Here is a 57,671-nt window from a genome sequence, read left to right on the forward strand (position 1 = left end):
TTGCATAATCTACACGAAGGATTAGTAATCCGATTAGAATAATGACTGTTGTAATCGAAATTAAGGTAGCCTGAGCCTTAACAAATCCGAATAGTGCCTTTTTTAAATCGGTAAAAACTGTTTTGCCGCTTACTCTAGCCCTGCTAGGAATAAGCTTGCTGCCAAGTGTCGAAAGACGATACCAATCTTTACTAATGAAAAATGTCCCTAGTAAAGAGAAAATCAGCACTGTTGCAGCATTAGGAAACCAGGAAATAATATTAGGGATTTTCCCGAAAAAGTTTTGGATGAAAGCACCTACAGTTGTGCCAATATGACTGCCAACATTTTTAATATTTTCTACGATTGTATCCTGCTGTCCCATATCTAAATTTTTGAATAAGCTAGTCAGCTGATTATAAAGAGGAATGATTTGTGCTGCAAAGAATTCCTCAATATAGTTAATTAACGTATCTAAATGCTTTGGAACCACATTTGAAAGATAGTCTGCACCAGAAACAATTTCTGCAATAAGTAAAGTAATCAGGCCAGCAAAGATCCCGATGATGATTACTATGCTAACAAGTACAGCTAAGGTGCGCGGCATGCGTCCCTTTTTTTCTAAGAAGTTAACAAGTGGGTTAATTAGAAAGGCGATGGCGAATCCGATAATAAAAGGATACGTTACTTTAGATAAATAAAAACAGCTTAAGAGAAGGAGCACAACAAAGCCGAGCACTAAAAGAAATCTAAATGTCCTATGTAAATATACAGGATTCAAAAAAATACCTCCTATTTTTAGGAATGTTAACTATCTTTCATCATACACCATTCCACTACGAGTTATAAATGCAAAAGGATTCAAATTCAGCTATAAAATAAGAAAATACTGTAAATCTATCATCTGAAAGAGGATGGTAGAAAAAGCAAATATATTTCTAATATTTATAAAGTTATGTTAGAATAGCTTCATGGAAGAAAAGTTGTAAAAAATTGTTTTAACATGATCCAATGCTTTATTCTAATTCTTATCTAGCAAGGGAATGATAAATAACTTTTCTTGAAAAATAATAATTTTTTCACATTTTCGCCACTTTTCATTCACAAAAGTCAGATAATTGTTTATAATAGGACTTAAATGTACAACCATTTTCACAGGGCTCTATGAAAATTATCTTTCATCCTATTATTCTAGTATTTTTGTTATGATTTGTGGAAAAATGTAAGCATTTTCTTTTTTATTGTATTGAGCAATCGCTCATTAAATGATGATTTTATGTCTCTTAAGAATTGGTCTGTATGTTGGCGTATAAGCCGCATGTAAAAAGGCTAAAATTGCGCCTTTAAATATCAGAATATTTTTTCAAAGGTTAAATGATGGGATTTAACTTCAAAAGGTAGTACAGACAAAGGGTATGGGGAAATTTATTATGTAAAGGAGAGATTCAGTATGACAGCAACACGCGGACTCGAAGGGGTAGTGGCTACTACATCATCTATCAGCTCTATCATTGATGATACTTTAACTTATGTTGGTTATAATATTGATGATTTAGCTGTAAATGCAAGTTTTGAAGAAGTAATTTACCTTTTATGGCATAGAAAACTACCTACTCAATCAGAGTTGGAGGAATTGAAAAATCAGTTAGCTGAAAATGCAGAGTTGCCTAAGGAAGTGTTAGAACATTTCAAAATGTATCCAATCGATAAAGTACACCCGATGGCTGCCCTTCGTTCAGCTGTTTCTCTTTTAGGTTTGTATGATGCAGAAGCGGATCTAATGGATACAGAAGCTAATTATAAAAAAGCGATTCGCTTGCAAGCAAAAATGCCTTCTATTGTAGCAGCATTTGCTCGGGTTAGAAAAGGTTTAGAACCAATTGCGCCAAGAAAAGACCTTGGTTTTGCAGCGAATTTCTTATACATGTTATCTGGCAAGGAACCGGAGCCTATTGCAATTGAAGCAATTGATAAAGCTTTAGTTCTGCATGCTGATCATGAATTAAATGCTTCTACTTTCACAGCACGTGTATGTGTCGCGACTTTATCAGATATATATTCTGGAATCACAGCTGCTATTGGTGCACTTAAGGGGCCGTTACACGGGGGAGCCAATGAAGCAGTTATGAAAATGCTGACCGATATCGGCACACTTGAAAATGTAGATTCATATATTCGTGAAAAACTAGAAAAGAAAGAAAAAATTATGGGCTTTGGTCATCGTGTATACCGTCAAGGAGATCCACGTGCAAAGCACTTAAGAGAAATGTCAAAGAAACTTACTGAGCTTACTGGTGAACCACATTGGTATCAAATGTCTACTCAAATCGAAGAAATTGTTACAGGTGAAAAAAATCTGCCACCAAATGTTGACTTCTATTCTGCATCTGTTTACCACAGCTTAGGTATCGATCATGACTTATTCACGCCAATTTTTGCTGTAAGCCGTGTATCTGGCTGGCTGGCTCATATACTTGAGCAATATGAAAACAACCGACTAATCCGCCCGCGTGCCGATTACACAGGTCCGGGAATGCAAGAATATGTACCTGTAGGTTTAAGAGGATAAGTAGAAAAGCTCACGCGATTAAAAGTTGTTAAAATGGCGTTTACTTTTATATTAAAAGTTGCTGTAATAAAGAAAGAAGAAGGTGGGTTAGGGGCATTTGCCTTCTAACCTTTGATTCTGATATATGCAAGGCAGTTTTATATACATATAAAAGCCAAAGGCTTAGAAACTGCCGCTGCTTTTTAAAAATGGAGGGAATAAACAATGCAAGGTGAAAAAATCACAGTTAGCAATGGAGTATTAAACGTACCAAACAATCCAATCGTTCCATTTATTGAAGGAGACGGAACAGGTCCTGATATTTGGGCTTCAGCTTCAAGAGTATTAGATGCAGCAGTGGAAAAGGCATATAACGGTGAACGTAAAATTGTCTGGAAAGAAGTGTTAGCAGGAGAAAAAGCATTCAACCAAACAGGCGAATGGCTGCCTTCAGAAACTTTAGACGTAATTAATGAATATTTAATCGCGATTAAAGGTCCTTTAACAACTCCAATCGGTGGTGGGATTCGTTCATTAAACGTTGCTCTTCGCCAAGAATTAGATCTTTTTGTTTGCTTGCGCCCTGTTCGCTGGTTTGAAGGTGTTCCTTCACCAGTTAAGCGTCCTCAGGATACAGACATGGTTATTTTCCGTGAAAATACTGAGGATATTTATGCGGGAATTGAGTATGCAAAAGGTTCAGATGATGTAAAGAAATTAATTGCTTTCCTTCAAGATGAAATGGGTGTTAATAAAATCCGTTTCCCTGAAACATCTGGTATTGGAATTAAGCCAGTTTCTGAAGAAGGCACAAGCCGTTTAGTTCGTGCAGCAATCGAATATGCAATCAAAGAAGGCCGTAAATCGCTAACTTTAGTGCATAAAGGAAATATCATGAAGTTCACTGAAGGTGCCTTTAAAAACTGGGGCTATGAGCTTGCTGAAAGAGAATATGGCGATAAAGTATTCACTTGGGCGCAGTATGACCGTATTAAAGACGAGCAAGGAGCAGAAGCAGCAAACAAAGCTCAAGCTGATGCTGAAGCAGCAGGTAAAATCATCGTTAAGGATGCAATTGCAGACATTTTCTTACAACAGATTCTAACTCGTCCAAAAGAATTTGATGTTGTCGCAACTATGAACCTGAACGGGGACTATATTTCTGATGCACTTGCTGCACAGGTTGGCGGAATTGGTATTGCTCCAGGAGCAAATATCAACTATGAAACTGGCCATGCAATTTTTGAAGCAACACATGGAACGGCTCCAAAATATGCAGGATTAGATAAAGTAAATCCTTCTTCAGTCATCCTTTCTGGTGTATTAATGCTTGAACATTTAGGCTGGAACGAGGCTGCAGACATGATTGTGAAATCAATGGAAAAATCAATTGCTTCTAAAGTTGTAACATATGACTTTGCCCGTCTAATGGATGGTGCAACAGAAGTGAAATGCTCTGAATTCGGTGATGAATTAATCAAAAATATGGAGTAATATATGTTAGTAGGAGGCTGTTCTTGGATCAAGAACAGCCCTCCTTGCATACGATCATAATTCTAAGGAGGAACGAGTCATGTCATTGAAACGTAAAAAGATTTCCGTTATTGGTGGAGGTTTTACTGGTGCAACTACTGCATTCCTGCTTGCACAAAAGGAATTAGGAAATGTTGTTTTAGTTGATATTCCTCAAATGGAAAACCCAACAAAGGGAAAAGCTTTAGATATGCTTGAAGCAAGCCCTGTTCAAGGATTTGATGCGAACATTACTGGTACTTCCAGCTATGAAGATACAGCTGATTCCGATATCGTTGTTGTAACAGCTGGTATTGCGCGTAAGCCTGGCATGAGCCGTGATGACTTAGTACAAACAAACCAAAAAATTATGAAGAGTGTTGCACAAGAAATTGCAAAGCATTCTCCTAATTGTTTCATTGTTGTTTTAACAAATCCTGTTGATGCAATGACATATACAATTTTTAAAGAGTCTGGATTTCCTAAAAATCGTGTAATTGGTCAATCGGGTATTCTTGATACAGCTCGCTTCCGCACATTTATTGCTCAAGAATTAAATCTGTCTGTAAAAGATATTACAGGCTTTGTGCTAGGTGGTCATGGAGACGATATGGTTCCGTTAGTACGCTACTCCTATGCAGGCGGGATCCCTCTTGAGACGCTAATTTCAAAAGAGCGTCTTGAATCGATTGTTGAACGTACGCGTAAAGGCGGCGGAGAAATTGTTAACTTATTAGGCAACGGCAGTGCTTATTATGCACCAGCTGCTTCATTAGTTGAAATGTGCGAAGCCATCCTTAAAGATCAACGCCGTGTGCTTCCATCTATCGCATATCTAGAAGGGGAATATGGATATGATGGCATTTATTTAGGTGTTCCGACTATTCTTGGCGCAAATGGCATTGAAAAAGTAATCGAACTTGAATTAACAGCAGATGAAAAAGCTGCATTAGATAAATCAGCTGAAGCAGTACGAAATGTAATGGCTGTCCTAGTATAATTTTTGCACGATAGTAAGATAAATAAAAAAATTCGGGAAATTCCCGAATTTTTTTATTTAATTCCTTTTTTGGATAATATAATAGTGATATAATAGAGTAAATAGACTGATAATTTTAATAATTATTAGCTATTTTTTTAAGTATCATTGAAATCGTTTACATAACTTTGGAGGTGCAGAAAAATGTTACTTGGGAAAAAAAGAAAATTAGGTAGAAAGATTGAAGAAATCTCTGTTGGAGAGAAATTAACTTTAACTGAAAAAATAGAAGATAAGGACTTATTATTATATTTAGGTTTAACGAATGATGCCAATCCACTTTATATTCAACATGACTATGCCTCTCAGACGCCTTATAAAAAACCAATTGTTCCGAGTATTATGTTGAATGGGATTGTTAATTCGGCTATTTCGAAATATCTTCCTGGACCAGGAAGCCATATTTTAAAGCAAGAAATCGAATTTTTAAAACCTGTTTACCACTATGGTACGGTACAGTTTCTATTTGAAGTAACTGAGGTTAGCAATAGCAGTCACACGATCCAAATAGAAGTAATCGGTACAAACGAGGAGGAGGAAACTGTGATCAAAGGGAAATTGCTTGTATGCCCTCCTCATCGCCTTAATAAAATGGAAGGCGAAGCGCTTGATAATTTTTAATTGACTGTTTTAAGAAGGGGCATGCTGCTGCATGTCTCTTTTTTTATATATTGTTTAGTGTTACCCTTGTTACAAATAGATACACAGTTTATATTAGAGGTAAGATACATGATTTGGGGAATTTTTCAATCTTGGATGAGTAATAGGGGAATATATCAACTTGGAGGCAAATATGGAGAAGATAATTCTTGTTGTTGATGATGAACAATCAATCCTAACATTATTGGAGTATAATCTGCAGCAGGCAGGCTTCAAAGTGATTACAGCGATGGATGGAGAGGCGGGAATTAATCAAGCTTTATCCCATTCACCAGATTTAATTGTACTTGACCTTATGCTTCCAAAACTTGATGGGATTGAGGTATGCAAGCAACTCCGTCAACAGAAGGTGCTCATACCTATATTAATGTTAACTGCAAAAGATGATGAGTTTGATAAAGTGCTTGGCCTAGAATTGGGTGCAGATGACTATATGACGAAGCCGTTTAGCCCCAGAGAAGTAGTGGCAAGGGTAAAAGCTATTTTGCGGAGAACACAAATACAGATGGATACACCGATCATGCCAGAGGAAGAATCGGGATATGTTCGTATTGCGGGTCTAAAAATCATTCCGGATCATTATGAAGCGTATATTGAAAATGAACTATTAGAATTAACACCAAAGGAATTCGAGCTCCTATTATATTTAGCAAAAAATAAGGGGCGTGTTCTGACGAGAGATCAGCTTCTTAGTGCCGTATGGAACTATGACTTTGCAGGGGATACTCGTATTGTAGACGTACATATAAGCCATTTACGAGAGAAGATTGAGCAAAATACGAAAAAGCCTGTTTATATAAAAACCATTCGCGGATTAGGCTATAAGCTGGAGGAGCCGAAAGGAGAATGACAAAATTTCGATCTAGGCTTCTTTTCGCATTAATCACATTAATATTTGCAGTTCTCATTGGATTAGGGCTTTTACTTGGACAGCTTTATAAAAGTTATTATTTGAATGCTTTCGATGAGCGACTAAAAAAAGAGACTAAAATGATTTCAAGTTATGTTGAAGATGAGGGTGGCATTCTAGCTTTAAAAAGTGAGTCAATTGATACATTCAGCAAGGTGTTAAATGCCCGTGTAACGATTGTCGATATTTCAGGAGTCATTGTTTATGATAGTAAACCGTTAAATGATGCTAGCAGCAATAACGAACATCATGCTGTTATAAAGAGTATGATCAAAAAGGACGCTGCAGGGCATCATTTAGTCGAGGTGGATGACGGGTATGACCTTCATTATTACTGGAGACCAATTGTTCAATCAGGAGCAGATGAGGGATTTGTTCTGCTTAGTACAAAAATGACAGAAATCAATAAAGCCTATCAACAGATTTGGTGGATCTTAATAATTTGTTTAGGATTTGCCTTCATTGTTATCCTTCTATTAGGAACTAGAATTACAAATCGTTACACAAAGCCTATTGAAGCCGCAACTAAAACAGCTATTGAACTAGCAAAAGGAAACTATCGTGCTCGTACGTATGAAGATCAGATTGATGAGACTGGGATGCTTAGTGCTTCTATAAATATCCTTGCAAGGAATCTTCAAGAAATGCGAAAATTACAGGAAATGCATCAGGATCGGCTTGCAGCCCTTATTGAAAATATGGGAAGCGGCTTAATATTAATTGATAAAAAAGGATATATCAGCTTAATCAATCGTCCTTATAAAGAACTGTTTCGTGTTAATGATTCCGAATATACGAATAAACTTTATTATGAAGTGATTCAGCAACAGGAAGTTACCTCCATAATCGAAGAGCTTTTTATGACAGAACAAAAAGTAAGGAAACAAATTTTTATTCCACTTAGTCATGGAAGGCAGCATTTTGAAATATACGGAGTACCCATCATTGGAACAAATGATGTTTGGAGGGGGATATTACTCGTATTTCATGATATATCAGACATAAAAAAACTTGAACAAGTAAGAAAAGACTTTGTGGCGAATGTCTCTCATGAATTGAAAACACCCATTACTTCAATAAAAGGGTTTTCTGAAACACTTTTAGATGGGGCGATGGAGGATAAGCAAGCACTAGAAGCTTTTTTGAAAATTATTTTGCAAGAAAGTGATCGTTTGCAATCGCTTGTACAAGATTTATTAGATCTATCAAAAATGGAACAGCTTGGTTTTCACCTTTCTATCCAACAATTTAATATAAGAACAACACTTGAAGAAGTAATCGCGATTTTGAATAAGAAGGCTGATGAAAAAGAGATTAAACTTCAGTTTGAAGCGGATAAAAAATCCATTTTAATCGATGGAGATGCAGATCGTTTGAAACAAGTCTTTCTAAATCTAGTTTCGAATGCCATATCCTATACACCAAATTGCGGGCATGTTTTCCTAGGTTTAAAAGAATCAGCATCCAACATATTTGTTGAAGTGAAGGATACAGGAATTGGAATGGAAGAGAGTGAAGTTCCAAGGATATTTGAAAGGTTTTATCGTATCGACAAGGCACGCAGCCGCAATTCCGGGGGAACAGGTCTTGGGCTTGCTATTGTTAAACATATTGTCGAGGCTCATAAAGGAAATATTATTGTCACTAGTCAAGTTGGAAAAGGAACGACATTTTTAGTCGAGCTTAATAAACAGTTCCTTGATGAGTGATACATAGCAGGCTCTATATAAATTTACATGTTTTTTACAACCTCTTTATAATCTCTTAATATCTGCCAGTTACAATAATAATTGAAAAACCCCTTCATCCAAGGAGTTAGAAAAAGGAGAAAGCAACCCCTGCTTTCTCCTTTTTCATATTTGTTTTGTCATATAATTGAAACCTTTTTATGATCAAATCGTATAAAAAGTTAACGAAATGTATTGGAGGGGGAGAGACAATGGTCAGTCTAAAGAGAATTTACACACTAACCGGACTAGTATTTTTAATCATTATATTAGGCATTACTGCCTTTACGACATGGTATACAGTAGATGAGTCTGATCAAGCGGTAATTTTAACCTTTGGAAAAGTTGAAGAAGGAATAACAGAGCCGGGTCTTCATTTTAAACTGCCATGGCCGATTCAAAGTGTAGAAAAGCTTTCAAAGGAAACATTTAGTCTTCAATTTGGTTATGAAGATAAGAGCGGGAAGTCTAAAGATTTTCCTGAAGAAACAAAGATGATTACTGGGGACGAGAATATTGTCATGGCCGATCTCGTTGTTCAATGGAAGATTACCAATCCGGAAAAATATTTATATAATTCATCAAATCCAAAAGAGATTCTTCATGATGCTACGTCCGCATCATTAAGGAGTATTATCGGAAATTCAAAAATTGATGATGCCTTGACATCTGGAAAAGCTGATATTGAGTCAGATGTCAGGGAGCTGCTAACATCGCTAATACAAAAATATGATATCGGAATATCTGTCTTGGCGGTTAAGCTTCAGGATGTAGAGCTGCCTAATGATGAAGTGCGAAAGGCATTTACAGATGTAACAGATGCGAGAGAAACAGCGAATACAAAGTTGAATGAAGCCCAAAAATACAAAAATCAAAAAATGAATGAAGCAGAGGGTGAGAAAGACGCACTTATTTCGAGGGCACAAGGAGAGAAGTCTGCTCGTATAGAAAGAGCGCGTGGGGATGTAGCAGTATTCAATAAGCTATATACAGAATACAAGAATAATCCAGATATTACTAGAGAGCGTCTTGTGATTGAAACACTTGAGCAGGTGCTTCCAAATGCAGAAATTTATATTATGAACGATGACGGAAATACAATGAAATACTTTCCGATTCGTCCTCTAGAAAAAGAGGAGCCTAAGCCTGCAGCAGAAGGAAGTGAAAATAATGAGTGATCAAAATGTTGTTAATATGAATGAGCGCGGAGGCGGAAATAATCTTCAATGGAGAAAGTATATTAAGCTCGGTATTTTCTTCGTCATCCTTTTTGTCTTAATTGGCATCCTTATTAGCAATCTTTTCATTGTAAAAGAAGGGGAATATAAAGTAATCAGGCAGTTTGGTGAAGTAGTTAGAATAGAGAGTGAACCAGGTCTGTCTTATAAAATTCCTTTTATCCAAAGTGTGTCTACTTTGCCTCAATATCAAATGACCTATGATGTTTCAGAAGCAGAAATAAATACAAAGGATAAAAAGCGGATTATCATTGACAACTATGCAGTTTGGCGAATAGAGGATCCTAAGAAAATGATTGCTAACGCGAGAACATTAGAAAGTGCAGAATCGAGAATGGAAGAATTCATTTACTCCGTCACACGTACAGAGCTAGGTCAGCTTAATTATGAAGAGATCATTAATGATGGGAAGTCTTCCAGAGGTTCATTAAATGACCGAATTACGGAAAAAGTGAATGAACTGCTTGACAAGGATAATTACGGAATTATTGTTACTGATGTAAGAATGAAGCGTACGGATTTGCCTTCAGAGAATGAGCAGTCGGTTTATACGAGAATGATTTCTGAACGTCAATCGAAAGCTCAGGAATATTTATCAAAAGGGGATGCGGATAAGAATGTTATTATCGCAAAAACCGATAAAGAGGTAAAAGAAATAATATCAAAGGCTCAAGCAGATGCAGAAGAAATTCGAGCAGATGGAGAAGGCGGAGCTGCGAAAATATATAATGAAGCTTTTTCAAAAGACCCTAGCTTCTATTCCCTGTACCGTACATTAGAATCATATAAAAAGACAATCAATGGGGAAACGGTTATTGTCTTGCCATCTGATTCGCCATATGCCCGCTTATTAATGGGAAATACAAACTAAACACTTTATAAACCGTTATTTTTCATTCTTTATCTACTCATGATAAAATGGAGGAAAATAACGGTTTTTTGCTTTAGGCAAAGGAAGGAGAATTTTTTTGAAAAAGAAGCTTGTTTTAATTGACGGCAACAGCATTGCTTACCGTGCTTTTTTTGCCTTACCTCTTCTAAACAATGACAAAGGGATTCATACGAACGCAGTTTATGGGTTTACAATGATGCTCAATCGAATTCTTGAGGATGAAAAGCCTACCCATCTATTAGTTGCATTTGATGCAGGGAAGACAACATTTCGTCATAAGACATTTAGTGAATATAAAGGAGGGAGACAAAAGACGCCACCAGAACTATCCGAGCAGTTTCCCTTTATTCGTGAGCTGTTGGATGCTTATGGGATTTCACGTTATGAATTAGAAAATTATGAAGCAGATGACATTATCGGTACGCTCTCCCTCCATGCCGAAAATGATGACTTTGAAGTGAAGATAATTTCTGGTGATAAAGATCTCACACAATTAAGCTCTGAAAAAACAACGGTTTCGATCACTCGTAAAGGGATTACAGAGATTGAAGATTATACTCCAGCCTACATTCAAGAAAAATATGGAATTACACCGGATCGAATTATTGATATGAAGGGTCTTATGGGGGATGCTTCGGATAATATCCCTGGTGTGCCAGGTGTTGGTGAAAAGACGGCACTAAAATTGCTTAAGGAATTTGGAGCACTTGAGACGGTTTTATCTTCTGTTGACAAAGTTGGCGGAAATAAATTGAAGGAAAAGCTGGAGGAATTTAAAGATCAGGCCTTAATGAGTAAGGAATTAGCGACGATTACGAGGGAAGCACCTATAGAAATCGAGCTAAGTGAAGTGGAATACGAAGGATATGAAAGAGACAAGGTAGTCAGCATTTATAAAGAACTAGGCTTTAATTCATTATTGGACAAACTTAGCGGTGAAACAGGATCAGAAGAAGTTGAACTTGAAGAAATTGAGTTTGAAGTGATTAATGAGATAACAGAAGATATTTTTTCAGGTGAGAATGCTTTTTATATTGAATTGCTTGAAGATAATTATCATTATGCAGATATTATCGGCTTTTCAATTGCTAATGATAAAGGAACCTTTTTTATTTCCACAGAGAAAGCATTAGCTTCACAAGTTTTTAAACAATGGGCAGAGGATGCAAGTAAAGAAAAAATTGTCTATGATGCGAAAAGGTCGGAGGTATCGCTTCGCCATCATGGCATTCATTTAGCGGGAGTGAGCTTTGATCTGCTAATTGCTTCCTATCTAATTAACCCATCAGCAACAATAGAGGATGTTGCCTCCGTTGCAAAAAGCCATGGCTATGAATCCATTCAATCGGATGAAGCGTTCTATGGAAAAGGAGCTAAAAGACAGGTTCCCGAAGAAGGCATGTTAGCTATGCACCTTGCAAGAAAAGCGGCTGCAATAGAAGCGCTGAAAGATAAGCTTGATAAGGAACTGAAGGATAATCAGCAGGCAGAGTTATTTTATGAATTAGAAATGCCTTTATCATTAATTCTTGCAGATATGGAATCCTGTGGGGTAAAAATGGATATTAAACGTTTAAAAGCCATGGGAGAAGAGATTTACTCAAAATTAGTAGGAATTGAGAGCCGTATACATGAATTAGCTGGAGAAAAGTTTAATATCAACTCACCGAAACAGCTAGGGGTTATTCTTTTCGAAAAGCTGGGGCTTCCTGTTTATAAAAAGACAAAGACGGGTTATTCAACCTCAGCAGATGTACTAGAGAAGCTTGAGACGAAGCATGAAATCGTTAGAGAAATCCTCGATTATCGTCAGCTTGGAAAGCTTCAGTCCACATATATCGAGGGCTTGCTTAAAATTGTCAACAAGGACAATGAAAAAGTGCACACAAGATTTAATCAGGCTTTAACACAAACAGGAAGACTTAGCTCAACAGATCCAAATCTTCAGAATATCCCTATCCGTCTAGAAGAAGGAAGAAAAATAAGACAGGCATTTATCCCTTCTGAAAAAGACTGGGTCATCTTTGCTGCTGATTATTCTCAAATTGAGCTTCGGGTGCTTGCACATATTGCGAAGGATGATAAGCTAATTGAGGCATTTAATCACGATATGGACATCCATACAAAAACTGCGATGGAAGTGTTTCATGTTAGTGAAGAGAACGTTACTTCCAATATGCGCCGTCATGCAAAAGCAGTTAACTTTGGCATTGTGTACGGTATTAGTGATTATGGATTATCCCAAAGTCTTGGAATTACCCGAAAAGAAGCAGGTCAATTTATTGAACGGTATTTAGAAAGCTATCCAGGGGTCAAAGCGTATATGGAAGATATTGTTGCCGATGCCAAGCAAAAAGGATATGTTTCAACCCTACTTCATCGCAGAAGATATCTTCCTGAAATCACAAGCCGTAATTTTAATCTGCGCAGCTTTGCAGAACGCACAGCGATGAATACGCCAATCCAAGGAAGTGCAGCAGATATTATAAAAAAAGCAATGATAGATATGGCAGAACGTTTGAAAAGTGAAAACTTAAAAACACGTTTGCTTTTACAGGTACATGATGAATTGATCTTTGAAGCACCAAAGGATGAATTAGATATTTTGAAAAAAATTGTCCCTGAGGTGATGGAAAATGCAGTTGTGCTTGAGGTTCCGCTCAAAGTTGATTACGCTTATGGACCAACATGGTTTGATGCAAAATAACGATAGATAAAGATAAAGTAAATGATTGTACTGGAAGTGATTAAATATGCCTGAATTACCAGAGGTAGAAACCGTCCGCAGGACCCTGCAGGAATTAGTGAATAATAAAGAAATTGAACAGATTTCCGTTTTTTGGCCCAAAATAATTAAGCATCCGGAAGAAATTGCTCAATTTCAGGATGCATTAGTCGGACAGACTGTGAAGGATGTTGGAAGAAGAGGGAAATTTCTTATCCTTTATACGGATGATTTTGCTCTTGTTTCACATTTGAGAATGGAAGGAAGATACGGCGTATTTAAAAAAGATGAGCCCGTAGATAAACATACCCATGTTATTTTTCATTTTACAGATGGCACCGAATTGCGATATAAGGATGTAAGAAAGTTTGGAACGATGCATCTATATGTGAGAGGAGAGGAGTTTAACACACTTCCTCTGTCACAATTAGGACCAGAGCCATTTTCTCCTGACTTTACGATTGGAGCATTGGCTTCCAAGCTATCGAAAACAAAAAGGAATATAAAGGCTGTTTTACTTGATCAAAAAGTTGTAGTTGGTCTTGGAAATATTTATGTGGATGAAGCATTATTTCGCTCGGGAATTCATCCAGAAAGAGCGGCTGATGATTTATCCAAAGAAGAAATAGAAAGACTTCATAAGGAAATTTCAGATACCTTATTAGAAGCAGTTCAAAAAGGGGGGAGTACGATTCGATCGTACGTAAACTCTCAAGGGCAAATTGGCATGTTTCAGCTTGAGCTTTTTGTCTATGGCAGAAAAGGAGAAGAGTGCAGGGTTTGCGGAAGTACACTTGAAAGAATGGTTTCAGGTGGACGTGGAACGGTCTTTTGTCCAAAATGCCAAGTAAAATAAGTTTTTAAAAAGGGGCTGACCAGTCGCCTCCGCATTTCATGTTAACAAAGGATAGGCTTCTTCCATATACTATCTTAGCGATTGTCAGGGAGGAGTCCTGTTCATATGGTGTACTCGATCACACTTTTGTTATTAGCGTTTGCTGTAAGTCTGGATAGCTTTAGTGTTGGATTAACTTATGGCATAAGAAAAATGCATATTCCATTTAAATCAATTGGCATAATCGCCTGTTGTTCTGCCATTGCATTAATGACTGCAATGATGATTGGCCGTGTTTCAGCTCAATTTTTATCTCCTGCATTTGCGGAAAGCTTAGGAGGAATCATTCTTATTGGTCTCGGTGCTTGGGTTTTGTATCAATTTTTCCGGACTGAAAAAGCTAAGGATGTTCTTCCGCATGAGAAAACGATTGTCAATTTTGAAATAAAATCACTAGGGATAGTGATTAATATTTTGCAAAAGCCGATGTCTGCAGATTTTGATAAATCAGGGACGATTACAGGAATAGAAGCATTAATGCTCGGGGTTGCTTTATCACTTGATGCTTTTGGTGCGGGAATTGGAGCAGCAATGCTTGGCTATTCTCCATATTATTTAGCATTAACTGTGGCGATCATGAGTTCGCTATTTGTTTTTATGGGGATGAAAATCGGTACATTTTTTTCTAAAAGCAGTTGGGTACAAAAATGTTCATTCATTCCTGGCGTTCTATTAATTCTGCTGGGAATTTGGAAAATTTAATAGTTTAGGGAGAATTAACGAATGTCTATTGTTGTTGGCTTAACAGGTGGAATTGCAAGTGGTAAAAGCACCGTTTCTTCCATCTTAATTGAGAAAGGAATAACAGTCATTGATGCAGATATTGAAGCTCGGTTAGCCGTTGAAAATGGCGAGGAAGCCTATTATGAAATTGTCCGCCACTTTGGTGACGAAGTTCTGCTTACGGATGGTTCAATTGATCGGGGAAAATTAGGTTCGATTATATTTCATAATCAAGAAAAACGTCTTATGCTCAATAATATTGTACATCCAGCTGTGCGGAAAAGAATGATCGTGAAAAAAGAAATGGCCATTGGTAATGGGGAAAGGTTAATTATTATGGACATTCCATTGCTCTTCGAGAGTAAACTTACATTTCTAGTGGATAAGACATTATTAGTGTATGTAGATGAAACGGTTCAATTAGATCGACTAATGGAGCGTAATCAGCTTTCGAAAGAGGACGCAATTGCGAGAATCCGCTCGCAAATGTCATTAAGGGAAAAAATTCACTTGGCAGATGCGGTGATTAATAATAATGGAACAATTGAAGAAACAAAGAAGCAGTTAGTAGACATCCTGAAAAAATGGAATGCGATTTAAAAGAGCCGGAGGGCTCTTTTTTTATCCTTTTTTTTCATGAATTAACAGAATAATAAAACATTTAATTTCCACATTTTAATTATCGCAAATGTCCACCAATATGTTATACTAATTACAACAACAAACATTAAAAGTATAACATTAATGTGGAAGGGGCCGTAATATGAAGGCGAATATTGCAATTAATGGTTTTGGAAGAATTGGACGAATGGTATTTAGAAAGGCCATTCTTGACGACAAACTTAATGTGGTTGCCATCAATGCAAGCTATCCTGCAGAGACTTTGGCACACTTAATAAAATATGATACAAACCATGGGCAATTTGAAGGGGAAGTTATTGCTGAAGAGGGAGCTATTATTGTAAACGGAAAGAGAGTTCAATTATTGAGCAACCGTAATCCAGAAGAACTTCCTTGGCAGCAATTAAATATTGATATCGTCATTGAAGCAACAGGGAAATTTAATTCACGAGATAAAGCTGCTCTTCATTTAGAAGCTGGTGCAAAGAAAGTTATCTTAACGGCACCAGGAAAGAATGAAGATGTGACAATTGTTATGGGGGTAAATGAAAGCGCATTAAACATTGATGAGCATGATATTATTTCTAATGCCTCTTGTACAACAAACTGCTTAGCACCTGTTGCGAAGGTGCTTGATGAACAATTCGGAATTGAAAATGGCTTAATGACAACTGTTCATGCGTATACAAATGATCAGAAAAATATTGATAATCCACATAAGGATTTACGTCGTGCACGTGCATGTGGCCAGTCAATCATTCCGACATCAACAGGTGCAGCAAAGGCATTGTCATTAGTACTTCCGCATTTAAAAGGAAAGCTGCATGGAATGGCTTTACGAGTACCGACACCGAACGTATCGTTAGTTGATTTAGTTGTTGATCTTAAATCGGATGTAACAATTGATCAGATCAACGATGCTTTTGAAGCCGCGTCTAAAGGTTCATTAAATGGTGTTTTAGATATTACAGATGAGCCATTAGTATCCATCGATTTTAATACAAATGAACATTCAGCAATTATCGACGGATTATCAACAATGGTAATTGGTTCGAATAAAGTGAAAGTTCTAGCATGGTATGATAATGAATGGGGTTATTCTTGCCGTGTTGTTGACTTAACAAAATATGTGGCTCAGGAATTATTCAATTCCTCAATTGTAAAAGTTGCCAACTAAATAATTGCAAATGATTAAGGCTTGCCGTTCCAGCGGCAGGCCTATTTTAAATTGGAAGTATTTGTTATATCTGCATGCTCTCAGTCCTTTTGGAAAAGGGATAAAGGTGGAAATCGAAGACCCCTTAACAATTTTTTTAAAAGCATATATTGCAAAAAGAAATCAAACAAAGTATACTAGTCCTCGTGAACTTCTTAAATTTTGGTTATAATGGCTACTTAAAGGGTTAGGACCTCTCTGGACTAACTTTCCCCCGTGGTAGTTGTGAACCATTGGAAACTTAGAAATTCATTATTATTGTTAAAGGGGGAAATTTGAATATGGAAACAATGGGTCGTCATGTTATCTCAGAATTATGGGGATGCGATTTTGAAAAGTTAAATGATATGGATTTTATTGAAAGAACTTTTGTAGGTGCCGCATTAAAGTCTGGTGCTGAAATTCGCGAGGTTGCCTTTCATAAATTTGCACCACAAGGTGTAAGCGGTGTGGTTATTATTTCCGAATCACATTTAACAATTCATAGCTTCCCAGAACATGGATATGCAAGTATTGATGTGTATACATGCGGTGATCTTGATCCTAGCATTGCTGCTAATTTCATTGCAGAGGCTTTAGGAGCCGAGACATGTGAGAATATTGAGATTCCTCGCGGAATGGGTCCTGTTCAAGTTAAGCAATCTAACATTCTATAATGATTATTGAGATGTGAAACTCAAGAGGTGTATTTTATACACCTCTTTTTATTTTGTCTAGATTATACTGTTGGGGTTTTTCATAAAAAATAGTACAATAAGATTATCATATATGAACGATTAGGATTCGGAGCTGATAATATGAAATGTCCTTCATGTCAAAGTAACAATACCCGTGTTCTCGATTCCCGTCCAGTCGATGATTACCGATCGATCCGTCGCAGAAGGGAATGCGAGGCATGCGGATACCGTTTCACAACCTTTGAGAAGGTGGAGGAAATTCCGCTTATTGTTGTCAAAAAAGAGGGAACAAGAGAAGAGTTTAGCCGTGACAAGATTTTACGAGGATTAATTAAAGCGTGTGAAAAAAGACCAGTTGCTCTAAAGGAATTAGAGGAAATTACTTCTGGCGTTGAAAAAGAATTACGCAGCAATGGTGTTTCGGAAATTAAGAGTGAAGCTGTTGGCGAAATGGTTATGGACAGGTTAGCAAAGGTTGATGACGTAGCATATGTAAGATTTGCCTCTGTCTATAGACAATTTAAGGATATTAATGTATTTATTGAAGAGCTGAAGGAATTGATAAAGAAAGAAAAGTAATTTTACTTGAGCTAAAAGATTCTCTTTAGCTCTTTTTTTACTTTGATTTGGATGAATAAAATGAAAGGTTGATGATGATGGCTCAGCATTGGCAAGAAATGCTCCCTGTAGATAGATATGCGGTTGCTGCTAATGGGTTATTGCATGAATATGACCGGAAAGTACTAACCTTTTTATATCAGCCTTTAATTGGGTCAACCTGCTTTAGTTTATATATGACATTGTGGGCAGAGCTTGCAGAAAATCGATTATGGTCCAGTTCAAATACCCATCATAGTTTAATGAACTTTATGGATATGAATCTGGAGAGGATTTATCAGGCACGTGTAAAGCTAGAAGGAATCGGTCTTCTAAAAGTATATGAGCGAAAAGATGAGGAATCCCGTTCATTTATTTATGAGCTTATTCCCCCATTAACGCCTGAAGAATTTTTTTTAGATGGAATGCTCAATATTTATTTGTATAGAAAAGTGGGAAAGAATCAATATTCAAGATTGAAACGGTTTTTTGCTGAGGATAATATCCATTCAACGGAAGAGTATCAAGAAGTAACAAAATCTTTTCAGGATGTGTACATGTCAGGACACCAGGAGACAATCTCCATTACTAAAGATACAGAACAAGCGATGCTTCCGCCTGATGGACAGCGTTTTATTGGAAGAAATGAACCAGAGAGCATTCAGGTTAGCCAAGTACTATTTAATTTCGACCTTCTAGCTGCTGGTTTAAATGAATCTCTTGTTCCGAAGAAGGCTTTAACGAATAGAGTAAGAAATGCAATAAGTAATCTTGCCTTTTTATATGGGATCGACCCAATCCAAATGAAAAATATTGTGATTAGTGCCCTGACAGAAAATAATGAAATTAATATTGAAGAGCTAAGAAAATCAGCAAGAGACTGGTATCAGCTGCAAAATTATGATCAGTTGCCATCACTTGTTGATCGAACACAGCCTAGTCTGCATCAAACGCAAAAAAAAGAGCCTGAAACGAAGGAAGAGGAATTACTACGTTACTTAGAGATGACTTCTCCACGGCAATTATTAAAAGATATATCAGGCGGTGCAGAGCCTTCAAAGACGGACTTGCAAATTATTGAAGATGTGATGTTTCAGCAAAAGCTGCTGCCAGGAGTCGTTAATGTTCTAATTCAATATGTTATGCTAAAGTCAGATATGAAATTAACCAAAGCGTACGTAGAAAAAATTGCGAGTCATTGGGCAAGAAAGAAAATTACAACAGCAAAAGAAGCCATGCTTTTAGCAAAAAATGAACATAAACAATACACCGAATGGGCAGAAGGGAAGAAAACACCAAAGACAACAAAATCTTCTGGTAAAAAGAAGCCGATTCGGACCGAAATGCTGCCGGAATGGTTTGATGATCAAGAGAAGACAAAGCCAGCTGACAAGAAGAAAGATGATGAAGAACTGAAATTGAAAAAAAGGGAACTGGAAGAAACTTTGAAGAAATTGCGTTCAGGGGAGGGAACTGAGTGATGGAGAAAATTAATGATACATTAAAACGTCTTGCTGGAAAGGGAGACTTTAAAAAAAGGTATGAAATGCAGCGCAGAGAGACATTGAACAACCCTGATGTGCAAGATTTCTTAAAAATCCATGAGGATGAAATAACAGCTGATATGATAAATAAAAGCTTAATAAAACTATATGAATATACCCAGCAATGCAAGGAATGCAATCAATGTTCGAGCCTTGATAACTGTATAAATATGATGAAGGGCTATCACCCAAAGCTTGTTATTCAAAGGGGAAGCATTGATCTTCATTATGATAAATGTCCGCGGAAAGTGATGGATGATGAAAAGCGTAAAAATGAAAAACTAATACAAAGTTTATATGTCCCTAGCGATATTCTTCATGCGTCCTTTGACTCTATTTACGAGGATGATGACCGGATTGATGCTGTCCAGAAAGCGGCATCTTTTCTTATGAGCTACAAACCTGACTCGAAACAAAAAGGGATCTACTTCTATGGGAAGTTTGGGGTTGGAAAATCGTATTTATTGGGTGCCATTGCCAATGAACTCGCGAAAAAGAAAGTATCTTCAATGATCGTCTATGTACCTGAATTTTTACGGGAAATGAAAAGCTCGATTGCGGATTCCACTTTAAATGACAAAATTGCTGCTATTAAAAAGGTTCCTGTTTTGATGTTTGATGATATTGGAGCAGAGACGATGTCGAGCTGGACAAGAGATGAAGTGCTCGGTCCGATTCTTCAGTTTAGAATGCTTGAAAGTTTGCCGACATTCTTTACGTCAAACTTCGATTTTCACGAGCTGGAGCATCATTTATCATACAGTCAGCGTGGCGAAGAGGAGAAGATGAAAGCAAGACGAATCATGGAACGTATTAAATACTTAGCCGAACCCGTTTTAGTTGAAGGACCTAATCGGAGGGTATAATCAATATTTAATTTAGCTGTCAGATAATCTGGCAGCTTTTTTTAGGTTCTTTTTTAAATGAGTGTTGTTTTTGGATAGAATGTGAGAATGAAAATAGTTGATAAAATGTTTGGTTGACTGGAGCGTAAGGTGCGAGACTCCTGCGGGAGGAGTGGGACAGGTGAGACCCCACAGGAGCTTGTGTTCCGAGGAGGCTCACCGCCCACCCCGCGGGTCGCTGCGCATCCTGGAGTGGAAGTCAACCTCTACTCACTAAATATTAATTAGTAACAGTGTTTGCAGAAAAAGGTCCTTATTTAAAAACCCTTAAGACTTTTATGTGGATACTTCTATTTTGTCCAAGTCCCCCATATACATTTAAAACAGAGATTTTAACAAAGGGGGGATTTGGTTGATCGAAATCATTTTCCAAAAGAATGAAGATGCAAAGGATTTTTACAAGTATCTACAGCTTTATCTAGCATCTTCTGCATTATCTAATCATCTTCTTCATTTTGAAGATCAACATATAGTAAAAATGAATATTGGGTCAAACGGTGAGAAGTATGTAGAAATTGTCAAGGAAGCTTTTTACCAATTTATAATAAAAAGCAAACAGGATCATTGGTTTCGCAGAATTTTGGCAGAGCATTATTACTATGAAGACGAAGAGGAACAGCAGCAAATCCTTGAAATCATCCACTCCATCCTTGAAGGAAGCAGGGAAGACATGACAGCGTTTGTTAGTGAGCTAGATGTTGAAAAGAATTTGAAGGAAGCCATCAGACAAATTTTTCAAGAAAATATTGCCTTTTCCTTTGATTCTTTTGTGAAATTTAGGATGCGTCCGTTAATGGACCAAATGGCGAAGTATGTAGAAATATCAATTGATGAATATAAGATGGAGCAGGAATACCAGATGTTTATTCAAACATTGAGGGATTTTCTGTCAGGCAGGGAAGCAAAGCTAAACCAAATTCATTTACTTATTGATGACGGGATTCACTTTTTTGATGATCAATTTTATGAAATCAAGCGTTCAGACCTTTCAAGAATGATTGACCGCAAGCTATTGTTTAACCATCCAGTATATATAGATTCTGTAACAATCGCTCCTTTGCTCTCTATTGCGCCAAGCTCTATTTATTTATATGCGGAGGATATTGAACAGCCGCTTGTCAGAACGATTCATAATATTTTTGAAGAAAGGCTAATTTTTGTTCCCATTGCAAAGTTCTATGATAGTAAGAGGCAGTTTTCCTTTATTGCCGATGAAAAAATATAGTGTGAGCCCTTGCATTTCCGATAATAACAAACTATAATACAGTACATATTAAGTTAATTAGTAATTGTAATGATGAGGACAAGGGCATTCAAAAAACGGTTCATAGAGAGGGAAGGCAAGGCTGAAACCTTCCTAACACGATTGAAATGCTTACCGCCTTTGAACTTCAACTTTGAATTTTTGATTGATTATAATGCGGATTGTTTCAGCTAAACCTGTTTTTTTGACGAAGGAGAAGCAAGAAGGTCGAGAAAGCAAGGGAGTGAGGACCGGAGCGTACAGTTTATACGTGAGGATCCGAATGAGTGCAGCTGACGAAGAGATTCGCCGCTTATCATCGTCAAAATAGTATGGGTTGACGGAACAAGCCGTTATCTTGCTACAAGTCATTTTTTGTATTTTTCGTTAAATGAGAAGTAGGGTGGAACCACGTGTGTATACAAACTCGTCCCTTTTTTAGGGACGGGTTTTTTTATTTTTTTGGAAAATGGAGGAATAAAAAATGTCAGAAGTTGTAAAAGTTACGTTTCCAGATGGAGCAGTGAAGGAGTTTCCAAAAGGAACGACAACAGAAGAGATTGCTGCATCTATCAGTCCAGGGCTGAAGAAAAAATCACTTGCCGGAAAATTTAATGGGCAAATGTATGATCTTCGCCGTCCAATCGAGGAAGATGGAGCAATTGAGATTATTACTCAAGATAGTGAAGAAGCATTAGAAATTCTTCGTCACAGCTCAGCTCACTTAATGGCTCAGGCGATTAAGCGTTTATATAAAAACGTCAAGCTAGGGGTCGGTCCTGTAATTGAAGGCGGATTTTACTATGATATCGATCTTGAAGAATCGATCACACCAGAAGATCTGCCGCTGATTGAAAAAGAAATGAAGAAAATTATTAATGAAAATATTGAGATTGTCCGCAAAGAAGTGAGCCGCGATGAAGCAGTTCAGCTTTTCAAGGAAATCGATGATGAATACAAGCTTGAGCTAATCGAAGCTATTCCAGCTGATGAAACGGTTACACTTTATGAGCAAGGTGAGTTCGTTGACCTTTGCCGCGGCGTTCATGTTCCTTCTACCGGGAAGCTGAAGGAATTTAAACTGTTGAGCATTGCGGGTGCATACTGGCGTGGAAACAGCGATAATAAAATGCTTCAGCGTATTTATGGTACAGCTTTCTTCAAGAAGGAAGATTTAGCTGAGCATTTACGTTTGCTTGAAGAAGCGAAAGAGCGCGACCACCGTAAAATCGGAAAAGAATTAAGCTTATTTACGAGCTCACAACTAGTTGGACAAGGCTTGCCGCTATGGCTTCCAAAAGGAGCAACGATTCGCCGAGTAGTTGAGCGTTACATCGTTGATAAAGAAGAACGACTTGGCTATAGCCATGTGTATACACCAATAATGGGAAGCGTGGATTTATACAAAACTTCAGGTCACTGGGATCATTACCAAGAGGATATGTTCCCAATCATGGATATGGATAATGAACAGCTTGTCCTGCGCCCAATGAACTGTCCACACCATATGATGGTGTATAAGAATAGCATTCATAGCTACCGAGAGCTTCCAATCCGAATTGCAGAACTTGGTACTATGCACCGCTATGAAATGTCTGGTGCATTATCCGGACTTCAGCGGGTACGTGGAATGACTTTAAATGATGCACATCTCTTTGTTCGTCCTGACCAAATTAAAGATGAATTCAAACGAGTAGTTAACTTAATCCTAGCGGTATATAAGGATTTTAATTTAAATGATTATTCATTCCGCTTGTCTTACCGTGATCCTGCAGATACAGAGAAGTACTTTGATGATGATGCAATGTGGGAAAAAGCTCAATCCATGTTAAAAGAAGCAATGGATGACTTAGGCCTCGATTATTATGAAGCTGAAGGTGAAGCAGCTTTCTATGGTCCGAAACTAGATGTTCAGGTGAAAACAGCACTTGGTAAGGATGAAACTTTATCTACAGTACAGTTGGATTTCTTACTTCCTGAGCGCTTTGATTTATCTTATGTTGGTGAAGATGGAAAACCGCATCGTCCGGTTGTTATCCACCGTGGTGTCGTTTCAACAATGGAACGCTTTGTTGCCTTCTTAATTGAAGAATACAAAGGCGCATTCCCAACCTGGCTTGCTCCAGTACAAGTACAAGTCATTCCTGTTTCTCCAGACATTCATTTTGACTATGCGAAACAGGTTCAGGAGCAATTGCAGGCGGAAGGCTTCCGTGTCGAACTAGATAACCGTAATGAGAAAATCGGATATAAAATCCGTGAAGCACAAATGCAGAAAATCCCTTATATGCTCGTAGTTGGCGACAATGAAGTGGCAGAAAAAGCGGTAAATGTCCGCAAATATGGGGAACAGAATTCTGAAACGGTTTCATTCGAGAACTTTGTTTCAGGTCTAAAAGCTGAAGTAAAACATTAATTAAAAGAGAGGCTTATGCCTCTCTTTTGTTCGTGAAAAATAGTATTCCGCAAATTAGTACATTTTTAAATCATAAAAACCACTTGCATGATTTCCTTTCTGTTGTTATAATTCAATTCGTTGTTATAAAAATGATACGTTTGACATGATATACACTTTGTGATATAGTATCTAAGGTAATTGAATACAGTTTGAGGAAAAGAAGAAGCACCCGCTTCTCACCTGATTGACGCTTATGTCAGCTGTTAGCAGGTTTTACGTGAACATTTTTTAAGTTTAAATTTGTCCGTAAAGTGTGGGTGTTTTCATCCACACTTTTTTTATTTGCTTAAAACTAATCTGCTCAACCTGAGCCAGAATGGAATGTATTACTTGCGACTTTAGTTTTGGTCTAGTGCAGCTGGCAGCTTCTTATAAAAGCAAGGCGCACCGCGCTTTTCGTGTCATTCTTGACCCAAACATTGTGTTCGCATTAAACCTTGGAGGTGTCTAACTATTAGCAAAGATATGTTGTTAAACGAGGGCATTCGCGCCCGCGAAATTCGTCTCATTGATCAGAATGGCGAGCAATTAGGTATTAAAACAAAAACCGAAGCACTTGAAATTGCAGCTCGTGTAAATCTGGATCTTGTTCTAGTTGCACCGAATGCAAAGCCTCCTGTAGGCCGTATCATGGACTACGGAAAGTTCAAATTCGAGCAGCAGAAGAAAGAGAAAGAAGCTCGTAAAAATCAAAAGATCATCAGTATTAAAGAAGTTCGTCTAAGTCCAACAATTGAGGAACATGATTTTAATACAAAGCTTCGCAATGCGATTAAATTCCTTGAAAAAGGCGATAAAGTAAAAGCATCTATCCGTTTTAAAGGACGTGCGATTACTCATAAGGAAATTGGCCAGCGCGTTTTAATCCGATTTGCACAAGCGTGTAATGAAGTTGGGGTTGTGGAATCACATCCAAAAATGGACGGCCGAAGCATGTTTATGGTCTTAGCACCTAAAAACAACGACAAGTAAGAGGAGGAATTCCAAATGCCAAAAATGAAAACTCACCGCGGCGCTGCTAAGCGTTTCAAAAGAACAGGATCTGGTAAACTTAAGCGTTCACATGCTTACAGAAGCCATATGTTCGCTAACAAATCTCAAAAACAAAAGCGTAAGCTTCGCAAAGGAACTCTTGTTTCTTCAGGCGATTACAAACGCATCCGTAATTTACTAGTAAATCTTAAGTAATATCTCGAAATTAGGAGGGAAATCATATGCCACGTGTAAAAGGCGGTACTGTTACTCGCAAACGTCGTAAAAAAGTTCTTAAATTAGCTAAAGGTTATTATGGTTCAAAACATACATTATATAAAGTTGCTAACCAACAAGTAATGAAATCATTAATGTATGCATACCGCGATCGTCGTCAGAAAAAGCGCGACTTCCGCAAACTATGGGTTACTCGTATCAACGCAGCAGCTCGTATGAACGGTCTTTCTTACAGCCGTTTAATGCATGGTTTAAAGCTTGCTGGCATCGAAGTAAACCGCAAAATGCTTGCTGAATTAGCAATCGCTGACGAAAAAGCATTTGCTGAATTAGCATCAGTAGCTAAGCAAAACCTAAATAAATAATTTTGCTAAAATATAAAAAGCCATTCTCAAATAAAGAGGATGGCTTTTTGTCTATTGAAGACGTGACAAAAAGGAGAGTAGAAATGCTTAATTTATTGATGATTTATTTTATTATAATAAATGTTATCGGCTTTTACATCATGAGGGCAGATAAGGCAAAAGCAAGGAAGAATGAGTATCGCATTAGTGAAAAAACACTGTGGCTAGTTGCGCTATTCCTTGGGGCTACGGGGATGACTCTTGGAATGAAAACCTTTAGACACAAAACAAAGCATCTTCAGTTTAGTATTGGATTGCCTGTCCTCGCTTTGCTCGAAATGGCTCTTTGCATTTACCTTCTTTATTCTTTTGTCATAAGCGGCTTGGCTCTTCAATAAGCTGTAAGAGACCAGTAGAATACAGCTTAAAGAGGTGAGTGAAGGTGGATGATCAACTAACAATGCTGTTTGTGATGGTTGAAACGGCTGGTATATTAGCACCAATTGCCTTTATTTTATTTCATATTCTACGACAGTTTTTATTTATTCCTGTTCCTCTTGTATGCTTAACGGGCGGAATTTTGTTCGGGAGCTTCTTTGGCAGTATTTTTTCAATGATCGGTTTAATGCTTAGCAGTATTCTCTTTTACGTGCTTATTAACAAAATGCCGAAAACGCATAAAAAGCTAACCAAACTAAAAAAACGCTGGTTCGGAGAATACCGGAATTTAACGGTAGGCCAAGTAGCTGTATTACGATTAATCCCATTTATTCATTATCATCTATTAAACTTTTGCCTCATTGAGAGAAACAAAAGCTTTCAAGATTACTTGAAGCATTCGTGGATTACCAATTTACCATTAGCCGTTTTTTATACTGTATTTGGAGAGTTTATTAGCAGATTTACTCCTTCCATGATTCTGTTAATCTTGTTCTCATTGGCCATCCTTGTATTTATCTTGAGGGAAAAAGTAACGATCATTAAGTGGAGAGAATTTTTTAAAACGGTATGAAAAAAAACGTTCGGAAAATAACCGAACGTTTTTTAGATGAGGTCACCAAATGGGGTAGCAGAAGAATGGTTCTTTTCCATAAATTCTTTGATAGGACTTTTCCAATCGACTCTCGCATTTGGGTATTGCTCCGTAATTTTTCTCTCAATGAAATGAAAATCCTCCCGCACCATTCCTTTAAGAGCTGATGTACTGCGTGGCCAAACAAAGATGGATATGACCTCGAAGGCATTATCAGTCGTGCCTAAATATTTTTCTCCTTCAAACAACACACCTTTATAAGTAATTAAGAAGTTTTTTCGGACATTGTTTTGGTCATCCAAAAAATAATAGCGCTTTTGCTCATGGGCAAGTTCCAGCTTGCGCTTTGGATTTAGTAAATATCTTACTGTCGTATATATTAGAAAGATAATAAGAGCAAATAAAAGAAAGCGTAACAGCCACATCATAACAAGCCCTCCAATACATTTTCCTTTACATACGGATGGACACTAAAAAGGTTTCATCTTTTTTTTTATTTGTTATAATTTTTATATCCTCATAAAGCAATAGGTAAACGGATAGGTTGAAAATTTAGGATGGTGACACATGAATTATCAAAAAATATTTACTATGCAAAAAGGCCTTGATCAGCATATCGAAAGCCAGCATCAATTGGAGAAAGAAGATTTGTTTGATCGTAAAATACTAGCTTTATTAGTAGAGTTAGGTGAGTTGGCAAATGAAACAAGATGTTTCAAGTTTTGGAGTCTAAAACAGGCCTCAGAAAGGAAAATTATCTTGGAGGAATATGTGGATGGCATCCATTTTATATTGTCACTTGGTCTCGAATGCGAATTTGAACGGGAAGAAGATTACCGTGCAAATATACAAAAAGCAGAATCAGTAAATGATCAATTCTTATTGATTTACGAACTGACTAGTAAATTTAGGGTAAGTAAGTCTTTGCAGGATTACAAAATTTTATTCCAAGCCTACTTGCATTTAGGTGAGCAATTAGGATTTCATTCGGAAGAGACTGAACAGGCCTATTTTGATAAAAATGAAGTGAATTATCAGAGGCAACAGGAAGGATATTGAAGAAGTATGGCTACCACAGTTACTGTGGTAGTTTTTATTTTTTTTGTGGAAATATATTGTAAACAACTCAACTTTTGTGTATATTGTATATAAAGTGTATATACAATATTTCTAAAAGAGGGTTTTGCATGCAAATCATCATTTCAAATCATTCAAAAGAACCTATTTATGAGCAGATTTATGCACAAATTAAGAAGCATATTTTGACCAATGAATTGCAAGCTGGGCAGTTTTTACCTTCTATGCGCCAATTAGCCAAGGATTTAGATGTAAGTGTCATAACAACAAAACGAGCATATGAAGAGCTTGAAAAAAACGGCTTTATCTTTTCGGTAGTTGGAAAAGGCTCGTTCGTATCTGAACAAAATAATGAATTGATTCGGGAGCGGAAAATGAAAGTAATAGAAGAACAGTTAGTGGCTGCGATTCAAAATAGTAAAGAAATAGGTATAGAATTAACAGAATTAAAAGAACTGCTTACGATGTTATATAAGGAGGAAATATGATGGAGAATGTAATTGAACTACAGCATGTGAATAAGGCTTTTAACGGATTCCAGATGAAAGATTTATCCATCTCAGTTAAGAAAGGCTTTGTTACCGGTTTTATTGGTGGGAATGGAGTCGGGAAGTCAACAACAATAAAGATGATTATGAATTTATTGCAGCCGGATAGCGGTACGATTTCATTATTTGGCATGGATTACAAAAAGCATGAAAAAGAAATAAAACAACGAATTGGCTTTGTGTTCGATGACAATATTTTTTATGAAAATATTACATTGGCTGAAATGAAACAAATGATTAAACCAGCTTATAAAAACTGGGACGATGCAATCTTTAAACAGTATGTAGATATGTTTGAATTGCCATTAAAGAAAAATATAAAAACCTTTTCAAAAGGCATGATGATGAAGGCTTCTTTAACAATGGCATTATCACACCATGCTGAATTGATTATTATGGATGAGCCGACATCTGGATTAGATCCAATATTTCGGAGAGAACTGTTAGATATTCTTCATGATCTCATGCAGAATGGGGAAAGAACCATCTTCTTTTCAACGCATATTACGACAGATTTAGATAGAATAGCAGATTACATCACATTTATTCATAATGGGCAGCATATTTTTACAAAGGAGTATTATAAAATCGAAGAAGAATATGCGATTGTGAAAGGTGAAACGAATCTATTAGATCGTGATACAGAGAAAGAATTCATCGCTATTCGAAAATCCAATCATGGATTTGAGGCATTAACGACTAACAAAAAAAGAACAGAAGATATTTTTGGAGAGACGGTCATTATAGAGAAACCGACACTTGAAGATATTATGCTGTATACAAAGAAAGGAAGAGAAAACGATGTTCAATCTCGTTCTTAAGGATATTTTATTACAGAAAAAAACGTTAATGATTCTGTTGCCCATTTTATTTTTCTATTTGTTTACAGGTGCTTCTACTAGCTATGTAGCTATTATATTTTGCATTGCCATCATTATGAATGCTTTTGCACTTGATGAAAAATCTTCAATCAATCTCTTATTAAATTCTTTGCCGTATACGCGAAAAGAAATTGTCAGTTCCAAATACATTGGCGCTATCGTTTTTATTATTCTAGTTCTTTTGACTATTTTTATTGGAAATTGGATTATTCATGGAGAAATAATACAGTGGAAACAATTGTTATTCACTATTAGTATTGTTGCTATATTTGTGTCTCTATCTTTCCCATTTTCTTACTTATTAAAGAGCCAGTATTTAATGATCGCAATGGGTGTTTCATTTGTTATTTATATGATTATTGCTAATAAATTTATACCTGATATAAATGATAGAATAAGAGAAGCAGTTCAAACAGTCCTATCCTTTAGCAATTCACAGCAGTATTTATTACTGTTTTTACCAGTAGTGATTCTCTACAGTTTTTCATGGATGCTTTCGATCCGAATTTATAGTAAAAAGGTATTTTAGAGGAGCTTGTGGAACTGCTCCTCTTTTTATTTTGGGTACCTCTTTATTAAAAATGCTTGCTTATTTAATGAATAGTCTTAAAATTAAATGGAGGTTCTTTTTTTCTCGTTGTTATCATTTAAAAATCGAGGGTGTTTAAGGTGTTGAACCAGCAGAGTTAAAGCTTCTTAGATATTTAAATAGAAGAAAGACATTATCAGAAAAAGATAAGAATTACTATTTGAATTTGGAAAAAGGTTTTTTGGGTGAAAAAATGTTTGATGAATGGATACAGACGAACTTATCGAAGGATTGGCTAGTATTACATGATTTGTTACTGGAATACAATTATACTGTATTTCAAATCGATTTGTTGATCATATCCCCAGAGGTGATTTACCTTTTCGAAGTGAAAAATTATGAAGGTGATTTTTATTTTAATGGGGAAAGATGGTATCCCATTTCAAAGGCAGAAATCAAGAATCCCATACACCAGTTGAGTCGAAATGAATCCTTATTCCGCCGTTTGCTTCAAGATCTTGGATACAAACCTTCGACTGAAGCGAAGATTATTTTTATTAACCCAGAATTTGACTTATATCAAGCTCCTCTTAATACTCCCATTTTTCCCCTCTCAGCTAAATCGATTTGCAAACACATTAAATATGAATACTTTTGAAATTAAAGAAAGACAGCTAACGCTAACTGAAAAATTAGTCACTCTCCATTTAAAAGAATCGCCATACAACAGACTGCCTGATTATAGTTATGACCTGTTAGTAAAGGGAATTCCTTGTGCAGCCTGCCATTCCTTTTTGGCTACAGACCTTGGTGCTTATGAAAAATCGGTAGCCATGGAGCTTTCATGCTACCCGAAATTAGTAGCCCCCGAAAAATCGGTAGCCATGAAGTATTCATATCGCCCGAAATTAATAACCCCCGAAAAATCAGTAGTCATAAATCATTCACATCTCCCGAAGACCCATCAAGTGAATATTCCTTTGCTGTTTACTGGAATCGTTTCTATCCACGTTGTATCTTTTATCGAAAAAACAAATGTAAAAATAAGAAGAATGAGCGTAAGGATAAAAAAATTTTCAAAAAAAATATAAGTTAAGGTTACTTGTCCACTCCAATTTTATTTATTGACATAAGTTATAGAGAAACAAAAAGCAAAAACAATATCTAATAAGGAGTGGAATGAATGAGAAAAATTAATAATGGGTGTTGTGGGCAAGGTGTTAAGCTAAATGGTAAACATGAAGTGTGTCCACCACTGCCGGCATGTCAAGAGGCTAAATCAAAGACCTTATTTTGTGAAGCTGATCAGTTTGCAGTGGCAGACACAATAGAAGAAACGGTTGTTCTTGCAGATGTATTAATTCAAACATTATCTGAAGCAGATGTACACCTTCCTGTGCCCGCAAGAGACATCAAACAAATCAGAAAAAATGTCAAATTAACACAATGCAAGGCTCTTCCAGTTGTTGGAAACCCGCTTTTAGTTAAGCTATTTGTGGAAGGTTTTGTTCACAAAAATATTCAATTTGTCGATAGCTGCAGCGGATTCGTAAGGGACTTTAATGTAAATGTTCCATTTAAGTGCTTTCAACAAGTAGAATTGGCTAACCCTGTTGCCTTTCCTTTCGGTGAATTTAGCGTGAAAAGTAATGTTCTTGAAAGAAGACAGCTTGCTAAGGATGGAATGGGAGCAGATCGCTGCAATTTTGGTTCATTAACTTTTGAAGTGAATACTGAGCCAATTAATTGCAAATTGCTTGCATCAGCTGTGAATCAATGGGATATTCTACACAATTTCGATCAATGGGGCCGATTCAATAAAATTACAGAAAAGATGGAAGTTATTCTAATTTTAAAATTGACTCAAAAACAGCAAATTGTAGCCGATGGAGCAGGAGCTCATGGAGCTGCTGGAGATCTTTGTGAACCGGCAGTGACTGATTTAAAGACTATGGATACAATTCAAAATGAAGCAACACCATTAAATGTTTGGGAAAAGTTTAAAAACATTACAGGTCAATAATGATCAATGAATGAAGGGGAAGGGGTGCTATAATCGAAGCACCCCTTTCTCTAATTTTAATGATTACAGGAAAGTTCATAATGAATGAACGTCTATATACTGTTTCTGTAAGAGATCAATTGATAATTGGATGCTGCCTTTAATATGAAGAAAGGATGTTTTTTTCTCTGAGCTAAGCTCCTTATGCCAAGTAATACTTGTGTTGCGCAGTTCAAACTCTATGTCATCAGCAAAAACTTGTTCACATGTTTCATGGGTGCTGATTTCATTTTCAAGAGGACATGAAAACAAAAATTCCCTTTGATTCTTAATAGGCAAAATTGGCGGGGAAATCCAATGAATGTTTGCGGTTTTTTTCCATAAGAAAGGAATCTTAAGGACACAAATATCGCGAGAAGGATCATCCTTTACATATTCAATATTAGCCATTAATGTTCCGTTCAATAGTAAAGTATCTGAAGGAAAAAGGATGTGACAATCTAAAGATGGACTGGACCATTCAATTTTTGTTACATTGGCTGTTGGCTTTAATAAATCGAAGGAATCCCAAATATCAGTATTTATGTCTACTTTAGCAAGCAAAACTGGGAACTTTACTATTTTTTTTGGTGTATTCACGGTCGAAGTATTCTTGTACTGTGTAAAATGGCTAGATTCATTTGTGTCATCACTAATGATGGAAGACTCCTCTAATGAAAGATATGGTCTATCCTGTAAAGAAGAACGTTCTTCTTCCTCTTCCTCTACTTTTTCTTCTTCTTCTAAGAAAGGAAATTGTTCCTTTGCTGTATGTACTTCACTCAGCATGGAGGAAATCCTTTCGAGAATAGTCGGAAGTTCTTTTTGCTCTGGTAGAGGTTCTAGCAGCTGATCTAAATGAAAAGATGATTCATCCGGGATGAATTCCACATCTGGACTAGCTTCTTCCAGTAATGATGAATAAAAAGGGGACTCTTCTTTAATATTAGAAGAGTCATTATTTTGTATTGAAGAAGATTCATCCTGTTTTCCAAAAATCAATTCGTTTATAGGTTCCTCATAGCTGTTATCCGTATATTCCTGGATCAAAGCATCATCCGTTATGCGATCATTATTCTCCTGTTGTATTGCATCGTCATTCCTTCTGGCAGTCTCTCTAAATGTCGAACGTGTATCTCTGATCATTGGTGAAGTTGGAGTCAGCAAAGACGTTTTTTTCTCCTTCCTTTGTACAGGGGGATCAATGAATTCCTCCCTGATTTCCTCCACTTCGTTCAATAAATGCTCATGTTCGTATTCAAAATCGGCTTTTGCATGCTCCAATTGATTTCTATTGATAACCGGAGGAGGATATATTAAGGGAGTAGAGCTGGTTTGCTGGTTAGTTTTACTATAGATTGAACCATATGAATGAATATTAGATTTACGATGAGTATCGATATTTTTTATTTTTTTCATCACTTCTGGAAGGTGCTGCCTATATAAGCATCCTCTCCAATGCCTCCTCACTTTTTTTTTGCCTTGCATTCCTTTAATAATCACAATCATGATCATCTTCATGTGCTTTAGAATGATAAATTTGTACTTGTTGTTTTTGCAGTACTTTAATAATGAGATCAAGAACCATTTTTTCTTCTATTTTTGTAAAAGTTCCTTCTCCTAGGTGATATGGGAGAGGGCATCGATCGATCGCTTCATCCCATTCAATAATATTGCTAGAGACTAGTTCACAGTAAGGAAGCTCATTATAAAATTGAGTACTTTCTTGATGAAACTGGGAAAGATCATTTGTTTGTAATTCTTTATTTTCTGGACATCCATTAGGCAGGTGCCTAGATACGAGAAAGTCAAATTCATTGCGCATATTCACTTCTGGCATGTCGAGCTTTGACAAAAAGTCTTTTATTTCTGTTACACATTGAAAAGGAATATCAACAGTGAGTGAAAGTATATCTGATGCAATGTTCTTTTTTCTGTAATCTATGTTATTTTTGCATGGGCTTGCATACTGTATATTTTTACGGACAAATCCCTTTACAAATAATTTGTTTGTTGGTAGTAGAAGTCTGCATTGAGTTAATTTTACATTCTTTTTAATATCTTTAATTTCTAATACGGGTGCTGGAAACTTGATTAAGGCATCTAAATGTATTTGTACGTCAACCTCAGCTAATACGACCGGAACTTTAGTAAGTATTAAAGGTTGATCATGACAGTGGCAATCATCATCATTATTATTATTAAAGGTTAAATGATAGTCATTCATGTTATTTTCTTCAGACATTTGGGGTCCTCCTCCATTCATACTAATGCATCCTATGCAGGAAATTAGTCTATGTTTCGGTTAACTCCCATTGGTTTTGGAAATTAATAAAAGTAAGAAAGCCCAATATAAATATTGGGCTTGGCTTAAATCAACAAATCTATAAATATACTGCTGGCAAGCAAGTGATCGCACACAAACATGAGAGGTCAATATTAATAAATATTCCGGTTTTAACTAAGTCATCTACCTTTTTGCCGTCGATTTGATTACATGGCGTTTTTGGTTCATTATTTTCACATTTTTGATCAGATTTAATGATTAATAATTCAAGAGTTACACACTTTTCATCAAGATCTTTAATTTTGAAAATGAACGAAGAAATACAAGCAAACTTTTTCTGTTTTGAATAGGATGAAAAGGATGTTACTCCAGTGGCTTTAAAAGGTTTGCAATTGCCACAATAAAGAATAAAAGGGATCGTGTTTTTCTTTCGTTTTCTTCCTTCCTCATATACTTCATATGAATGTTTACAATGATCGTCATCCCCGGCTTTTCTCTGTGCTAAGAGTATCGCATGTAATATTTCTTCCACACAGGTTTCATTGTCTTTATGATGATTTTTACATGGCTTTTTGTTATTCTCTTTGTGGTCGACTTCGTCATGATCCCAAAGATATTCATAGCTTTCTCTTTCATATGAATTTTTGCACCTTTTACATATATCCATACCTTTCACCCCTTAATAAAATATTCATGATTAGCATACGGCTAACATGCCAAAATGATTGAGTTCTTGTCCATAATGAGTAGATAATTAAGATAGTTATTTTTAAAGACAAGCACGCAGTATTTATTGAATCTTTGTACAATAAGTCTTCGGTTTTGTATAATGGTAAAGAATATATATTAAGGGAGGCGAAGGAATGACGAAATTAGATGCAACGTTAACAATGCTAAAGGAATTAACGGATGCAAAAGGGATTCCAGGCAATGAGCGCGAGCCGCGCGAGGTCATGAAGAAATACATAAGCCAATATGCAGATGAGGTAACAACAGATGGGCTTGGCAGCTTAATTGCGAAAAAGATTGGAAAAGAAGACGGACCGAAAATTATGGTAGCAGGTCACTTGGATGAAGTGGGCTTCATGATCACGAATATTGATGATAAAGGATTCCTCCGCTTTCAAACAGTAGGCGGCTGGTGGTCTCAAGTGATGCTAGCTCAGCGTGTAACTATCGTAACGAGCAAGGGAGAGGTGACAGGCGTTATCGGTTCAAAGCCTCCGCATATTCTCTCTCCAGAAGCCCGTAAAAAACCGGTAGATATTAAAGATATGTTTATTGATATCGGTGCATCTAGCCGTGAAGAAGCAACAGGATGGGGAGTAAAGCCAGGAGATATGGTTGTTCCTTATTTCGAATTTACCGTTATGAATAATGAGAAAATGCTTTTAGCAAAAGCATGGGACAACCGCATCGGCTGTGCGATCGCCATTGATGTGTTAAAAGAACTGAAAGATGTAGATCATCCAAATGTTGTTTATGGAGTGGGAACCGTTCAGGAAGAAGTAGGTCTCCGCGGTGCACGTACATCTGCACAAAAAATCGAGCCGGACATTGCTTTCGGTGTTGATGTAGGGATTGCAGGGGATACACCTGGAATTACTGAAAAAGAAGCCCTCAGCAAAATGGGAAAAGGCCCGCAAATTATTCTTTATGATGCATCTATGGTTTCTCATAAAGGATTGCGTGACCTTGTAACTGATACGGCAGATGAATTGAATATTCCATACCAATTTGATTCGGTTCCTGGAGGCGGTACAGATTCGGGTGCGATCCATTTGACCCATAACGGAGTACCAGCTCTTTCCATTACCATTGCAACACGCTATATCCATTCACACGCAGCAATGCTTCACCGTGATGATTATGAGAATGCAGTTAAGCTCATTGCTGAAGTAATTAAACGACTTGATAGAGAAACAGTGGATAAGATTACGTTTAACTAAATAACTAAAATGATACCCCGATCAACTCGGGGTATTATTTTTTCGTGTGTCGGATTTCTTAAGTTCGGACAGATTAATGCTTGATTGCCCGAAAGAAGTCTGAAGTAGCCCCAGGTTCGGACAAGTTAGCTCTTGATTGCACAAAAGAAGTCTGAAGTAGCCCCAAGTTCGGACCGGTTAGCCCTTGATTGCGCAAAAGAAGTCTGAAGTAACCTCAGGTTCAGACAGGTTAGCTCTTGATAGAGGATAAGAAGTCTGAAGTAGCCTCAAAATCGGACAAGTTATCCCTTGATTACGTAAAAGAAGTCTGAAGTAGCCCCAGGTTCGGACAGGTTATCCCTTGATTGGACAAAAGAAGTCTGAAGTAACCTCAAAATCGGACAAGCTAGCCCTTGATTACGTAAAAGAAGTCTGAAGTAACCTCAAAATCGGACAAGCTAGCCCTTGATTACGCAAAGAAGTCTGAAGTAACCTCAAGTTCGGACAGGATAGCCTTTAATTGCGCAAAAGAAGTCTGAAGTAGCCTTAGGTTCGGACAGGTTAGTACTTGATAAAGGATAAGAAGTCTGAAGTAACCTCAGGTTCAGACAGGTTAGCTCTTGATAAAGGATAAGTAGTCTGAAGTAACCTCAAGTTCGGACAGGTTAGCTATTGATTGCACAAAAGAAGTCTGAATTAGCCTCAAGTTGGGGACAAGTTAGCCCTTAAAATGGCCGAACTAGTCCGAAGCCGCCTTAAGTCCGAATACAATAACCCTTGACTTTACCTGAAAATAAAGAAAGGCACGAAAACCATTGTGATTTCGTACCCCCTCACTTTATGACCTACTGTTTGGCATACTTAAAGAGAACCTAGATCATTCTCTTATTTCAACCCGCTTTCCAACGTTTCCAGCATCTCTTGTTTGTCCTGATCAGAGGAATTCTTCCAAATGACTTCAAATAAAACACCTAATCCAGGAAGCATTTTTTCTTCTCCATTTTGAATAGCATCGACGATTGTCTCTTTTAACTCATCCTGAGAATTGCCAGTAACATTGTGTATGATCGCATTGCGGAGGTTCAAGTTCATCTATTCATACTCCTTTCAAATAGTCATTTCAATAATATGGTTTTCTATTTTGGGATTTATTATGTAAGATAGAAGAAGAAAAGTGGAGGCGGCTGTTTAGCTCCGACAAACATAAGGCGAGCTGATGGAAGGTTGTTCTTTACTTTATAGCCAGAGTGGCTAGGAGCCGTAGCTAGACAAAGAAAATTTGTAAAGGAGGAAGAGTGTTGAAGCATATTCACTCAGCAAAAAATCCTCAAATAAAACAATGGAAAAAGCTATTAACGAAGAAGGAACGGGATAAAACCGGCACTTTTTTAGTGGAAGGCTTTCACCTTGTAGAAGAAGCGCTTTTAGGGGATCAAATTATTGAAATCATTATTAGTGAAAATAAAGATCTGCCCCCAAGCTGGGATTATGGTTCGATTTCTGTAACAGTTGTAACCGATGAAATTATTCTGCAGCTTTCTGATACGGAAGCTCCGCAAGGGATTGTAGCGGTATGTCGTCCGCAGGAAATGAATGCTGAAACAGCTAATGGAAAAAAACTATTATTAATTGACGCCGTTCAGGATCCGGGCAACTTAGGGACAATGATCAGAACTGCTGATGCTGCGGGAATCGATGCTGTTATTGTTGGGGAGGGGAGTGTAGATATTTACAATCCGAAAGTTCTACGTTCCGCACAAGGCAGTCATTTTCATTTGCCAGTAATCAGAGGCAATCTTTTTGAATGGGTAAAGAAGTTGAATGAGGCAGCAATCCCTATATATGGTACAGCTTTGGAAAATGCGAAAGAGTACACAGATATACATCAAAGCGAAATGTTTGCATTAATCGTCGGCAATGAAGGAAGCGGTGTAAATAAAGAGCTATTGGCTGTAACTACTGCTAATCTTTACATTCCGATTTTGGGAAAAAGCGAATCATTAAATGTCGCTGTTGCAACTGGAATTCTGCTTTATCATTTACGAAATAAAAAATAGGCATTATTTTGCCGGAAACTGTTTGAAAGTATGCGTAGAATATACTATAATAAACAGCAAATTATATTTATAAAACAATGACGGAGAAAAGTAGCTTGCGAAAGAACTTTTCAGGGAGAGAATGCCTAGACTGAAAGCATTCTTAAGGGATTGCAAAGGAACATTCACCTCCAGAGTTGACATCGGGACCATTGGAAACGGATGTGAGCTAGATTTCTAGCTCATCAAGGCTGAAAGAGCCACTGCCGAATTCCATTGTAAAGATGTACCGGCTTGTCGCCGTTATCGAGAATGAAGCGAATACATAAGCTTGCTTTTTGCTTTTGTGTTAAAAAGGGTGGTACCGCGAATCCAAAACCTCGTCCCTTTATTGGGAGAGGTTTTTTATTTTGCCAAAAAACAGAAATTGAAGGAGGAAGTAAGATGCAAGAACGTTTAAAGGAATTGCAAACGGAAGCGTTGGAAAAAATTAGCCAGACATCAGATTTAAAAGAATTGAATGACATTCGTGTCTCCTATTTAGGAAAAAAGGGCCCAATTACGGAAGTACTTAAAGGCATGGGGAAATTATCTGCTGAAGAACGTCCAAAAATGGGTGCTCTTGCAAATGAAGTAAGGGATGCCATTGCAGCCGGCATTGAAGAAAAGCAGAAGCATTTAGAAGAAGCAGCTGTACAGGAGAAGCTGGCGCTTGAGAAAATTGACGTCACACTGCCAGGCCGTCCAATTAAAACAGGGAACCATCACCCGTTAACACGCATTATTGAAGAAATTGAAGATTTATTCATCGGAATGGGCTATACCGTAGCTGAAGGACCTGAAGTGGAAAAAGATTATTATAACTTTGAAGCATTAAACCTTCCAAAAGGTCACCCTGCACGTGATATGCAAGATTCATTCTATATTACAGAAGAAATTCTACTTCGTACTCATACATCTCCTGTTCAAGCAAGAACAATGGAGAAGCATGAAGGAAAAGGTCCTGTGAAAATCATTTGTCCTGGGAAAGTGTACCGCCGCGATAATGATGATGCGACACACTCCCATCAATTTATGCAGATTGAAGGACTTGTTGTTGATGAAAATATCCGCATGACTGACTTAAAGGGGACACTTGAAGTGTTTGCAAAGAAAATGTTCGGAGAGGATCGAGAAATTCGTCTTCGCCCAAGCTTCTTCCCATTCACTGAGCCTTCAGTTGAAATGGATATTTCTTGTAAAATTTGCTCAGGAAAAGGCTGCAGCGTATGTAAAGGAACAGGCTGGATTGAAATTCTTGGTGCAGGAATGGTTCATCCGAATGTTCTGGAGATGGCTGGATTCGACTCGAAAAAATACACAGGCTTTGCATTCGGAATGGGACCAGAACGAATTGCCATGCTGAAATACGGTGTAGATGATATTCGTCATTTCTATACAAATGATGTTCGGTTCTTAAAGCAATTTTCAATTCATGAATAAGACAAGGTAGAGGAGGATTTATTATGTACGTATCATATAAATGGCTGCAGGAATACGTTGACTTATCCGGCGTTTCCCCTGAAGAACTAGCGGAAAAAATTACGAAGAGCGGAATTGAAGTGGAAGGCGTAGAAGCCCTTAATAAAGGAATCAGCGGCGTTGTCGTTGGTCATGTTCTTGAAAGAGAGCAGCATCCAAATGCAGATAAATTAAATAAATGTTTAGTTGATATTGGTGCAGAAGAACCTGTACAAATCATCTGTGGAGCACCTAATGTTGATAAGGGTCAAAAAGTAGCAGTAGCAACCGTTGGAGCGGTTCTGCCAGGCAATTTCAAAATTAAAAAAGCAAAGCTGCGTGGAGAAGAGTCAAACGGGATGATTTGTTCACTGCAAGAATTAGGATTTGAAAGCAAGCTCGTTGCAAAAGAATTTGCAGAAGGCATTTATAACTTCCCTCAAGATGTGGAAGTAGGGTTAAATGCAATCGAGCAATTACATCGTGATGATCAAGTGTTAGAGCTTGGTTTAACACCGAACCGTGCAGATTGCTTAAGCATGCTCGGCGTTGCTTATGAGGTAGCTGCGATTTTGGGCAGAGAAGTGAAGCTTACTGTTTCTCAAGTTGAGACTTCTACAGAAAAAGCTGCTGATTATATTCAAGTGACTGTTGATGCGAAAGAGGATAACCCGTTATATGTGGCAAAAGTGATTAAAAATGTAAAAATTGGTCCTTCTCCACTATGGATGCAAGCAAGATTAACGGCAGCAGGCATCCGCCCGCATAATAATGTTGTCGATATTACAAACTACATCCTGCTTGAATATGGGCAGCCGCTTCACGCTTTTGATTATGACCGTCTTGGCTCAAAAGAAATTCTTGTGCGCAGAGCGAAGGATGGAGAGGAAATTGTTACTCTTGATGAGGCAAAGCGGAAGTTAATTGCTGATCATTTAGTTATTACTAATGGCGAGACTCCTGTTGCCCTTGCAGGTGTAATGGGTGGGGCAAATTCTGAGGTTCAAGCAGACACAACAACTGTTCTTTTAGAATCTGCTTATTTCATTGGGGCACCTGTTCGAAAAGCATCAAAAGACCATGGATTAAGAAGTGAAGCAAGTGCACGCTATGAAAAGGGTGTTGATCCTAATCGAGTAAGACCAGCTGCAGAGAGAGCGGCACAGCTTCTTGCAGAATATGCAGGTGGCGAAGTACTGGAAGGTTCAGTCGAAGCTGATTCCTTAACAGTTGAGCCAGCAGTTGTTTCCGTAACTTTAGAGAAAATTAACCGTGTTCTTGGAACAGGGTTAACGATGAAGGATGTAGAGGATATATTTGCTCGTCTGCAATTTGAAACAGCGACTGACAATGGAACGATCGTTGTAACTGTGCCAACACGACGCGGGGATATTACGATTGAAGAAGACTTAATCGAAGAAGTGGGCCGATTATATGGCTATGATAATCTTGTTTCCACGCTTCCAATCGGATCAGCTACACCAGGCCATCTTTCACCATACCAAAACAGGCGGAGAATGGTTCGCCGCTATCTTGAAGGGGCTGGGCTTTATCAAGCTGTTACGTACTCTTTAACAAACGAAGCGAAAGCAGCACAATATGCGCTTGAAAACCGTGAGCCTGTAAGATTAGCGATGCCGATGAGTGAAGATCGGAGCATTCTTCGCCTAAGCATCATTCCACAGCTGCTTGAAGTGTTAAAATACAATGCGGCACGTCAGCATGACAGCCTTGCTTTATATGAAACAGGTGCTGTATTTTTAGCGAATGGATCAGATGAATTGCCTGAAGAAAGAGAGCATCTTGCTGGTGCAGTCACTGGCTTATGGCAGACTCACCCATGGCAGGGAGAGAAGAAGCCTGTAGATTTCTTTGTTGTTAAGGGAATCCTTGAAGGGTTATTTGATAAGCTTGGGATTGCAAGCGCAGTAGAATTCCGCCAATCTGAAAAGGATGGTCTGCATCCTGGAAGAACGGCAGAAATCTATTTGTCAGGAACATCTGTTGGTTTTGTTGGTCAAACACATCCAACAGTGGAAAAAGAATATGATTTAAAAGAAACGTATGTGTTTGAATTATCGCTTAAGGCGATTTTAGAGGCAGAAGTATCACCATTGCATTATGTAACAATTCCGCGTTTCCCATCCATTACACGTGATATTGCACTAGTTGTCGATAAGGAAAAAGCTGCAGGTGAATTGGATGCTATTATTAAAGAGGCTGGCGGAGCTTTACTGAAGGAAGTCCAAGTGTTTGACTTGTATGAAGGGGAGCGAATGGAGGCTGGCAAGAAATCAATTGCCTTCTCATTAAAATATTTTGATCCTGAACGCACGTTAACAGATGAAGAGGTTGTAAAAGCACATGATAAAGTATTAAATGCAGTGAAAGAAAAGGCTGGAGCTGTATTGAGAGGATAAGGATGAGGGGATGCTGCTTAGCATCCCCTTTTAATATCGATTACTTTTAAGTCTCTTTTATTTCCTTTTCTAGATCTCTTTCATCATTGTCATCGATTAACCCCTTCGTAGATCTTTTGAACTCTTTTAAAGATTGTCCCATCGCTCGTCCAATTTCTGGGAGCTTTTTAGGACCGAAAATAATGAGAGCAAGGACAAGAACAATGATTAAACCTGGTATCCCAATATTTGATAGCATGAGTCACACATCCTTTTTTATTTTAGAAAGGTACCAAATGATTCCCTCTTTTTGCACATTACACATTTGTCATTATTTATAGACAACGTTTTATATTTGCTATTACAAGTGGTACATTCCTTTGTATAAAGTGAATGAGAAATCTTTACTGCTGGCTGAATTTTCTCTTCAACTGTAATTGCCTTTTCAGGACAGATATCTTGGCATAGCATGCATCCTGAGCAGCGTTGAGCTGATAGTGTAAAATCTGTTTCAGTTATTTGCAAACAATTCTTTTTACAAAGCATTTGACAAGCTTTGCAAGTAGTACATTTGCTAGTATCTAGCGATATAATCGTAAATTGATCATTCGGGTAAAAGATAGATAGATCTAATTCCCTGTGGTTAAAGCGCCATTTTGCAGGTGCTATTTGTTTCATTGTTGATTGAGCTTCTTTTTTCCATATGGAGAAAACTTCTCTCCGCGTATATTTCTCTTCTTTTATTTCTCCTTTTTTTCTCTGAATGGAAAAGGGAGGTTCATTAAGCTGCTTTAATCGGTCGTTCGCTTCCGAAACAGCCTGTTTCCAGTCGGTATTCACTACTTCTTGTTCATAAATAAGTGTTTTTACGCCCTTTTTATATAATACGAGCAGCTCTCTAATAGAAGGGGGATGTTCATCAGTCGCAATAAGCTGATTTTGATGAATCATTCTTTTTGGAAGAAAGCCTTCAATCGCCTGAGCTGGACATTCCACGATACAGTCCCCGCATTCTGTACATTTTTCATGATTTATAATTGGTTTGCCACTTACGAATGTAATAGCAGCTTCCGTACAGCTATCGAAACATTTACTGCATGTGGAGAGTGGGCTTAGATGCCGGGAACAGGCGTCTAAAACACGAAATTCATAATCGAGACTCTCAATCCACCTGTTTAATAATCCCATCAAAGCCACTCCCTCTCAATTATTTTTGTTTGCTTTAAACCTATGAACCCAGTACGTAAAATACATATCTACTTAATCCTTCAGCGAAGCCAATGACGATTAATGCCGCAAACGCCATAGCAATAGATGTTTTCTTTACAGGTGACAGGGCCATATATCCTAATAAAATTAATCCGAGAATTTCAATTCCCCATCTTAATGCAATGGTTCCCTGATACGCCTCAAGAGAGGAATGTGCAGCAGAAGTCGCAATCATATTGACATCTGTTAAAGATGCAGGGAATAATGCAACACCTATTAGCTGAATGGCGATACCGAATAAAGCAGAATAAAACGATAATCGAACAATCTTTTTTGCTGTGTCGTCCATATTTTTGGCACGTAATGCAGGTACAGTAAAGCTAGCAACAAGAACTGCTCCTAATATAAAGGCTGTTCCATAAAAGGAAGTGAAGGTGTTAATTGAATTCCATCCGCTTACTAATGAATTGGAATAGATCATTGCCATACAGAAAATATCAACAAATCCGATGATAACTGTAGCAATCATCAGCAGTGGGTTGACTTTTTTCTGAACAATCGTAAGTCCAGCTGTTATACAAGCGCTGCCAATAAATACGCCTGTCACAAGAATTTCACGGCTCATCCAAGATGTGCCAATGTTTCTGATTGTGTTCAAGGCATTGCTCGGTGTTCCTAAATGCGCAAAAGATGCAATTAGGCCCACTAATGATAATGCTGCAATAATGATAAGTGGTATCTTCAAAATGGCAAAGGAGTCCTCCTTACCAGCTTTGCTAATTTCACGCTGAAACAGCCATAGCATAAACATTCCGCCAATTGCTGTTTGAACACAAATTGTAAAGATTAATAATGCCCACTCATGCATGGGATTTCCTCCTCTTTTATTGAATTACTTTATCTGAGTAAAAGGGGGCAAGCCCCCGTGATAAACTATGTTTAATTACGAATGAATGACAATATTTGGTTTTGTAATCGATGCACTTGGCATCCCTTTCATTTCATTGACTGTTCCGTATTTAGCCCGCAGCTCGTCAATTGGACCAAATTCAATCGCACGCATTATACAGGAACTTACACATACAGGATCTTCACCTTTTTCACGTAAATCGATACAAGTATCACATTTCGTCATTTTTCCAAGCTCTTCAGAATATTGTGGGGCACCGTAAGGACAATTCCACTCACAGTAGCGACATCCTACACATTTATTATGGTCGACTAAGACAACGCCATCTTCAGCACGCTTGAACATTGCACCAGTTGGGCATCCTTGCATGCACCCAGGTTCATCACAATGATTACAAGAAAGTGAAACGTGATAAATCGACGGCTTAGGATAGCTCCCTTCTTGAAAGTCATATACTCTCCGGAAGTTTCTTCCGACTTCTAAATCATTTTTATCTTTACAGGCTACCGTACATGTTTTGCAGCCCACACATTCAGCTACATTTATATAAAAGCCCATTTGAGCCATAATTTATGACCTCCTTTGAATTAAAATTTGATGATCCGCTGTTCCCATTTCACATCTTCTTCAAGTGGTTCGCCTTTCCATTTTTCAAAATTGACACGAGCTGTATTGAAACCAGAGGATCCCAGTCCTTTTGGAATATGAGGGACGAATAAATTATCAGCTCCGCCTCGATCAATCCCGGTCTTTTCATCAATATCCACCCAAGCTCCATGCGGAAGCCCAATGACACCAGGCATAATGGTTTCGACCACTGCTGCAGGCCGTAAAGACTTCGCATATTCATTTGATAAAAGAACGGTATCTCCATCCTTAATTCCTTTTTCGTCCGCATCTTTTCTACTAATGTAAACAGGGTTAGGCCATGCCTCACGCAGCTGTGGCACATTATCTAACGTACTATGAGAGCGTCTTAAATAATGTGGATTGATCATTTGGTACGGATATTTTCCTTTTTTCTTTGATTCCCAATCTTCAAAAGTCGCTTCATAGCCATGTACTTTTACCTCATATTTTGGAATAGGGGCTATTTCGGAATATGCAGTTTTAGACAATTCATTTATAGCTTTACAATAGATTTCAAATTTTCCACTTTCACTTGATACTGGATTTGCTTCCGGATCGTCGATAAAATCTTTATACGCGATAAAGCCGAAATTATCGCCTGGCTTCCTTGGCACTTGGTAAATTCCTGTATCAACAAACTCTTTAAGTGGAATACGCCCTTTTTGTGGTGTTCCTTCAACACCCCACTCCTTTATATCGTGGGCAGTAATGGTACATAATGGTTCATAGTCAACCCCGTTATCTTTCATCACCATACTACCTGCAAGTTGATTAAAGTATTGCTGTTCTTCTGTAATCGGGAATACTTCTTTCGGATCTTTTCCTAATTTTTTCAATAGAGCCTTTGCAATCTCTTGGTCTGTTTTTGATTCATACAATGGTTCAATGATTTTTGACCAATTGATAAGGATTTCACGGTTTCCACCTTTCACTGCTCCAGCTGTTTCCCATTGGGTAGCAACAGGTAACACAATATCGGAATACTTTGCATTTGTTGTTAAGGCATACGCATTTGTGACAACAAATTCAACTTCTCTATGGGCTTTTATCCCTTTTGCAATATTGCTTCGAGTTTGTAGATGATTCTCATAGTTATGGTAAATAAATTGGATGTTTACGTTTCTTTCTTTTTCATATCTTTGTAGGAATTTCCCATCTAATACAGCATCCCACATTTCATTTTCATTAATTTGATTGTCAATAGGGTTCGTTATGGAAGGTAGGCCTTTCCCACCAGCGGTTAAAAGGAATGGCCCCATATTCCCTGCATATTCCCAACAGCTAACCCCAGTCATTTTTCCAGAACCACCCATTTGCCCGGTCATCATTCCGAGTGTTGAAAAGGCTTGAACCCAGCCTTCCCCATTAGCAATTCGAGCAGGCGCCCATGCTGTTAATAAAGCAACTCGTTCTGTGCCGCCGATTTCACGGGCAAGTTCACGAATTTTACTTGGTTCTACCCCACAAATTTCCGCTGCCCATTCAGGTGTTTTTGGTTGACCGTCATAGGTTCCTAATAAATAGTCCATAAAATTATCTTTTGGATCTGCTCCTTCTGGCATATGAGCTTCATCAAATCCGATTGTATATTTATTTAAGAAATCCCATTTTACCAATGGATTTGTAGCAGGATTGTCTTCATCAAGCAATGTATACATGATGCCGAAAGCTAATGCATCGTCTGTTCCTGGTCTAACGGGAACCCAATCTGCATCAAATACATTTGCAGAATCAGTATAAATCGGGTCAATTGTAATGAATCGAGCACCTGCCTTTTTTGCTTGTAAAAAGTTGTAAGTGACACTGCCCATAGAGCTCCAAGCTGGATTAGCGCCCCATAGGACGATTAATTGGGAATTTCTTAAATCAATTCGGTCGTTGATTCCATTTACAATTAGGCCTTCTCCAATCCCCATGTTTTCCCATATCCATCGCCAAGCACCCCATGAAGAGCTGCCATAACAAGCACTAAATCCACCGATTGCTGACATCGCACTTCTTATATTTGCATCCCCACCAGTTACCATGATGGCTTCATTGCCATACTTTCCTTTAATTCTTTTTGTCTCAGATGCGACAATATCGAGCGCCTCATCCCAAGAGAGTCGAACCCACTGATCTTTCCCGCGAAGTTCCTTCTTGCCTCCGCCAGGCTCCCAATTCTTTCGTTTCATTGGATATTTCAATCGATCTGCATTAAATACTTGATGACGTTGTGAGCGACCTCTTAAACAGCCACGCTGTTGTGGGAAATCTGGACTATCTTCATGCGTATCATCCGTTTTTTGTCGAATCACAACCCCGTCTTTAATGAGCACCTTATTTAGACAGCGGCCACCACAGTTATGCCAGCATGCAGCTGTTTTCCAGATGCCTTCATCATCTGTTTCTGCTATCCCGATATTATTGTCCGCTTTTGCAACTAACCCACGGCTAACTGGGATCGCTGTTGTTACTGCAATTGCGGAGGTCCAACCGATAAATGCTCTTCTAGACATTTTAAAATCTTTGATTTTACTCACGATATCAAGCATTCTACTTGCCCCCTCTTATAAAGTGTCTATAGTCATAAGTTCTTGAAGAACCTCTGAATCTATCAGTAAATAATGATGTAATACTTGTGCTAGTCCAATGAAAAATGATGTATTTGCTTCTTTCATGACTAATCGACTGAATTCAGGTACGAATTTAAGCAGATGGTCATCGATAAATCTTTGTTGATCCCGAAGCAATTGCCTTAAGCCTTTGCTTTCATTTTGTTCAGCCAATTTTATACAACGTTCATTGAGGTGATAAATAAAATCAAGCTCAAGTCCGATATGATCATCCGCTTCAATATTAAAATCACTGACAATAATACCGTATTTATCATAATAGCCTCGCACATTCATTGTTGTTCCTTGAAATAAAAGCCGATCCTTCCTCACATAAGAAGATTCCCAAGGAGGTGTTGTCAATTCAAAAGGTCCGACAAACAATCTTGTATAATCCCAATGCAAGTCATCATAATGATGTTCAATAGTAAGGACATCATGAGTGGACAGGTATGACTTTATCTTGTTCAATCCTTCTTGGATCTCTTCTGAATCCTCTTTAAATGGAAATAAATCGATCATGTTTTTCTGAATAAATGGTTTCAAATATTCTTTAGATGGCTCCTCAACGAAAAACCTTCGTAAAATGTCGTAGGCAAAACGTCTTGCGTGAAAAATATTATTTAACTCTGTTAGAGCTACTCTTTCTTCCATTGCTATCCCTCCTAAAAGCACTTAGCTTACATCTCCTAATTGAAATAAAGTGGGTGTTGTCCAATCAATGCTGACCTCGCGGATGATGCTTTCTTTATTATCGAATTCGATGATGCATGAAACGATTGCAATTTCAATGTTGATACCCGCTAATTGTTTGATGGCCTCAATAGGAAACTGAATGAAGTCGTATTGTTGATTGAATTCGAATATTATTTTGTTTTTTTTGAGCAGGGCGATTACTTTTTGCTTGTCCTTTCCAAAAACTTTAGCTGTTTTAAAGAAATAATCTTGATTTGAAAAGGAATACGTTTTATCCACCACTTGATTATGGTTTTGCTGATAGATTTGGCCCGTGAATTTATTTTCAAGAGAACAGTAATGAACACCGAGCTTTAATTTTTGCTCAATCGCAAACTCTGTAAGCGCAAGACATAGTTCTTCACTCATTGATATTGCTAATCCACCTGCATACCAGTAGTTATAATACATTTCGTAAGGTGGGTTTTTTAGTTTGAATCCTCGATCGATAAAAGGCTTAGGGTCTTTAAGTGGGAAGCAGAACTCTAGTAAGTTGATTCCGAAAATATCCAATTTATCTAATTCGATAAGCAGCTCTTTCATTTCATCCAATGTTCCTGGAATGACAGGCATTTCAACTAAGACATTAGGAATATAGCGTTTTGCTAATTCGATTTTCCCTAAAATATGCTTTCGCTTCTGCGGTGAATCCTCCATCTTTATGCTAAAGCGAATTTCATTTAAGTCAGCATCTCCTAATTGTTGCAGGAGCTCTTCAGTTAAAAGGTCACCAGCCGTATATAATCTTGTATAGCCTTCAGGTACTTTTTCTTTTGCAAATTGGAAAAATTGGATCGTTTCATTTTTAAATAAAAGAGGTTCTCCTCCTGTTAATGCGATGTGCTTTAATTTGTATCCTGCATCGATTAATTCTGCTAATTCATTCCGAGCATCTCTCTTGTTTTCTAAAAAGTGCATATAATTATCTTGATTTTCATTGAAACAAAAATAGCAATTACGGTGGCATTTCATTGAAACAAAGGTTGTATAGCTGTCTGTACCTGTTTGACATGCTTCACAGGCACTTGATATTCGATTAATATAGATGCTTTTATTATTATTTCGGAAATGTGCTCGTTTCTCTTTTAATCTAGTAAGTGTTCTTTCTCTTTCATTGGCCAGTTGAGCCAGCTCAAGTTTTAAACCGAAGGACTCAATAGTTTCCAATGTGTCACTCTCTATATTCGTGAATAATTGAGCATATCGTAAATAAGATTGGTTTTTAATCATATACATGCTATCTTTTGTAACTTTCTTTATCATTTTCTCACTCCTTTTGTGAAAACAATCACATTTCAACCCTGCTTTTATTATAGAAAATCGCACCTTCTTAAGATATATAACCGATGCACAAAGATAACCGTCTATTTTTGTACGGTTGGACAATGAGTTTTTTACGTTCCTGTGACATCCATTGTTCCTGATGGCACCTTCATATATGATGAGGGTGAGCGACCCAGTAAAGATCAGAAAGGAATGGATTTAGTGGAAAATACTTTCTTTGTCCCGGATTACTTACATGATTTGCTTGTCGCTTCAGAAAAAGGGTTAAAGGGGATTTGTGCAGAGTTAGCGAGTCTTTTGTCGTTTCCTGTAATCATAACGGATCCTTTATTTAACCAGTTGGCAACTGAGCAAGTCGTGAATAAAGTGGAAATTAACTATATAGATAATCAATATAGAGAAATTACTGGGGATAAACCAGCAGTCGTCAATTGTCAATTAACATCTGATGGTGTCCCCACAAAGGGAATTTGTTCGGCAATCATATTGGATGGTCGATTAAGGGGCTATTTATTTGTTCAGATAGATGAGGTATCTGATGAGACAATCGCACGAATTCATTCGATTATTGCTTACGCATCTTCATTATGTTCACTCGAATTACGAAAAAAGCTGGAATTGAAACAGGAGCGGCAGCAGTTTAAGGAAGCTTTTATCTATGACTTGCTCTACGGAAATATGAAGCAAAAAGATGAGATAATCTCCTATGGGAATATATGGGGATGGGATTTTACCCAATCACATACAATTATTGTTTTTTCATTAGTAGATTTTGATTATTATTCAGAGGATCAGAAACGTATTGATTCTATGTTTTTTCTAATTGAAAGAGTACTGATTGAAAGCAATCTAAAACCAATAGCAATGAAAAAGCGTGGAGAAATCGTTGTTATTTATCAGATACCTGGTGAAGAAATGGACAAAAATGAGTATGTAATTAAAGAGTTTATTCAGCGGGTAATGACCCAAGCCGAAATAATGGATATGAATACTCGAATTGCCACAGGGATTGGCAGGGAAAGTACAAATCCAGAGGAGCTTTATAAGAGCTACCAAGAGGCAAAGGTTGCATACGAAGTTGGGTTATTATTGAATATTCATACACCATTTTTTAATGGGTTAGGACTGGAACGAATTCTATATAAACACGATTTACAAGACGTAAAAGAATACTATGATCACACATTAGGTAAATTGGAGAAATATGATCAAGTTCATGGAGGCGAGCTAATGCATACGCTCGAATTCTATGCGGCCAATCAATATGACTTAACAAAGACGGCTGAAGCACTGTTTCTTCATCGTAATACATTGCGGTATCGCTTTAAAAAGGTCGAAGAAATTTTAGATAAGAAGCTAGATGATATGAACGTCAGATTAAATATCACTGCCGCCTTTAAGATTAGACAGCTCAGGAAAATTTAACCTTAGAAAAAGTGCAGGTGCTAAAAGCTGATGGAAATTTACAGACATGCTTGTCCTCGTAATTGTTTCTCAACATGTGGAATGCTATCGTACATTGAAGACGGAAAACTAATGAAGGTTTCTGGTGATGCGAAGCATGGCTATAATCAAGGGCGTTTGTGTGCAAAGGGATATGCCTATACCCAATATGTATATAATCCTTATCGATTGAAACATCCAATCAAACAGACGCCAAGGGGCTCAGGGAATTGGGAAAGAATATCATGGGAAGAGGCATACGATACCATTGCTGACAAAATCTTAGAGTTAAATAAAAGATACGGATCCAATCTCGCTTCTGGCTATAATAAATTTTCCGGTAATATCGGTTTGCTTCATTATGCAGTTGAGGGGATGTTTAATAGTATAGGTCCACATACGAAACCGATAGGAAACCCATGTTTAATAACTGGTGAGCAAGCCATGAGAAAGTCTTTTGGTCAAATGAACAGCATGATGCCAGAAAAAATGGCGAAAATGAATGCAATTGTTATTTGGGGAGCAAACCCAGCTGTTACAAATGTCCATCAAATGAAGTTTATTTTACAGGCACGGCAAAAAGGGGCAAAACTAATTGTCATTGATCCTGTTTTTACAAGAACAGCGGCAACAGCTGATATCTTTATTCAAATCAACCCAGGGACAGATGGATGGCTTGCGCTTGGAGCTGCTAAGCTTCTTATTCAATCAGAGTCGTATGATCAAGAATTCGTCCGAAATCAAACAGTGAACTGGGAAGAATTTCACCAATATGTGAATGAACAAGTCGATTTACATGAAGTTTGTCGTCAAACAGGAATAGCACTTGATGTGATATGTGAACTTGTGAGCATATATTCAATGGCTGAACCTTGTGCGACCTGGATTGGCTTTGGGATTCAACGAAATGTAAATGGGGGGAAAAATATTAGTGCAATCAACACATTAGCCGTGTTGGGTTGTCATTCTGGACAAGAGAACAGGTGTGTTTACTATTCACATAGTGGGATAGATGACTTTCCGGTTAATCTCCTGAACCATGAAGAACCAGAACATCCAATCGTTCTACATTCTAGAGAAATTGATATTAATAATTTTGCAGAAAATGCTAGTAAGCTAGTGGATCCACCATTGAAGTTATTATGGATTGCCTTGCGTAATCCCCTTTCACAAGACCAGGATTTTCAGGCATGGGAATCATTAATGAACGAACTTGAATTAATTGTCACTGTTGATTTATTTATGACGAAATCTGCGGAGATGTCTGATATCGTCCTGCCAGCCGCAAGTCATTTTGAAGAAATGGATTTAAATGTTAGTTATTGGCACCACTGGTTGTCCATAAATGAAAAGGCAATCCCTCCATACTATGAAGCAAAAAGTGATTTGCAAATCGCAAGAGAATTAATGAAAAAACTGAATGACCGTTCTCCAGGCTTCTCTAATTTCCCTTCGGAACGCGAACCGATTGATTGGATTAGAATGGAATTAACTCCATCAGTAAAGAAGCTGTATTCGGTAGAGTGCATTGATGACTTACTAGAAGGTCCTCGGTTACGGACAGAGGAAGTATCTAATTCATCTTCAAGTTCATTCAAATTCCGTCTTTTTTCCCAAGGGAACAAGGGTACTTCCACACATTTTATTAATAGGAGAAAGACAGATGTTGAAGAATCATATCCATTTCAACTGCTAACCCCGCAATCTTTACTGAAGATTCATTCACAATATGAGACGATGCCTTGGCTGAATCAAGCTGCAGAGCAAGAAGTTGTTGAACTTTCCGAATATGCAGCAGAAAAGAATGGGATTATGGAAGGGGATAAGGTTGAATTATTCAATCAAAATGGAAAAATAGCAGCAATTGCTAGAATAAGCCGATTTCTCCCTCAAAAGGTGATCTTAGTAAAACAAGCAGGGAAAAATCCTATCAATCGATTAATCGTTCATAGGCCACAGGAAAACAAAGAGAAATCCAGTATGAATTTTTATGACAGCAGCGTAAATATCCGGAAATGGCGTGAGAAAAATGGTTAAACAAATGGGGTTCGTGTTTAATGTGGATCTTTGTTTCGGTTGTATGGCTTGCGAAATTGCCTGTAGAAATGAAAATCAGACGGATAGTACAGTGAGGTGGCGAAAGGTTTCTAGACTTATAGATGATACCTTCTTGTCCGTTTCCTGTAATCATTGCAACAGTCCAGAATGTTTTCGGGTTTGCCCAGAGAATGCCTTCACAAAACGAGGGGATGGAATTGTGCATATTAATTCCGATCTTTGCACAGGCTGTGGTTTATGTATTGAAGCTTGTCCATATGGGGCACCCCAGTATGATCCAGTAACACAGAAGGCAAGTAAATGCCATATGTGTTACCCTCGCCAAGATAGGGGGCTGCCTCCTGCATGTGTTGAATCCTGTTCTACAGAAGCGTTAACGTTTGTTGATTTAAATACATTTTGTGATAAGAAAATGGTCGGTACAATTCCAGGTTTCCCGGATACTCGATTAACAAATCCTTCGATTGCTTTTTATCCTGCAAAGGAGAGAAATAGATATTTCTTAAAATAAGCTAATAAATGAAAATGCGAGCTCCCAGTCGCATTTTCATTTATTCTTTGTATGTTGATGCTTAAAATCGAATGGCTATTTCTGCATTTGCAAAGAATTCAGTAGGATTTTATTTCTATTTTTCATGGCTGCCTATTTAACTGTACTTTTTCCTATATATGTTCATTGCCTTCTCCGTATTTGCAAAATGCAGCTTAACAAATGTCGGTAAAGAGTCCTTTCCTTTTTCGTGAATCAGCCTGGCAGCTGCTTCATCCACTTTCGAACCAGCACCTTTTGTTAGTGTAAACCCAGCTACCTTGCTTAAATTTTCAAAATGCCTGACAAATGCATATCTTGCTAAAATGGATGCGGCAGCAACTGCGAGATGAACACTCTCTGCTTTTGTGCTGAAAAAGACATTGTTCCTCTGGATGATTTTTTCATTTTTAAGATACTGATAGTAGATTTCCTTTTTAGCAAATTGGTCAATTAAAATAGCATCAGGCTGTTCGGGTGCAATCTTTCCGAGCACATGTCCGATTGCTTGGTTATGAAGGAGTGCTTTCATTTTTCCTTGCGACATGCCGGATTTCTGAAGCTTATTGTATTTTTCATTATGTAAGGTTAAAAGGCTATGTGGAACAATATCTTTAATTTGTTTCGCAATGCTGATGATTTGTTCATCTTTCAGGTTTTTAGAGTCCTTCACACCTAACTCTTTTAATAATGGAATCTGTTCCTTTTTTACATACGCAGCAACAACTGTAATGGGTCCAAAGAAATCACCCGTACCTACTTCATCTGAGCCAACAACAGAAAGCGTTTCAAATTGATCTGGCAGATAGGTACTTGTGGTGCTCTTCTTTTTCTCAGGGCTTTCTGATAAGATCGATTTCCCCCATTTGGCTGCTTCGACTTCGCAGCCACCGCCTTGAAACAATACCTTGCCTGATTTATAAGCTGTGATTGCGCAAGTGGGTGTTTTCGCAGCAAATACACTTCCAGGAGGGAGTTTATCGATAAGATAGGATTGATAGTATCGTTTCATTTCATCTATTTCATTCATTTTTTTTACTAAAACAGTATTTCCCATAGCTTTCACCTTTTTCAATTAGTGGTGTACAAAAGATAGATTCTATTAAGTTATGACAAGCTTCTACTTCCCACGTTTTTATGTTCATGTTATGATATTGTGTAGGATTCTTAAGAATGGGGGCATAAATGTTGTCAGATGTACAAAAAAACCGTACAAGTGTTGATATATATGGAACGCAGTATATCATTTTAGGTACTGAAAGCCCCGGTCATATTCGCCTCGTAGCTTCAATGGTTGATGAGAAAATGCGTGAAATCAGCTCGAAGAATCCCTCCCTTGACAGCAGTAAACTCGCCGTATTAACAGCAGTCAATATCGTTAATGATTATATTAAGGCGAAGGATCGTTTAGAGCAGCTTGAAAATGAATTAAAAAGAGTAAAGGACTGAATAAGTCATGCTAGATCTCGCAATCATTATTATTTTAGTTTTTGGTTTCTTTATCGGTTTAAAAAGGGGCTTTATCCTTCAAGTTATCCATTTGATTGGCTTCATCCTTGCATTTATTGTAGCCAATATGTATTATGAAAAACTTGCTCCTAAGCTAACATTATGGATTCCATACCCAAGCTTTGGTGATCAATCTGCCTTTCAAATGTTATTTGATCAGGCCAATCTTGAAGATGCATACTATCGCGCAATTGCCTATGTCGCCATTTTCCTTGCTGTGAAAATTGTGCTTCAGATTATTGGCAGTATGCTTGATTTTGTAACAAATCTGCCAGTACTTAAACAGTTAAATGTTTGGGCAGGAGGTATTTTAGGATTTGCAGAAGTATATCTTATCATGTTTATTTTATTATACATAGCTGCGCTCGTACCAGTAGAAATAATACAAACCCATTTAAATGATTCATTTATGGCTAAAGGAATCATTAAACATACGCCAATATTTTCACAGCAAATTAAAGAGATGTGGATCGAATATATAGGTTGAGTAACTTCTCTGAAATAGAGAAGTTTTCTTTTTATAAGATAAGAATGTATAACTTTGGAGTTAAAGAATTGTCTAGCTCCAGCGCCTATCGCCTATCAAACTTCGGGTCTCCTCCCTACGATAAGTCAACATCGAATCGCTATCGCTCTTCGTGTTTCCTTTATCTCAGTCGGAGCCCCTCCAGTTTGTACGGCGATGACCAAGGCGCTTGCGCTTTTCTAATTAGCGATTCTCATGAAAGTATGACAACCTATAATAGAGAAAACAATACTAAAAAAGAGTTCGTCAATAAGGTAGGTGCGTTCTGTGATAGATAAAAAAGATGTCATTCGGCTACTGGAAACAATAGCTATTTATATGGAGCTAAAAGGAGAAAATACGTTTAAAATAGCGGCCTTTCGAAAAGCTGCTGCCGCACTTGAAGCAAATGATGAAAGCTTAAATGAAATAGAAGATTTTACGAAGCTGCCTGGGATCGGAAAGGGTACATCCGCAGTGATTATTGAGTATATGAAAGAAGGAAAATCTACTGCTCTTAAAGAGTTGAAGGAAGCGGTTCCAAAGGGGCTGATTCCGCTTCTGCAGCTTCCTGGATTAGGCGGGAAGAAAATTGCTAAGTTAAATAAAGAACTAGGCATTGAGAATGCTGCGGATTTAGAGGAAGCGTGCATAAAGGGGCAGGTACAAGCACTTGCGGGTTTCGGAAAGAAATCAGAAGAAAAGATTCTTGCTGCCCTTCGAAATGCCGGAACAAGACCGGAAAGGCTGCCAATCGCCTATATGCTGCCAATTGCAGAAGCGATTGAAGAGCAGCTGCAGCACGTTAACGAAATCAAGAAGTTTTCTCGTGCGGGAAGCTTACGAAGAGTGAGAGAAACAATAAAAGACTTAGATTTCATTATTGCAACAGAAAATCCTTCAGCGGTAAGGGACGAACTATTAAAGCTTGCAAACATAAAAGAAACAATCGCAGCTGGAGACACAAAGGTTTCTGTTATTTTTGAATACAGCTATGATATATCTGTAGATTTCCGTCTTGTTAAGCCTCATGAATTTATCACAACTCTTCACCATTTCACAGGCTCAAAAGAGCATAATGTGCGCATGAGGCAGCTAGCGAAGGAACGCGGCGAAAAAATTAGTGAATATGGGGTAGAGAATATCGAAACAGGTGAAATGTTAACCTTTTCATCAGAAGAAGCATTTTATCGCCATTTCGGACTCCCTCTCATACCACCTGAGATCAGGGAAGACGGAAAAGAAGTTGATGAGTACACTGAGGCTTATGGTATAATTTCTCTTGCTGATATTAAGGGAGATTTACATATGCACTCAACCTGGAGTGATGGGGCTGCATCCATTGAGGAAATGGTAAAGGCCTGTATCAAAAAAGGCTATAAATATATGGCAATTACGGATCATTCCCAATATTTAAAGGTTGCGAACGGACTCACCCCAGAAAGATTAAGGCAGCAAAAGGAAGAAATTAAACGTTTGAATGAACAGTATGAGGAGATTACCATTTTATCAGGTGTAGAAATGGATATATTGCCTGATGGGTCTCTTGATTATGATGATGAATTACTTGCTGAAATGGATCTTGTTATTGCATCCATCCACTCTGCATTTTCACAATCAAAGGAAAAAATCATGGACCGATTAAAAAATGCGATGAGGAATCCTCATGTTGACATCATCGCCCATCCTACGGGCCGAAAGATCGGCATTAGAGAAGGCTATGAAGTGGATATTGATATGCTCATAGAACTGGCAAAAGAAACGGATACGGTACTTGAATTAAATGCCAATCCTAATCGTTTAGATCTCGCACCTGCGTATATTCAAAAGGCTCAGGAAGCTGGAGTAAAAATTGTTATTAATACAGATGCACATAAATTGGAGACATTAAACCACATGGACATTGGGGTCTCCACAGCAAGTAAAGGGTGGATTAAGAAAAACTCTGTCCTTAATGCTATGGATACGGAAGAATTATTGTCATTTTTGTCGAGAAAGCAAAAATGAATGGAATAGGAGGTAGAATCCTCATGCAGGAACGTATTTTAAGAGTACTTGAATTTCATAAAGTGAAGGATCAGCTAGTTGAACATGTGTCCTCTTCACTAGGGAAAAGAAAAGCGGAAAGTTTAATGCCGTCAATTGACTATGCCGAGGTAGTACGCTGGCAAGAGGAAACAGATGAGGCGGTTAAAGTATTGCGTATAAAAGGAAATGTGCCTCTTGGAGGAATCTTTGATATTCGCCCGCATGTTAAACGGTCTGTTATAGGTGGAATGCTCAGCCCACAAGAACTGACTCAAGTTGCGAGCACCATCCATGCAAGCAGACAAATCAAAAGGTT

56 protein-coding genes and 2 other annotated features (2 of these 58 cut by a window edge) are annotated in these 57,671 nt (G+C 37.7%); of the genes, 42 read left to right on the top strand and 14 right to left on the bottom strand.

What is annotated here, in order from left to right:
* Positions 1-760 carry the 5' portion of a sporulation integral membrane protein YtvI gene (gene ytvI / locus FI644_RS15605; RefSeq protein WP_053477282.1) on the bottom strand. It extends 365 nt beyond the left edge of the window, so the window shows 760 of its 1,125 coding nt (coding positions 1-760); its start codon is at positions 758-760; its stop codon lies off the left edge, out of view.
* A 669-nt stretch (positions 761-1,429) separates the two neighbouring features.
* Here ytvI and citZ point away from each other — a divergent pair.
* From citZ to FI644_RS15725, 24 genes are all read left to right on the top strand, one after another.
* Positions 1,430-2,548: a citrate synthase gene (citZ, locus tag FI644_RS15610; protein ID WP_056685973.1), complete on the top strand. Its 1,119-nt coding sequence runs from the start codon at positions 1,430-1,432 to the stop codon at positions 2,546-2,548.
* A 204-nt stretch (positions 2,549-2,752) separates the two neighbouring features.
* Positions 2,753-4,021 carry an NADP-dependent isocitrate dehydrogenase gene (gene icd, locus FI644_RS15615; protein ID WP_056685969.1) on the top strand — a complete coding sequence of 423 codons (1,269 nt, stop codon included), beginning with the start codon at positions 2,753-2,755 and terminating at the stop codon, positions 4,019-4,021.
* Positions 4,022-4,100: 79 nt separating this feature from the next.
* Positions 4,101-5,039 (top strand): malate dehydrogenase, encoded by a 939-nt coding sequence (mdh, locus tag FI644_RS15620; protein WP_056685966.1) that lies wholly within the window; start codon positions 4,101-4,103, stop codon positions 5,037-5,039.
* Between the two features lie 183 nt (positions 5,040-5,222).
* Positions 5,223-5,699, top strand: a complete 477-nt coding sequence (locus FI644_RS15625; protein ID WP_053477278.1) for a MaoC/PaaZ C-terminal domain-containing protein — start codon at positions 5,223-5,225, stop codon at positions 5,697-5,699.
* 172 nt (positions 5,700-5,871) lie between these two features.
* Positions 5,872-6,588: a response regulator transcription factor gene (locus FI644_RS15630; protein WP_053477277.1), complete on the top strand. Its 717-nt coding sequence runs from the start codon at positions 5,872-5,874 to the stop codon at positions 6,586-6,588.
* A complete protein-coding gene (gene pnpS, locus FI644_RS15635) occupies positions 6,585-8,357 on the top strand; it encodes a two-component system histidine kinase PnpS (protein ID WP_056685963.1) in 1,773 nt (590 codons plus the stop codon). The genes FI644_RS15630 and pnpS overlap by 4 nt, the downstream gene beginning before the upstream one ends.
* Positions 8,358-8,587: 230 nt before the next feature.
* Positions 8,588-9,553, top strand: coding sequence for an FtsH protease activity modulator HflK (gene hflK / locus FI644_RS15640; RefSeq protein WP_053477275.1), 966 nt, complete (start codon positions 8,588-8,590; stop codon positions 9,551-9,553).
* Complete coding sequence (hflC, locus tag FI644_RS15645) at positions 9,546-10,484, top strand: protease modulator HflC (RefSeq protein WP_053477274.1); 939 nt, start codon at positions 9,546-9,548, stop codon at positions 10,482-10,484. Before hflK ends, hflC begins: the two co-directional genes overlap by 8 nt.
* Positions 10,485-10,581: 97 nt before the next feature.
* Positions 10,582-13,212 (top strand): DNA polymerase I, encoded by a 2,631-nt coding sequence (polA, locus tag FI644_RS15650; protein ID WP_053477273.1) that lies wholly within the window; start codon positions 10,582-10,584, stop codon positions 13,210-13,212.
* A gap of 46 nt (positions 13,213-13,258) precedes the next feature.
* Positions 13,259-14,086, top strand: coding sequence for a DNA-formamidopyrimidine glycosylase (gene mutM, locus FI644_RS15655; protein WP_053477272.1), 828 nt, complete (start codon positions 13,259-13,261; stop codon positions 14,084-14,086).
* Positions 14,087-14,191: 105 nt separating this feature from the next.
* Entirely contained in the window at positions 14,192-14,827 is a 636-nt protein-coding gene (gene ytaF / locus FI644_RS15660) for a sporulation membrane protein YtaF (protein ID WP_053477271.1), read from the top strand.
* A 21-nt stretch (positions 14,828-14,848) separates the two neighbouring features.
* Positions 14,849-15,448 (top strand): dephospho-CoA kinase, encoded by a 600-nt coding sequence (gene coaE / locus FI644_RS15665; RefSeq protein WP_053477270.1) that lies wholly within the window; start codon positions 14,849-14,851, stop codon positions 15,446-15,448.
* A 163-nt stretch (positions 15,449-15,611) separates the two neighbouring features.
* Positions 15,612-16,646 carry a glyceraldehyde-3-phosphate dehydrogenase gene (locus FI644_RS15670; protein WP_053477269.1) on the top strand — a complete coding sequence of 345 codons (1,035 nt, stop codon included), beginning with the start codon at positions 15,612-15,614 and terminating at the stop codon, positions 16,644-16,646.
* Between the two features lie 320 nt (positions 16,647-16,966).
* Complete coding sequence (gene speD, locus FI644_RS15675) at positions 16,967-17,341, top strand: adenosylmethionine decarboxylase (protein ID WP_053477268.1); 375 nt, start codon at positions 16,967-16,969, stop codon at positions 17,339-17,341.
* A gap of 141 nt (positions 17,342-17,482) precedes the next feature.
* Positions 17,483-17,941, top strand: coding sequence for a transcriptional regulator NrdR (gene nrdR, locus FI644_RS15680; protein ID WP_053477267.1), 459 nt, complete (start codon positions 17,483-17,485; stop codon positions 17,939-17,941).
* A 77-nt stretch (positions 17,942-18,018) separates the two neighbouring features.
* Positions 18,019-19,440, top strand: coding sequence for a replication initiation and membrane attachment family protein (locus FI644_RS15685; RefSeq protein WP_056685960.1), 1,422 nt, complete (start codon positions 18,019-18,021; stop codon positions 19,438-19,440).
* Complete coding sequence (gene dnaI / locus FI644_RS15690) at positions 19,440-20,369, top strand: primosomal protein DnaI (RefSeq protein WP_142109045.1); 930 nt, start codon at positions 19,440-19,442, stop codon at positions 20,367-20,369. Before FI644_RS15685 ends, dnaI begins: the two co-directional genes overlap by 1 nt.
* A 391-nt stretch (positions 20,370-20,760) precedes the next feature.
* Complete coding sequence (gene ytxC, locus FI644_RS15695) at positions 20,761-21,633, top strand: putative sporulation protein YtxC (RefSeq protein ID WP_142108600.1); 873 nt, start codon at positions 20,761-20,763, stop codon at positions 21,631-21,633.
* 502 nt (positions 21,634-22,135) lie between these two features.
* Complete coding sequence (gene thrS / locus FI644_RS15700) at positions 22,136-24,067, top strand: threonine--tRNA ligase (protein WP_142108601.1); 1,932 nt, start codon at positions 22,136-22,138, stop codon at positions 24,065-24,067.
* Positions 24,068-24,260: 193 nt separating this feature from the next.
* Positions 24,261-24,394 (top strand) — a sequence feature (ribosomal protein L20 leader region).
* A gap of 180 nt (positions 24,395-24,574) precedes the next feature.
* Positions 24,575-25,081, top strand: coding sequence for a translation initiation factor IF-3 (gene infC, locus FI644_RS15705; protein ID WP_056685954.1), 507 nt, complete (start codon positions 24,575-24,577; stop codon positions 25,079-25,081).
* Between the two features lie 15 nt (positions 25,082-25,096).
* Complete coding sequence (rpmI, locus tag FI644_RS15710) at positions 25,097-25,297, top strand: 50S ribosomal protein L35 (RefSeq protein WP_009333215.1); 201 nt, start codon at positions 25,097-25,099, stop codon at positions 25,295-25,297.
* A 26-nt stretch (positions 25,298-25,323) separates the two neighbouring features.
* On the top strand, positions 25,324-25,683 hold the full coding sequence (rplT, locus tag FI644_RS15715; protein WP_053477261.1) for a 50S ribosomal protein L20: 360 nt from the start codon (positions 25,324-25,326) through the stop codon (positions 25,681-25,683).
* A gap of 47 nt (positions 25,684-25,730) precedes the next feature.
* Positions 25,731-26,060: a DUF1294 domain-containing protein gene (locus FI644_RS15720; protein ID WP_342668502.1), complete on the top strand. Its 330-nt coding sequence runs from the start codon at positions 25,731-25,733 to the stop codon at positions 26,058-26,060.
* Between the two features lie 44 nt (positions 26,061-26,104).
* Positions 26,105-26,674 carry a TVP38/TMEM64 family protein gene (locus FI644_RS15725; protein ID WP_053477260.1) on the top strand — a complete coding sequence of 190 codons (570 nt, stop codon included), beginning with the start codon at positions 26,105-26,107 and terminating at the stop codon, positions 26,672-26,674.
* Between the two features lie 32 nt (positions 26,675-26,706).
* Here FI644_RS15725 and FI644_RS15730 read toward each other — a convergent pair whose 3' ends face one another.
* Positions 26,707-27,123: a hypothetical protein gene (locus FI644_RS15730; protein ID WP_053477259.1), complete on the bottom strand. Its 417-nt coding sequence runs from the start codon at positions 27,121-27,123 to the stop codon at positions 26,707-26,709.
* A 139-nt stretch (positions 27,124-27,262) separates the two neighbouring features.
* On the opposite strand from FI644_RS15730, the gene FI644_RS15735 reads away from it, so the two are divergent.
* The 7 genes from FI644_RS15735 to FI644_RS15765 all read left to right on the top strand — a co-directional run bounded on the left by FI644_RS15735 (position 27,263) and on the right by FI644_RS15765 (position 31,753).
* The gene (locus tag FI644_RS15735; RefSeq protein WP_053477258.1) at positions 27,263-27,754 is read left to right on the top strand and encodes a dUTP diphosphatase; all 492 of its coding nucleotides are present in this window, start codon (positions 27,263-27,265) and stop codon (positions 27,752-27,754) included.
* A gap of 128 nt (positions 27,755-27,882) precedes the next feature.
* Positions 27,883-28,260 carry a GntR family transcriptional regulator gene (locus FI644_RS15740; protein ID WP_053477257.1) on the top strand — a complete coding sequence of 126 codons (378 nt, stop codon included), beginning with the start codon at positions 27,883-27,885 and terminating at the stop codon, positions 28,258-28,260.
* Positions 28,260-29,141 carry an ABC transporter ATP-binding protein gene (locus tag FI644_RS15745; RefSeq protein WP_053477256.1) on the top strand — a complete coding sequence of 294 codons (882 nt, stop codon included), beginning with the start codon at positions 28,260-28,262 and terminating at the stop codon, positions 29,139-29,141. The genes FI644_RS15740 and FI644_RS15745 overlap by 1 nt, the downstream gene beginning before the upstream one ends.
* Positions 29,122-29,730: an ABC-2 transporter permease gene (locus FI644_RS15750; RefSeq protein ID WP_053477255.1), complete on the top strand. Its 609-nt coding sequence runs from the start codon at positions 29,122-29,124 to the stop codon at positions 29,728-29,730. Before FI644_RS15745 ends, FI644_RS15750 begins: the two co-directional genes overlap by 20 nt.
* Before the next feature lie 253 nt (positions 29,731-29,983).
* Entirely contained in the window at positions 29,984-30,388 is a 405-nt protein-coding gene (locus tag FI644_RS15755; RefSeq protein WP_156319138.1) for a nuclease-related domain-containing protein, read from the top strand.
* The gene (locus tag FI644_RS15760; protein ID WP_056685948.1) at positions 30,375-30,821 is read left to right on the top strand and encodes a hypothetical protein; all 447 of its coding nucleotides are present in this window, start codon (positions 30,375-30,377) and stop codon (positions 30,819-30,821) included. The genes FI644_RS15755 and FI644_RS15760 overlap by 14 nt, the downstream gene beginning before the upstream one ends.
* A 92-nt stretch (positions 30,822-30,913) precedes the next feature.
* The gene (locus FI644_RS15765; RefSeq protein WP_075209199.1) at positions 30,914-31,753 is read left to right on the top strand and encodes a CsxC family protein; all 840 of its coding nucleotides are present in this window, start codon (positions 30,914-30,916) and stop codon (positions 31,751-31,753) included.
* A gap of 75 nt (positions 31,754-31,828) precedes the next feature.
* Here FI644_RS15765 and FI644_RS15770 read toward each other — a convergent pair whose 3' ends face one another.
* The 3 genes from FI644_RS15770 to FI644_RS15780 form a co-directional block, all read right to left on the bottom strand.
* Complete coding sequence (locus FI644_RS15770) at positions 31,829-33,280, bottom strand: hypothetical protein (RefSeq protein ID WP_053477252.1); 1,452 nt, start codon at positions 33,278-33,280, stop codon at positions 31,829-31,831.
* On the bottom strand, positions 33,264-34,016 hold the full coding sequence (locus tag FI644_RS15775) for a CsxC family protein (protein ID WP_231690105.1): 753 nt from the start codon (positions 34,014-34,016) through the stop codon (positions 33,264-33,266). Before FI644_RS15775 ends, FI644_RS15770 begins: the two co-directional genes overlap by 17 nt.
* A gap of 139 nt (positions 34,017-34,155) precedes the next feature.
* Positions 34,156-34,725 carry a CotY/CotZ family spore coat protein gene (locus tag FI644_RS15780; protein ID WP_053477251.1) on the bottom strand — a complete coding sequence of 190 codons (570 nt, stop codon included), beginning with the start codon at positions 34,723-34,725 and terminating at the stop codon, positions 34,156-34,158.
* A gap of 196 nt (positions 34,726-34,921) precedes the next feature.
* Between FI644_RS15780 and FI644_RS15785 the strand changes: the two genes are divergently transcribed.
* The gene (locus tag FI644_RS15785; protein WP_053477250.1) at positions 34,922-36,007 is read left to right on the top strand and encodes a M42 family metallopeptidase; all 1,086 of its coding nucleotides are present in this window, start codon (positions 34,922-34,924) and stop codon (positions 36,005-36,007) included.
* Between the two features lie 864 nt (positions 36,008-36,871).
* On the opposite strand, the gene sspI is transcribed toward FI644_RS15785, so the two are convergent.
* A complete protein-coding gene (gene sspI, locus FI644_RS15790; RefSeq protein WP_056685945.1) occupies positions 36,872-37,078 on the bottom strand; it encodes a small acid-soluble spore protein SspI in 207 nt (68 codons plus the stop codon).
* Positions 37,079-37,284: 206 nt separating this feature from the next.
* On the opposite strand from sspI, the gene FI644_RS15795 reads away from it, so the two are divergent.
* The 3 genes from FI644_RS15795 (at position 37,285) to pheT (ending at position 41,942) form a co-directional block, all read left to right on the top strand.
* The gene (locus FI644_RS15795) at positions 37,285-38,043 is read left to right on the top strand and encodes a TrmH family RNA methyltransferase (protein WP_053477248.1); all 759 of its coding nucleotides are present in this window, start codon (positions 37,285-37,287) and stop codon (positions 38,041-38,043) included.
* A gap of 68 nt (positions 38,044-38,111) precedes the next feature.
* Positions 38,112-38,413, top strand: a binding site (T-box leader).
* Positions 38,414-38,466: 53 nt separating this feature from the next.
* Positions 38,467-39,504, top strand: a complete 1,038-nt coding sequence (gene pheS, locus FI644_RS15800; protein ID WP_056685942.1) for a phenylalanine--tRNA ligase subunit alpha — start codon at positions 38,467-38,469, stop codon at positions 39,502-39,504.
* Between the two features lie 23 nt (positions 39,505-39,527).
* Positions 39,528-41,942 carry a phenylalanine--tRNA ligase subunit beta gene (gene pheT / locus FI644_RS15805; RefSeq protein ID WP_053477246.1) on the top strand — a complete coding sequence of 805 codons (2,415 nt, stop codon included), beginning with the start codon at positions 39,528-39,530 and terminating at the stop codon, positions 41,940-41,942.
* 46 nt (positions 41,943-41,988) lie between these two features.
* Here the strand turns inward: pheT and FI644_RS15810 are convergent, their stop codons facing one another.
* The 7 genes from FI644_RS15810 to FI644_RS15840 all read right to left on the bottom strand — a co-directional run bounded on the left by FI644_RS15810 (position 41,989) and on the right by FI644_RS15840 (position 49,262).
* Positions 41,989-42,180, bottom strand: a complete 192-nt coding sequence (locus tag FI644_RS15810) for a twin-arginine translocase TatA/TatE family subunit (protein WP_053477245.1) — start codon at positions 42,178-42,180, stop codon at positions 41,989-41,991.
* 17 nt (positions 42,181-42,197) lie between these two features.
* Positions 42,198-43,109 (bottom strand): 4Fe-4S binding protein, encoded by a 912-nt coding sequence (locus tag FI644_RS15815; protein ID WP_056685939.1) that lies wholly within the window; start codon positions 43,107-43,109, stop codon positions 42,198-42,200.
* 40 nt (positions 43,110-43,149) lie between these two features.
* Positions 43,150-43,998, bottom strand: a complete 849-nt coding sequence (locus FI644_RS15820; RefSeq protein WP_053477243.1) for a dimethyl sulfoxide reductase anchor subunit family protein — start codon at positions 43,996-43,998, stop codon at positions 43,150-43,152.
* Between the two features lie 75 nt (positions 43,999-44,073).
* Complete coding sequence (locus tag FI644_RS15825; protein WP_056685936.1) at positions 44,074-44,607, bottom strand: DMSO/selenate family reductase complex B subunit; 534 nt, start codon at positions 44,605-44,607, stop codon at positions 44,074-44,076.
* Positions 44,608-44,627: 20 nt separating this feature from the next.
* Positions 44,628-47,204, bottom strand: a complete 2,577-nt coding sequence (locus tag FI644_RS15830) for a molybdopterin-dependent oxidoreductase (RefSeq protein WP_142108603.1) — start codon at positions 47,202-47,204, stop codon at positions 44,628-44,630.
* 15 nt (positions 47,205-47,219) lie between these two features.
* Positions 47,220-47,918: a TorD/DmsD family molecular chaperone gene (locus FI644_RS15835; RefSeq protein ID WP_053477240.1), complete on the bottom strand. Its 699-nt coding sequence runs from the start codon at positions 47,916-47,918 to the stop codon at positions 47,220-47,222.
* Between the two features lie 21 nt (positions 47,919-47,939).
* Positions 47,940-49,262, bottom strand: a complete 1,323-nt coding sequence (locus tag FI644_RS15840; RefSeq protein WP_053477239.1) for a radical SAM protein — start codon at positions 49,260-49,262, stop codon at positions 47,940-47,942.
* Positions 49,263-49,484: 222 nt separating this feature from the next.
* Between FI644_RS15840 and FI644_RS15845 the strand changes: the two genes are divergently transcribed.
* Genes FI644_RS15845 through FI644_RS15855 form a run of 3 tightly spaced genes read left to right on the top strand, consistent with a single transcriptional unit; the run spans position 49,485 to position 53,295 of the window.
* Positions 49,485-50,708: a PucR family transcriptional regulator gene (locus tag FI644_RS15845; RefSeq protein WP_172797663.1), complete on the top strand. Its 1,224-nt coding sequence runs from the start codon at positions 49,485-49,487 to the stop codon at positions 50,706-50,708.
* 30 nt (positions 50,709-50,738) lie between these two features.
* Positions 50,739-52,763, top strand: coding sequence for a molybdopterin-dependent oxidoreductase (locus tag FI644_RS15850; RefSeq protein ID WP_053477237.1), 2,025 nt, complete (start codon positions 50,739-50,741; stop codon positions 52,761-52,763).
* A gap of 43 nt (positions 52,764-52,806) precedes the next feature.
* Positions 52,807-53,295, top strand: coding sequence for a 4Fe-4S dicluster domain-containing protein (locus FI644_RS15855; RefSeq protein ID WP_231690136.1), 489 nt, complete (start codon positions 52,807-52,809; stop codon positions 53,293-53,295).
* A gap of 136 nt (positions 53,296-53,431) precedes the next feature.
* Here FI644_RS15855 and rnhC read toward each other — a convergent pair whose 3' ends face one another.
* Positions 53,432-54,370 (bottom strand): ribonuclease HIII, encoded by a 939-nt coding sequence (gene rnhC, locus FI644_RS15860; protein ID WP_053477235.1) that lies wholly within the window; start codon positions 54,368-54,370, stop codon positions 53,432-53,434.
* Between the two features lie 131 nt (positions 54,371-54,501).
* Here rnhC and zapA point away from each other — a divergent pair, with 131 nt between their 5' ends.
* The 4 genes from zapA to FI644_RS15880 all read left to right on the top strand — a co-directional run.
* Positions 54,502-54,762 (top strand): cell division protein ZapA, encoded by a 261-nt coding sequence (zapA, locus tag FI644_RS15865; RefSeq protein WP_053477601.1) that lies wholly within the window; start codon positions 54,502-54,504, stop codon positions 54,760-54,762.
* Between the two features lie 7 nt (positions 54,763-54,769).
* Positions 54,770-55,309, top strand: a complete 540-nt coding sequence (locus FI644_RS15870; RefSeq protein WP_053477234.1) for a CvpA family protein — start codon at positions 54,770-54,772, stop codon at positions 55,307-55,309.
* 357 nt (positions 55,310-55,666) lie between these two features.
* Complete coding sequence (gene polX, locus FI644_RS15875; RefSeq protein ID WP_246067086.1) at positions 55,667-57,334, top strand: DNA polymerase/3'-5' exonuclease PolX; 1,668 nt, start codon at positions 55,667-55,669, stop codon at positions 57,332-57,334.
* Between the two features lie 23 nt (positions 57,335-57,357).
* Positions 57,358-57,671: the 5' portion of an endonuclease MutS2 gene (locus tag FI644_RS15880; protein WP_053477233.1), read on the top strand. It continues 2,041 nt past the right edge of the window; 314 of the gene's 2,355 nt are visible here — the first part of the coding sequence; the start codon lies at positions 57,358-57,360; its stop codon lies off the right edge, out of view.

Source organism: Cytobacillus solani (assembly GCF_006704205.1).
GTDB classification, from domain to species: Bacteria; Bacillota; Bacilli; order Bacillales; family Cytobacillaceae; genus Cytobacillus; species Cytobacillus solani.

Bases quoted from the DNA above. Each gene is read 5' to 3' on its own strand.
- nrdR (WP_053477267.1), top strand. From the start codon at position 17,483: ATGAAATGTCCTTCATGTCAAAGTAACAATACCCGTGTTCTCGATTCC.
- sspI (WP_056685945.1), bottom strand. From the start codon at position 37,078: ATGAACTTGAACCTCCGCAATGCGATCATACACAATGTTACTGGCAAT.
- FI644_RS15785 (WP_053477250.1), top strand. From the start codon at position 34,922: ATGACGAAATTAGATGCAACGTTAACAATGCTAAAGGAATTAACGGAT.
- FI644_RS15765 (WP_075209199.1), top strand. From the start codon at position 30,914: ATGAGAAAAATTAATAATGGGTGTTGTGGGCAAGGTGTTAAGCTAAAT.
- mutM (WP_053477272.1), top strand. From the start codon at position 13,259: ATGCCTGAATTACCAGAGGTAGAAACCGTCCGCAGGACCCTGCAGGAA.
- rnhC (WP_053477235.1), bottom strand. From the start codon at position 54,370: ATGGGAAATACTGTTTTAGTAAAAAAAATGAATGAAATAGATGAAATG.
- FI644_RS15810 (WP_053477245.1), bottom strand. From the start codon at position 42,180: ATGCTATCAAATATTGGGATACCAGGTTTAATCATTGTTCTTGTCCTT.
- icd (WP_056685969.1), top strand. From the start codon at position 2,753: ATGCAAGGTGAAAAAATCACAGTTAGCAATGGAGTATTAAACGTACCA.
- hflK (WP_053477275.1), top strand. From the start codon at position 8,588: ATGGTCAGTCTAAAGAGAATTTACACACTAACCGGACTAGTATTTTTA.
- dnaI (WP_142109045.1), top strand. From the start codon at position 19,440: ATGGAGAAAATTAATGATACATTAAAACGTCTTGCTGGAAAGGGAGAC.
- FI644_RS15840 (WP_053477239.1), bottom strand. From the start codon at position 49,262: ATGATAAAGAAAGTTACAAAAGATAGCATGTATATGATTAAAAACCAA.
- pheT (WP_053477246.1), top strand. From the start codon at position 39,528: ATGTACGTATCATATAAATGGCTGCAGGAATACGTTGACTTATCCGGC.
- pnpS (WP_056685963.1), top strand. From the start codon at position 6,585: ATGACAAAATTTCGATCTAGGCTTCTTTTCGCATTAATCACATTAATA.
- pheS (WP_056685942.1), top strand. From the start codon at position 38,467: ATGCAAGAACGTTTAAAGGAATTGCAAACGGAAGCGTTGGAAAAAATT.
- rpmI (WP_009333215.1), top strand. From the start codon at position 25,097: ATGCCAAAAATGAAAACTCACCGCGGCGCTGCTAAGCGTTTCAAAAGA.
- rplT (WP_053477261.1), top strand. From the start codon at position 25,324: ATGCCACGTGTAAAAGGCGGTACTGTTACTCGCAAACGTCGTAAAAAA.
- hflC (WP_053477274.1), top strand. From the start codon at position 9,546: ATGAGTGATCAAAATGTTGTTAATATGAATGAGCGCGGAGGCGGAAAT.
- FI644_RS15740 (WP_053477257.1), top strand. From the start codon at position 27,883: ATGCAAATCATCATTTCAAATCATTCAAAAGAACCTATTTATGAGCAG.
- speD (WP_053477268.1), top strand. From the start codon at position 16,967: ATGGAAACAATGGGTCGTCATGTTATCTCAGAATTATGGGGATGCGAT.
- mdh (WP_056685966.1), top strand. From the start codon at position 4,101: ATGTCATTGAAACGTAAAAAGATTTCCGTTATTGGTGGAGGTTTTACT.
- infC (WP_056685954.1), top strand. From the start codon at position 24,575: ATGTTGTTAAACGAGGGCATTCGCGCCCGCGAAATTCGTCTCATTGAT.
- FI644_RS15825 (WP_056685936.1), bottom strand. From the start codon at position 44,607: ATGGCTCAAATGGGCTTTTATATAAATGTAGCTGAATGTGTGGGCTGC.
- FI644_RS15745 (WP_053477256.1), top strand. From the start codon at position 28,260: ATGGAGAATGTAATTGAACTACAGCATGTGAATAAGGCTTTTAACGGA.
- FI644_RS15685 (WP_056685960.1), top strand. From the start codon at position 18,019: ATGGCTCAGCATTGGCAAGAAATGCTCCCTGTAGATAGATATGCGGTT.
- FI644_RS15835 (WP_053477240.1), bottom strand. From the start codon at position 47,918: ATGGAAGAAAGAGTAGCTCTAACAGAGTTAAATAATATTTTTCACGCA.
- FI644_RS15670 (WP_053477269.1), top strand. From the start codon at position 15,612: ATGAAGGCGAATATTGCAATTAATGGTTTTGGAAGAATTGGACGAATG.
- FI644_RS15815 (WP_056685939.1), bottom strand. From the start codon at position 43,109: ATGGGATTATTAAACAGGTGGATTGAGAGTCTCGATTATGAATTTCGT.
- FI644_RS15775 (WP_231690105.1), bottom strand. From the start codon at position 34,016: ATGTCTGAAGAAAATAACATGAATGACTATCATTTAACCTTTAATAAT.
- FI644_RS15820 (WP_053477243.1), bottom strand. From the start codon at position 43,998: ATGCATGAGTGGGCATTATTAATCTTTACAATTTGTGTTCAAACAGCA.
- FI644_RS15755 (WP_156319138.1), top strand. From the start codon at position 29,984: ATGTTTGATGAATGGATACAGACGAACTTATCGAAGGATTGGCTAGTA.
- coaE (WP_053477270.1), top strand. From the start codon at position 14,849: ATGTCTATTGTTGTTGGCTTAACAGGTGGAATTGCAAGTGGTAAAAGC.
- FI644_RS15760 (WP_056685948.1), top strand. From the start codon at position 30,375: ATGAATACTTTTGAAATTAAAGAAAGACAGCTAACGCTAACTGAAAAA.
- FI644_RS15780 (WP_053477251.1), bottom strand. From the start codon at position 34,725: ATGGATATATGTAAAAGGTGCAAAAATTCATATGAAAGAGAAAGCTAT.
- FI644_RS15630 (WP_053477277.1), top strand. From the start codon at position 5,872: ATGGAGAAGATAATTCTTGTTGTTGATGATGAACAATCAATCCTAACA.
- polX (WP_246067086.1), top strand. From the start codon at position 55,667: ATGGAGCTAAAAGGAGAAAATACGTTTAAAATAGCGGCCTTTCGAAAA.
- FI644_RS15750 (WP_053477255.1), top strand. From the start codon at position 29,122: ATGTTCAATCTCGTTCTTAAGGATATTTTATTACAGAAAAAAACGTTA.
- FI644_RS15735 (WP_053477258.1), top strand. From the start codon at position 27,263: ATGAATTATCAAAAAATATTTACTATGCAAAAAGGCCTTGATCAGCAT.
- FI644_RS15770 (WP_053477252.1), bottom strand. From the start codon at position 33,280: ATGATTGTGATTATTAAAGGAATGCAAGGCAAAAAAAAAGTGAGGAGG.
- FI644_RS15870 (WP_053477234.1), top strand. From the start codon at position 54,770: ATGCTAGATCTCGCAATCATTATTATTTTAGTTTTTGGTTTCTTTATC.
- thrS (WP_142108601.1), top strand. From the start codon at position 22,136: ATGTCAGAAGTTGTAAAAGTTACGTTTCCAGATGGAGCAGTGAAGGAG.
- FI644_RS15855 (WP_231690136.1), top strand. From the start codon at position 52,807: ATGGCTTGCGAAATTGCCTGTAGAAATGAAAATCAGACGGATAGTACA.
- citZ (WP_056685973.1), top strand. From the start codon at position 1,430: ATGACAGCAACACGCGGACTCGAAGGGGTAGTGGCTACTACATCATCT.
- FI644_RS15625 (WP_053477278.1), top strand. From the start codon at position 5,223: ATGTTACTTGGGAAAAAAAGAAAATTAGGTAGAAAGATTGAAGAAATC.
- FI644_RS15730 (WP_053477259.1), bottom strand. From the start codon at position 27,123: ATGATGTGGCTGTTACGCTTTCTTTTATTTGCTCTTATTATCTTTCTA.
- FI644_RS15830 (WP_142108603.1), bottom strand. From the start codon at position 47,204: ATGCTTGATATCGTGAGTAAAATCAAAGATTTTAAAATGTCTAGAAGA.
- ytaF (WP_053477271.1), top strand. From the start codon at position 14,192: ATGGTGTACTCGATCACACTTTTGTTATTAGCGTTTGCTGTAAGTCTG.
- FI644_RS15850 (WP_053477237.1), top strand. From the start codon at position 50,739: ATGGAAATTTACAGACATGCTTGTCCTCGTAATTGTTTCTCAACATGT.